Origin of the sequence: Microbacterium sp. (assembly GCF_011620665.1) — a bacterium.
Taxonomy (GTDB): Bacteria; Actinomycetota; Actinomycetes; order Actinomycetales; family Microbacteriaceae; genus Microbacterium.
The window spans coordinates 1-41,100 of sequence record NZ_WOYQ01000041.1; the positions used below are offsets into that span (position 1 = coordinate 1).

34 protein-coding genes and 1 pseudogene are annotated in these 41,100 nt (G+C 68.4%); 27 read left to right on the forward strand and 8 right to left on the reverse strand.

From position 1 onward, the window contains the following. The 8 genes and pseudogenes from QZV81_RS05660 to QZV81_RS05695 form a co-directional block, all read left to right on the forward strand. Nucleotides 1-728: pseudogene (locus QZV81_RS05660) on the forward strand (F0F1 ATP synthase subunit alpha); the annotation flags it as partial. An 18-nt stretch (nt 729-746) separates the two neighbouring features. Then, entirely contained in the window at nt 747-1,661 is a 915-nt protein-coding gene (locus QZV81_RS05665) for a F0F1 ATP synthase subunit gamma (protein ID WP_292834063.1), read from the forward strand. 21 nt (nt 1,662-1,682) lie between these two features. Then, entirely contained in the window at nt 1,683-3,131 is a 1,449-nt protein-coding gene (gene atpD, locus QZV81_RS05670; protein ID WP_292834066.1) for a F0F1 ATP synthase subunit beta, read from the forward strand. Nucleotide 3,132: 1 nt separating this feature from the next. Beyond that, nucleotides 3,133-3,393 carry a F0F1 ATP synthase subunit epsilon gene (locus QZV81_RS05675; RefSeq protein WP_292834069.1) on the forward strand — a complete coding sequence of 87 codons (261 nt, stop codon included), beginning with the start codon at nt 3,133-3,135 and terminating at the stop codon, nt 3,391-3,393. Nucleotides 3,394-3,427: 34 nt separating this feature from the next. Continuing rightward, on the forward strand, nt 3,428-4,177 hold the full coding sequence (gene yaaA / locus QZV81_RS05680; protein ID WP_292834072.1) for a peroxide stress protein YaaA: 750 nt from the start codon (nt 3,428-3,430) through the stop codon (nt 4,175-4,177). Between the two features lie 132 nt (nt 4,178-4,309). Beyond that, entirely contained in the window at nt 4,310-4,987 is a 678-nt protein-coding gene (locus QZV81_RS05685) for a large exoprotein (RefSeq protein WP_292834075.1), read from the forward strand. Between the two features lie 43 nt (nt 4,988-5,030). Further along, nucleotides 5,031-5,819, forward strand: a complete 789-nt coding sequence (locus QZV81_RS05690; protein ID WP_292834078.1) for a protein phosphatase 2C domain-containing protein — start codon at nt 5,031-5,033, stop codon at nt 5,817-5,819. 66 nt (nt 5,820-5,885) lie between these two features. After that, the gene (locus QZV81_RS05695; RefSeq protein WP_292834081.1) at nt 5,886-8,612 is read left to right on the forward strand and encodes an FtsK/SpoIIIE domain-containing protein; all 2,727 of its coding nucleotides are present in this window, start codon (nt 5,886-5,888) and stop codon (nt 8,610-8,612) included. 86 nt (nt 8,613-8,698) lie between these two features. On the opposite strand, the gene ald is transcribed toward QZV81_RS05695, so the two are convergent. Both ald and QZV81_RS05705 read right to left on the reverse strand, forming a co-directional pair. Beyond that, nucleotides 8,699-9,814 (reverse strand): alanine dehydrogenase, encoded by a 1,116-nt coding sequence (gene ald / locus QZV81_RS05700; RefSeq protein WP_292834085.1) that lies wholly within the window; start codon nt 9,812-9,814, stop codon nt 8,699-8,701. A 45-nt stretch (nt 9,815-9,859) separates the two neighbouring features. Beyond that, nucleotides 9,860-10,858, reverse strand: coding sequence for an asparaginase (locus QZV81_RS05705; protein ID WP_292834088.1), 999 nt, complete (start codon nt 10,856-10,858; stop codon nt 9,860-9,862). A gap of 68 nt (nt 10,859-10,926) precedes the next feature. On the opposite strand from QZV81_RS05705, the gene QZV81_RS05710 reads away from it, so the two are divergent. After that, the gene (locus QZV81_RS05710) at nt 10,927-11,415 is read left to right on the forward strand and encodes an OsmC family protein (protein WP_292834091.1); all 489 of its coding nucleotides are present in this window, start codon (nt 10,927-10,929) and stop codon (nt 11,413-11,415) included. Here the strand turns inward: QZV81_RS05710 and QZV81_RS05715 are convergent. Beyond that, nucleotides 11,384-12,100, reverse strand: a complete 717-nt coding sequence (locus QZV81_RS05715) for a lysophospholipid acyltransferase family protein (RefSeq protein WP_292834152.1) — start codon at nt 12,098-12,100, stop codon at nt 11,384-11,386. The genes QZV81_RS05710 and QZV81_RS05715 overlap by 32 nt on opposite strands. Nucleotides 12,101-12,279: 179 nt before the next feature. Between QZV81_RS05715 and QZV81_RS05720 the strand changes: the two genes are divergently transcribed. After that, nucleotides 12,280-13,245: an FKBP-type peptidyl-prolyl cis-trans isomerase gene (locus tag QZV81_RS05720; RefSeq protein ID WP_292834094.1), complete on the forward strand. Its 966-nt coding sequence runs from the start codon at nt 12,280-12,282 to the stop codon at nt 13,243-13,245. Between the two features lie 23 nt (nt 13,246-13,268). After that, nucleotides 13,269-14,360, forward strand: a complete 1,092-nt coding sequence (gene dxr, locus QZV81_RS05725) for a 1-deoxy-D-xylulose-5-phosphate reductoisomerase (RefSeq protein ID WP_292834097.1) — start codon at nt 13,269-13,271, stop codon at nt 14,358-14,360. Between the two features lie 55 nt (nt 14,361-14,415). Here dxr and pflA read toward each other — a convergent pair whose 3' ends face one another. Together pflA and pflB are read right to left on the reverse strand one after the other, a co-directional pair. Continuing rightward, nucleotides 14,416-15,240: a pyruvate formate-lyase-activating protein gene (gene pflA, locus QZV81_RS05730; RefSeq protein ID WP_292834100.1), complete on the reverse strand. Its 825-nt coding sequence runs from the start codon at nt 15,238-15,240 to the stop codon at nt 14,416-14,418. A 33-nt stretch (nt 15,241-15,273) separates the two neighbouring features. Continuing rightward, complete coding sequence (gene pflB, locus QZV81_RS05735) at nt 15,274-17,535, reverse strand: formate C-acetyltransferase (RefSeq protein ID WP_292834155.1); 2,262 nt, start codon at nt 17,533-17,535, stop codon at nt 15,274-15,276. A 226-nt stretch (nt 17,536-17,761) separates the two neighbouring features. On the opposite strand from pflB, the gene QZV81_RS05740 reads away from it, so the two are divergent. Continuing rightward, complete coding sequence (locus tag QZV81_RS05740; RefSeq protein WP_292834103.1) at nt 17,762-19,066, forward strand: site-2 protease family protein; 1,305 nt, start codon at nt 17,762-17,764, stop codon at nt 19,064-19,066. A 9-nt stretch (nt 19,067-19,075) separates the two neighbouring features. On the opposite strand, the gene QZV81_RS05745 is transcribed toward QZV81_RS05740, so the two are convergent. Beyond that, entirely contained in the window at nt 19,076-20,956 is a 1,881-nt protein-coding gene (locus QZV81_RS05745; protein ID WP_292834106.1) for a chorismate-binding protein, read from the reverse strand. Nucleotides 20,957-21,213: 257 nt separating this feature from the next. Between QZV81_RS05745 and ispG the strand changes: the two genes are divergently transcribed. From ispG to rbfA, 7 genes are all read left to right on the forward strand, one after another. Then, entirely contained in the window at nt 21,214-22,344 is a 1,131-nt protein-coding gene (ispG, locus tag QZV81_RS05750) for a flavodoxin-dependent (E)-4-hydroxy-3-methylbut-2-enyl-diphosphate synthase (protein ID WP_292834158.1), read from the forward strand. Nucleotides 22,345-22,388: 44 nt separating this feature from the next. Next, nucleotides 22,389-23,954: a UDP-N-acetylmuramoyl-L-alanyl-D-glutamate--2,6-diaminopimelate ligase gene (locus QZV81_RS05755; protein WP_292834109.1), complete on the forward strand. Its 1,566-nt coding sequence runs from the start codon at nt 22,389-22,391 to the stop codon at nt 23,952-23,954. A gap of 87 nt (nt 23,955-24,041) precedes the next feature. Continuing rightward, nucleotides 24,042-25,796, forward strand: a complete 1,755-nt coding sequence (locus QZV81_RS05760; protein ID WP_292834113.1) for a proline--tRNA ligase — start codon at nt 24,042-24,044, stop codon at nt 25,794-25,796. 108 nt (nt 25,797-25,904) lie between these two features. Then, on the forward strand, nt 25,905-26,894 hold the full coding sequence (nusA, locus tag QZV81_RS05765) for a transcription termination factor NusA (protein WP_292834116.1): 990 nt from the start codon (nt 25,905-25,907) through the stop codon (nt 26,892-26,894). A gap of 75 nt (nt 26,895-26,969) precedes the next feature. Further along, nucleotides 26,970-27,155, forward strand: coding sequence for a YlxR family protein (locus QZV81_RS05770; protein ID WP_292834119.1), 186 nt, complete (start codon nt 26,970-26,972; stop codon nt 27,153-27,155). 112 nt (nt 27,156-27,267) lie between these two features. After that, a complete protein-coding gene (gene infB / locus QZV81_RS05775) occupies nt 27,268-30,006 on the forward strand; it encodes a translation initiation factor IF-2 (RefSeq protein WP_292834161.1) in 2,739 nt (912 codons plus the stop codon). A 141-nt stretch (nt 30,007-30,147) separates the two neighbouring features. Beyond that, complete coding sequence (gene rbfA, locus QZV81_RS05780; protein WP_292834122.1) at nt 30,148-30,621, forward strand: 30S ribosome-binding factor RbfA; 474 nt, start codon at nt 30,148-30,150, stop codon at nt 30,619-30,621. An 8-nt stretch (nt 30,622-30,629) separates the two neighbouring features. On the opposite strand, the gene QZV81_RS05785 is transcribed toward rbfA, so the two are convergent. Further along, nucleotides 30,630-31,496 (reverse strand): A/G-specific adenine glycosylase, encoded by an 867-nt coding sequence (locus QZV81_RS05785; RefSeq protein ID WP_292834125.1) that lies wholly within the window; start codon nt 31,494-31,496, stop codon nt 30,630-30,632. Nucleotides 31,497-31,565: 69 nt separating this feature from the next. Between QZV81_RS05785 and truB the strand changes: the two genes are divergently transcribed. The 4 genes from truB to QZV81_RS05805 are packed head-to-tail and all read left to right on the forward strand — an operon-like array spanning nt 31,566 to nt 34,268. Further along, nucleotides 31,566-32,462 carry a tRNA pseudouridine(55) synthase TruB gene (gene truB / locus QZV81_RS05790; protein WP_292834128.1) on the forward strand — a complete coding sequence of 299 codons (897 nt, stop codon included), beginning with the start codon at nt 31,566-31,568 and terminating at the stop codon, nt 32,460-32,462. After that, nucleotides 32,459-32,827 (forward strand): hypothetical protein, encoded by a 369-nt coding sequence (locus tag QZV81_RS05795; RefSeq protein ID WP_292834131.1) that lies wholly within the window; start codon nt 32,459-32,461, stop codon nt 32,825-32,827. The genes truB and QZV81_RS05795 overlap by 4 nt, the downstream gene beginning before the upstream one ends. Before the next feature lie 35 nt (nt 32,828-32,862). After that, nucleotides 32,863-33,306 (forward strand): hypothetical protein, encoded by a 444-nt coding sequence (locus tag QZV81_RS05800; RefSeq protein ID WP_292834134.1) that lies wholly within the window; start codon nt 32,863-32,865, stop codon nt 33,304-33,306. After that, nucleotides 33,303-34,268 (forward strand): bifunctional riboflavin kinase/FAD synthetase, encoded by a 966-nt coding sequence (locus tag QZV81_RS05805; protein ID WP_292834137.1) that lies wholly within the window; start codon nt 33,303-33,305, stop codon nt 34,266-34,268. The genes QZV81_RS05800 and QZV81_RS05805 overlap by 4 nt, the downstream gene beginning before the upstream one ends. 10 nt (nt 34,269-34,278) lie before the next feature. On the opposite strand, the gene deoC is transcribed toward QZV81_RS05805, so the two are convergent. Further along, a complete protein-coding gene (gene deoC, locus QZV81_RS05810; protein WP_292834140.1) occupies nt 34,279-34,995 on the reverse strand; it encodes a deoxyribose-phosphate aldolase in 717 nt (238 codons plus the stop codon). 128 nt (nt 34,996-35,123) lie between these two features. On the opposite strand from deoC, the gene QZV81_RS05815 reads away from it, so the two are divergent. The 4 genes from QZV81_RS05815 (at nt 35,124) to QZV81_RS05830 (ending at nt 41,076) form a co-directional block, all read left to right on the forward strand. Next, nucleotides 35,124-35,333: a heavy-metal-associated domain-containing protein gene (locus QZV81_RS05815; RefSeq protein WP_292834143.1), complete on the forward strand. Its 210-nt coding sequence runs from the start codon at nt 35,124-35,126 to the stop codon at nt 35,331-35,333. Beyond that, on the forward strand, nt 35,330-37,591 hold the full coding sequence (locus tag QZV81_RS05820) for a heavy metal translocating P-type ATPase (RefSeq protein WP_292834146.1): 2,262 nt from the start codon (nt 35,330-35,332) through the stop codon (nt 37,589-37,591). The genes QZV81_RS05815 and QZV81_RS05820 overlap by 4 nt, the downstream gene beginning before the upstream one ends. Before the next feature lie 173 nt (nt 37,592-37,764). Beyond that, nucleotides 37,765-39,927, forward strand: a complete 2,163-nt coding sequence (locus QZV81_RS05825; protein WP_292834148.1) for a DEAD/DEAH box helicase — start codon at nt 37,765-37,767, stop codon at nt 39,925-39,927. 120 nt (nt 39,928-40,047) lie between these two features. After that, nucleotides 40,048-41,076 (forward strand): 6-phosphofructokinase, encoded by a 1,029-nt coding sequence (locus tag QZV81_RS05830; RefSeq protein WP_292834150.1) that lies wholly within the window; start codon nt 40,048-40,050, stop codon nt 41,074-41,076. Nucleotides 41,077-41,100: the final 24 nt, after the last annotated feature.

A 41,100-nucleotide genomic window follows, 5' to 3' on the forward strand; every position in this document is an offset into this window, starting at 1 on the left:
TGCACTCCCGTCTGCTCGAGCGCTGCGCGAAGCTCTCGGACGAGCTGGGCGCGGGTTCCATGACCGGGCTGCCGATCATCGAGACCAAAGCCAACGACGTGTCGGCCTACATCCCGACGAACGTGATTTCGATCACCGACGGTCAGATCTTCCTGCAGTCCGACCTCTTCAACGCCAACCAGCGCCCCGCCGTCGACGTCGGCATCTCGGTCTCGCGTGTCGGCGGCGACGCTCAGGTCAAGTCGATCAAGAAGGTGTCCGGAACGCTCAAGCTCGAGCTCGCCCAGTACCGCTCCCTCGAGGCGTTCGCGATGTTCGCCTCCGACCTCGACGCCGCCTCACGTCGTCAGCTCGAGCGAGGTGCACGTCTGACTGAGCTTCTCAAGCAGCCGCAGTACGACCCGTACCCGGTCGAGGAGCAGGTCGTCTCGATCTGGGCCGGTACCAACGGCAAGCTCGACACGATCGCCGTGGAGGATGTCCTCCGCTTCGAGCGCGATCTGCTCGACTTCCTGAAGCGCAACACGTCGATCCTCGACACCCTGCGCGAGACGAACGTCCTCGACGATGACACCCTCGCCGAGCTCGAGAAGCGTACGGACGAGTTCGTCCTGGAGTTCCAGGGCGGCAAGGGACAGGCGATCGACGCGCCGGGTCACGAGGAGTTCGCCGCCGCGAACGCGGATGATGTGAACCAGGAGAAGATCGTCAAGGGTCGCCGCGGCTGACGCCGGGGTTCTTCACTCATGGGCGCTCAACTCCGGGTCTACAAGCAGAAGATCGCTTCCGCTCAGACGACCAAGAAGATCACGAAGGCGATGGAACTCATCGCGGCTTCGCGCATTCAGAAGGCCATGGCCCGCGTGCGCGCGTCGTCGCCTTTCGCGCGGGCCGTGACGCGCGCCGTCTCCGCCGTGGCCACCCACTCCAACATCCAGCATCCGCTCACGACCGAGCGCGCGGTGATCAAGCGCTCCGCCGTCGTGATCTTCGCTTCGGACCGAGGCTTGGCCGGTGCGTTCAACTCACAGATCCTCCGCGAGGGTCTGGAGCTGGGCGAGCTCTTGCGCAGCGAGGGTCGCGAGCCGGTGTACTTCCTGGTCGGTCGGCGCGCCGTGGGCTACTTCCAGTTCCGGCGGATGCCGTGGGCGGGCGAGTGGAGCGGCGACACGGACACCCCGCACTTCAACACGGCGGAGCAGATCGCCGGCGCCCTTCTGGACGCTTACGATCGCGGCGGCGATGAAGAGGGTGGCGTGGACGAGATCCACCTCGTGTTCAACCGCTTCATCAGCATGATGACGCAGGAACCCGAGACCGTGCGCCTGTTGCCGCTGGAGGTCGTCGAGGCCGACGAGGTCGCCGGCGAGCAGACGACTCCGCCTCCGGTGTATCCGCTGTACGAGTTCGAACCGAGCCCCGAAGTCGTCCTCGACGCGCTGTTGCCGGTCTACGTGCAGAGCCGCGTGTTCAATGCGCTTCTGCAGTCTTCCGCTGCGAAGCACGCCGCGACGCAGAAAGCCATGAAGTCGGCCAGCGACAACGCGGACAACCTCATCACCGATTACACGCGTCTGCGCAACAATGCGCGCCAGGCGGAGATCACTCAGCAGATCGCGGAGATCGTCGGCGGCGCCGACGCTCTGTCGAGCAGCAAGTAAACCCAACCGAAAGAGACAACAATGACCACCACCGCCACCGCTGAAGCGACCATGGTCCTCGGCCGGGTCGCGCGAGTCACCGGCCCTGTCGTCGACATCGAGTTCCCGCATGACTCGATTCCCGACATCTACAACGCGCTGAAGACGACGATCGCGATCGCGGGCGACGAGACCGAGATCACCCTCGAGGTCGCTCAGCACCTCGGTGACGACCTCGTGCGCGCCATTTCACTCAAGCCCACCGACGGCATGGTTCGCGGCCAGGAGGTGCGTGACACCGGCGGCCCGATCACGGTTCCCGTCGGCGACGTCACCAAGGGCAGGGTCTTCAATGTCACCGGTGACATCCTCAACCTCGAGCCGGGCGAGCAGGTCGAGATCACCGAGCGCTGGGGCATCCACCGCCAGGCGCCGAACTTCGACCAGCTCGAGTCGAAGACCACGATGTTCGAGACGGGCATCAAGGTCATCGACCTGCTGACCCCTTACGTGCAAGGTGGAAAGATCGGCCTGTTCGGCGGTGCCGGCGTCGGCAAGACGGTCCTCATCCAGGAGATGATCCAGCGCGTCGCACAGGATCACGGCGGCGTATCGGTGTTCGCCGGTGTCGGCGAGCGCACGCGTGAGGGCAACGACCTCATCCACGAGATGGAAGAAGCGGGTGTCTTCGACAAGACGGCCCTCGTCTTCGGCCAGATGGATGAGCCGCCCGGAACACGTCTACGCGTGGCACTGTCGGCACTGACGATGGCCGAGTACTTCCGCGACGTGCAGAACCAGGACGTCCTCCTGTTCATCGACAACATCTTCCGCTTCACGCAGGCCGGTTCCGAGGTCTCCACGCTTCTGGGCCGCATGCCCTCGGCCGTGGGATACCAGCCGAACCTCGCGGACGAGATGGGTGTGCTCCAGGAGCGCATCACTTCTACGCGTGGACACTCGATCACGTCGCTGCAGGCGATCTACGTCCCCGCGGATGACTACACCGACCCGGCGCCGGCCACGACGTTCGCGCACCTCGATGCGACGACCGAGCTCAGCCGTGACATCGCGTCGAAGGGTCTGTACCCGGCCGTCGACCCGCTGACCTCGACGAGCCGCATCCTCGACCCGCGTTACATCGGCGCCGACCACTACCGGGTCGCGACCGCTGTCAAGCAGATCCTTCAGAAGAACAAGGAACTGCAGGAGATCATCGCGATCCTCGGTGTCGACGAACTGTCCGAGGAGGACAAGGTCGTCGTCTCGCGCGCCCGCCGCATCCAGCAGTTCCTCTCCCAGAACACGTACATGGCGAAGAAGTTCACGGGTGTCGACGGTTCCACCGTCCCGATCAGCGAGACCATCACGTCGTTCGATGCGATCGTGAAGGGTGACTACGACCACGTCGCTGAGCAGGCATTCTTCAACGTCGGCGGTATCTCCGACGTCGAAGAGAAGTGGGCGAAGATCCAGAAGGAGAATGGCTGACATGGCGCTGACCGTCACCCTCGTCTCCGCCGAGGAGGAGGTCTGGCACGGCGAGGCGACCCTCGTCGTGGCCAAGACCGTCGAGGGCGAGATCGGCTTCATGGGCGGACACGAGCCCGTGTTGGCGATCCTCGCCGAAGGCCAGGTGCGGATCACCCAGGCCGACGGCACGAGGGTCACCGCGTCCGCTGACGATGGCTTCCTGTCGATGGAAGGTGACGTCCTGACGATCGTCGCGGGCCACGCCGCGCTTTCGTCCTGAGTCACCTGCAACGCCGCCGGACGCACCCTCCGCAATGCTGGTGCTGTTGCCGCCGAGCGAGACCAAGCGGTCCGGCGGTGCGGATCAGGTGTTCGATCCCGACACTCTCGCCTTGCCGTCCCTCGCGCCGCAGCGGGCGGCGGTGATCGACGCGCTGGTCGCGCTCAGCGCCGATCCGGATGTAGCCGCACGCGTGCTGAAGCTCACCGACCGTCAGCGCGGTGACATCGCGATGAACGCCGGGCTCCGGAGCGCTCCGACGATGCCGGCGGTCGATCGCTACGCCGGCGTGCTCTACGACGCGCTCGACGCCGGGTCGCTCCGGGCCGCCGGGCGGCGCTGGCTCGGGGCGCACGTGCTGATCCACTCGGCCACGTTCGGCCCGATCGGCGCGCTGGACGCCATCCCGTCGTATCGCCTTGCGGCAGGCACTTCGCTGCCCGGCATCGCGCCTCTGCGCCGCGTATGGGCCGATGCCGTGGCATCGGCGCTGATCCAGCGGGCACCGCGGTTCGTGCTCGATCTTCGTTCGGAGGCATACGCTGCGCTGGGGCCGGTGCCTGTCGGCATCCCCTCGGCATACGTACGAGTTGTGACCGAGCACGACGGCGCTGCTGCGCGCGCGCTCAACCATTTCAACAAGAACGCGAAGGGAGCGTTCGTCCGCACGCTCGCGGAGGCTCGGCCGACGGTGCACACCATCGCAGGCCTGTGCCGGTGGGCGCAGGCTCGGGGGTGGATGCTGCGCCCCGGTCGTCCGGGAGAACTCGATCTCGCGGTGTGAAAGTCGCCGTGCATGCGAGGCGGCAGAATTTATGTGGCACACCAGGCTCCTCGCTCGCTACGCTGTGACCAGCGCCGCCGATGGCGCATTGCACACGGGCGGCGAGAGTCGCCCTCGGGGAGGATGTCTCACATGTACGACAACTATGACTCGGCTGTGCTGGCGGGGCTGGCGGTGCTCGGGTTCGTCTTCTTTCTGATCGCGGTCGCGGCCTATGCCGTCACATCGTTCTTTCTGATGAAGATCTTCGACAAGGCCGGAGTGCAGGGCAAGTGGCGCGCGTGGGTGCCGGTTTACAACTTCATGGTCTTCTCGAAGCTCGGCGACATGAGTCCGTGGGTGATGCTGATCGCCATCGGCGCTTCCGCGCTGCTCAGCCAGGTCCCGGCGCTCGGAGTGATCGTCGGCTTCCTTCCGCTCGTCGTCGGCGCGCTGGTCGCGTGGCGCGTCGGCCTCAAGCTGCAGAAGGAGTCGCCGTGGGTGGTCCTCTTTGTGCTCTTGTCGCTCGTGTGGCTCGGGATCAATGCGTTCGACAAGTCTCGCTGGAACCCCGTCGTCCGCCCCGCTCCCTGGGCGGGCAACGCCTTCTTCGCGGATTCGACGGTCTGGGCCGGTGTCCCCGTGCAGCCGACGTCGGCCGCCGGGCCCGTTCCACCGGCTGGATACGCTCCTGCGCCCGGCAACACCCCGCCGGCGCCTCCGGCGGGATACGCGCCCCCGGCACCCCCGGCGCCGCCGTCCGGGTACGCGCCGCCGCAGCCCCCGACCGCTCCTGAGCCGCCTGCGCCTTCGGGGAACCCGACGATCTGACCGACGCCAAGCCGCGGGGGGAGGCGTCCACTAGAGTGTGACCGTGTCCGAATCCGCCACTGCCTCGTGCCGCGTCCCACTCGCAGACGGGGAACTGTCTCTGCAGTGGGCCGAGGTCACTCACCGAGGTCGGCGTCGCGAGATCAATCAGGATGCCGTGCTGACGCTCTATCCATTGTTCATCGTGGCTGATGGAATGGGCGGCCACATCGGCGGCGAGATCGCGAGCGCGAGTGCGGTGGATCGGCTGCGCTCCGTCGCCGAGAACGGTGATGTGTCGCAGGAGACCATCGAGACCGCGTTGTCCCGCGCCGTCGCCGATATCGCGGCGCACCCCGAAGCGACCGACGAGGGCACGGGAACCACCGTGACGGGCCTCTACCTCGACACCACGACATCGGAGCCCACCTGGGTCACGCTCAACATCGGCGACTCCCGGGTCTACTTGTTCCGTGATGGCGCACTTGCGCAGGTGACGACGGATCACTCGGTGGTCCAGGAGCTCATGGCCGCCGGGCGGCTCAGCCCCGAGGAGGCCGAGAACCATCCGTACGGGAACGTCATCACGCGCGCTGTGGGCCCGAGCGACGGCGTCGTGCCCGACTACATCCGCCTCGATGTGATCGACGGTGATCGGTTCGTCGTGTGCAGCGACGGCCTCACGAAGGAGCTGACCGACTACGGCATTCTTCATTTCCTCCTGCAGCACGAGGATCCGGCGATCGCCGCCGATGCGATGCTCCAGGCTGCGCTGGAGAACGGCGGTCGCGACAACGTCACGATCGTGGTTCTGAACGTGCGTCGCACAGCCTCCTCCCCAACGACCGACTGAGGCGCGCCCTCCACCGATCGGCTCCGGGCGCAGCCACCGCCGACGCGGGCGGGCTTGAGTTGACCCGTGCGCTCAGACGACATCGACACGGACGGTCCGCTGCGACTTCCCGATCCACCGCCGGAGCCGGTGCGTCCGCCGGTCCCGCTGCTCGCCGCGACCGTTCCCGTGCTCGGTGCGGTGGCGCTGTGGATGCTGACCGGCTCGATCTACGCCCTGTGGTTCGCGGTGCTCGGGCCGCTCCTGGCCCTCGCCGCGCTCGGAGACGCATTCCGGGGGCGGAGGCGGATGCGGCGGACGGCGCACCGCGCAGCGGAGCGCCTCGTCGATGACCTCTCCGCAGCCGTGGATCGTCGTCACTCCGAAGAGCGCCGAGCGCGGTGGGAGAGGCACCCGGATGTCGCGGGATTCGTGGAGGATCCCGGCGAGATCTGGCGCCCGGTTCCCGGGCGTGCGGAGGTCCTGGTGGTCGGGCGCGGGCGGGGTGCCAGTGACGTGCGGGTCGAGGGGACGCCGCACACCGAGCGGGAGCGCGCTGTGCGGCAGGCAGCCCGCACGCTCACCGACGCCCCGATCGTCGTGCCGCTGACGGCTGGCATCGCCGTGGCCGGACCCCCCGTTCTCGTCGCGGCGGTCGTGCGAGCCCTCACGCTTCAGGTCTGCCTCGCGCAGGCGCCGGGAGATGTCCGCGTGGCCGGCCCCGGTGTGCCGGCGGGGCTTCCGCACGCTGAGGCGACGCGGGGTGCACTGCTCTTCGTCGGCGAAGGGGGTCGCGCGCTGCCACCCGGTGTCGACATTCCGGTGATCCAGCTGGATGAGGGCGCACCGCCACCCCCGCGCTGCGGCGCCGTCTTGACGGTCTCTTCGCCGCGGAGCGCGCGACTCGACCACGCGGGCCGCTCGGAAACCCTGGACGTCGAGACGCTCTCGGTCACCCAGGCCGCGCGCATCGTCGAGGAACTCGCGGAACGCGCGCGGCGGTCACTCGGTCAGCGGGCCGATGCGGCGACCGCGCTGTCCGATGTGTTCACCGCGGCACCGGTGACGGGGGGCATCCTGTCGGCGCCGATCGGGATCTCGGGGGGTGAGCCGGTCATCGTCGATCTCGTGGAGGACGGCCCACACGCCGTCGTCATCGGGGTCACGGGATCGGGCAAGAGCGAACTTCTGACCACCTGGGTCGCGGGCCTGTGCCGCGGACGATCGGCGGACGAGGTGAGCTTCCTGCTGGTCGATTTCAAAGGCGGTCGCACGTTTGATGCGCTCATCGGGCTGCCCCACGTGACGGGGGTGCTGACCGACCTCGACGACGCGCAGGCGCTGCGCGCGATTGAGAGTCTGCACGCCGAGATCCGCCACCGCGAGCGGACGCTCGCCGAGCACGAGGCGCGCGACATCGGCGAGACGAGCGGCGTGATGTCCCGGCTCGTGATCGTCGTCGACGAGTACGCCGCGCTCGTTGCGGCACACCCCGCCCTGCACGATCTGTTCGCCGACATCGCCGCGCGCGGGCGGGCGCTCGGGATGCACCTGATCTTGGCATCGCAGCGAGCGGCCGGGGCCTTCCGCGATGCCGTCCTGGCCAACGCACCGCTGCGCATCGCCCTGCGCGTGACGGATGCCGCCGACTCGCGCGCCGTCCTCGGCGTCGACGATGCCGCCCACCTGTCCGGGCTTCCGGCAGCGCGCGGCACCGCCCTCGTGCGGCGCGCCGCCGATCTAGCACCCCTGACCGTCCGTGTCGCGCGCTGCGGGCCCGAAACGCTCACGGCCGTCATCGGCGAGGCGCCGCCCCGGCGGGCGCGCGCGCCCTGGCTTCCGGCTCTGCCGGACCGCGTCCGGTTGGCGGATGTCCGGCGGGACGGGGAGATCGTGCTCGGTCGCGTCGACGACCCTGCTGCGCAGCGCCAGCCGCTGCTTCGGCTCGGCGCGGACGCAACCGGATTCGCGGTCGTCGGTGCAGCAGGCTCCGGCAAGACGACGCTGTTGCGCGCCGTGGCCGCGCAGGTGCGCACCGTGACGTGGGTGCCCGAGGATCCGGAACGGGCCTGGGATGCGCTCGCCGGAATCGATGAGGCTGCCCCGGGCGCGACGGTGATCGTCGATGATGCCGACGCGGTGGCCGGGCGCCTTCCGCCGGAGTATGCGGCGGAATGGATGATGGCGCTCGAGAGAACGGCTCGCGAGGCGCGCGGACGCGGCATCCGCCTCATCCTCTCAACGGCACGCGTGACCGGGCCGCTCGCGCGGACGGCTGATCTGCTGCCGCAGCGCGTGCTGCTGCGCCTTCCGTCGCGGGGCGACCATGTGGCGGCCGGCGGCGATGCCGGAGACTTCCTCGCCGACGTGCCTCCCGGGAGAGGGCGGTGGGGGCGCCGGCTCGTCCAGTTCGTGGACGTTTCCGTAGAGCGGGTCGCAGTCGCCCCGGTGCTGGTGTGGGCGCCGGGTCAGCGCCCCGTCGGGCTCGTCGCCCCGCCGGGAGCGCGCACGCGCGCGTTCCTCGAGTGGTGCGCGCGCATCGGCATCCGGATCTGCCCCGTCGACGAGCCGGGCGCGGCCGTGGAGTCCGGTGCCCTGCTGTGGGGGAGCCCCGAGGCCTGGCTCGGTCGGTGGGGTGCGCTCGCGTCGATCCGCGCCGAGGGTGAACTCCTGATAGATGCCGCCTGCTCGCAGGAGTACCGAACACTGACGGCGCGCCGCGAACTCCCCCCGTATGCGCTGCAGGGCGCCGATCGTGCGTGGCAGCTGACGGCCGACGGGCGGGTCGCGCGCGTGCGCCTGAGCCGTGACTAGGAGCGGGAGCAGGAGCGGAGAGGGAAGCGTCCGACTACGCAGGGGCTCACGGCGCTCCCGCTCATGATGAACGCCGGACGGGAGCGTCATGCCAAGACGTCGGCCAAGGGTACGCCGTCGAGAGCGTGAGCCGCAGCGACGCCCGGGTTCACGACCCGCCCGCCCGCGACGTTCAGCCCGTGCGCGAGCGCGGCGTCGACGCGGAGCGCGGCTCGCCAGCCGCCGCCGGCGAGCCGGCGCACGTAGGGCAGCGTCGCGTTCGTCAGCGCCGAAGTCGAGGTGTTCGGCACAGCCCCGGGCATGTTAGCGACGCAGTAGAACACACTCCCGTGCACCGTGAACGTCGGGTCGTCGTGAGTCGTCGGTCGGGTGTCGGCGAAGCATCCGCCCTGGTCGACGGCGATGTCGACGAGCACCGAGCCGGGACGCATCCGTGCGACCATGTCGTTCGTGACGAGTTTGGGCGCCTTCGCGCCGGGGATGAGGACCGATCCGATCACCAGGTCGCTTGCGACCACGGCCCGATCGAGGTCGAGCGGATGGGATGCCGCCGTCTTCACCCGTCCCTGGAACTGATCATCGAGGAACCGCAGCCGCTGGATGCTGGTGTCGAAGACCGTGACATCGGCGCCGAGCCCGGCCGCGATCATGGCGGCATTCGCGCCGGCGACGCCTCCGCCGATCACGGTGACGCAGGCTGGCCGGGTGCCGGGCACGCCGGACATCAGAAGCCCCAGACCTCCGGCTGAGCGCAGGAGCGTTGCGGCCCCGACGGTGGGCGCGAGGCGGCCCGCGACCTCGCTCATCGGGGCCAGCAGGGGTAGGCCACCGCCCGGGAGTTCGACGGTTTCGTATGCGATCGCCGTGGTCCCCGACGCGAGGAGACGGTCTGTCAGCGGTCGATCGGCGGCCAGGTGCAGGTAGGTGAAGAGCACGAGGTCGCTGCGGAAGTACCCGTACTCGCTCGGGATGGGCTCCTTGACCTTCAGGAGGAGCTCGGCGCGCGCCCAGACCTCCGCTGCATCCTCCAGCAGCACGGCGCCGGCGGCCGTGTACTCGGCATCCGTCATAGCGGACCCTGCACCGGCGCCGCTCTGGACGAACACCTGGTGCCCGGCCGTGACCAGATCGTGCACGCCCGACGGCGTCAGGGCGACCCGGTACTCACTGTTCTTGATCTCGGTGGGAACACAGATGCGCATGATCACCTTTCCGCGCCGCGTGCCTGCTTCTGGAAGGCGGGGCGGCTACACCGTCGGCCGAATGGAGCCGACAACTTTTCCGCCGCCCGAGATGGTCAGCGGAAGCTCTGCCATGGCGGCGTTGACCTGGTCGGCCGGTAGCGCACCGACGCGCGCGAGGAGCGTGAGAGCGATCGCGGCCTTCGCACGGTCACCACCGTCGAGCACCTTGAGCGCCACGGTCGCGCCGTTCGGGGCGACCATGACTTGGACGCCCTCGGCGCCGCCCTTCGCGAAGACGCCCAGCCGTTCCATCGCGATGGTGTCCTGCCCGCCCGGGCCGTCGATCGCCCACGGGTTCTCGCGAACGGCGCGCACGAGCATTCCCCCTGTGCGGTGCAGCGCGAACGGTGAGCGCTCTGACGACGTGCCGATGCGGTGGATCGCGCGACCGAGGGCTGAAAGAGTCATCGCATGCACGGGCGCGCCGCATCCGTCGATCGCTGTGGCGGCGATCCGTGCTCCGGTGAGGCGTTCGATCACGTCCCGGATGTGGAGTTGCAGCGGGTGCGCCGGATCGAGGTAGGTCGCGGTGTCCCAGCCGTTGGCGACGCAGGTCAGCAGCATGGCGGCGTGCTTGCCGGAGCAGTTCATCCGGATGCGCGACGGCTGGCCCTGTTCGCGCATCTGCTGCTCCCTGGTCGCGCGGTCGGCGGGCCAGGCCGGCGGACACTGCAGGTCGGATTCGCCGAGGCCGGCGGTGTCGAGAATGCTGCGGATGACGCCGACATGGCGGTCGGTACCGGAGTGGCTCGCGCTCGACAGGGCCAGACGCTGCCCCTCGAGTGCGGCCCCCGCGGAAGAGTATGCCACCGCCTGCAGAGGCTTCAGGCTCGAGCGGGGCAGAATCGCAGTCTCGGTATCGCCGAGGGTGAGGAGGGGAACGCCTTCCGGATCGAGGACGATCGCGGCCCCGGCGTGGCGCGATTCGACGAAGCCGCTTCGCTCAACCACGGCGAGCTCGACCGAGGACGACACACTCACTGTTCCGCTCGCACCTGCCACCGCGCCAGCCTAGCGCCCGGTCGCGAGGGGCCGGCGAGCGCTCGGACTCGGCGTGCGAGACTGGGCGGATGATCGGACAGCACAGTTACCGGATGCGCAGTCGCTGGGACGGCAACCGCGGGACGGGGACGAGCGGGTATCGAGACTATGATCGCTCCGTCACGCTGGAAATCGAAGGGAAGCCGGACCTGCAGGCCTCGGCCGACCATCCCTTCCGCGGGGACGCGTCGAAGTGGAATCCCGAGGATCTCCTGTTGGCGGCCCTCAGCGAATGCCACCTGTTGTCGTACCTTCACGCGTGTGTTGAGTCAGGCGTCGTGGTCCTCGAATACCGCGACGAGGCGACCGGAACGATGAGGCTGGACGGTCGCGGCGGCGGGGCGTTCACCGACGTCTTGCTGCGCCCCGCCGTCGTCGTCGCCGAGGCGAGCATGATCGCGCCCGCTCAGGCAGCGCACGCGCAGGCGCGGGAATGGTGCTTCATCGCGAACAGCGTGAATTTCCCCGTTCGCCACGAGGCCACGGTTATCGCCGCTCGTGCGGAAGCGCGCGCTTGAGACGCTCGACCGGGGTCGCTGCGGGCGCTTCGTTGTAGGTGTTTGCGAGTTCCTGACCGGAGAGAGTATGGATCGCGGCCATGATCTCATCCGTCGCCAGCCGACGGGCGCGGCCGGATGCCGCGGTTCCGTGCGCAGTGAGGTCGATCGGTTCCCCGTAGCGGATCGTCACGCGTGGTGTCAGCCGAGGCCATTTCGCCCCCACGGGCATGGCTTCGTTCGTGCCGACGAGACCGACCGGGACGACCATGGCGCCGGTCTCGAGGGCGAGGAACGCCACACCGGTGCGTCCCTTGTACAAGCGTCCGTCGAGTGACCGAGTGCCTTCCGGGTACAGCGCGATCGCCCGGCCCGATTCGAGGATGCGGCGCTGCTGGTCGAGCGCTTGGAGCGCCGCCTGGCCCGCACCGCGCTCGACGGGCGTGGCGCCGATCGCGGTGAAGAAGGTGCGGCTGAACCAGCCGGCGAGGCCCGTTCCGTCGAAATAGGTCGACTTCGCCAGGAAGTACACCGGGCGCGGTGCGAATGCGGGAATGAGGAACGAATCGATGAATGACAGATGATTGCTCGCGAGGATGACGGGGCCGGTGCGCGGTACGTTGCGCCGGCCCTCGATGCGGGGGCGGTAGATCATCCGGGCCAGCGGGGCCAGCAACCAACGGATGGCGTAATAGGTCAGTCCCACACCCGCGACCCGTTCCGAAGCCGACGCGGCCGCTTCGGGCGGGGTCTGCTGCTCCTGGGTCACCAGAAAAGGCTACTCCCGATTCATGCCGCACCGGGAATGATCTCTTCACAGCGCGGACAGAAGAAACTGAGGGAGGATGAACACTGCACCCCGTTCATCGATCCGTGAGGTTACCCGTGCGCCTGCGTCCGTTCGCCGCCCTGTCCGCCGCCGCCCTTGCGGCCGTATTGCTTGCCGGGTGCGCCGGCGGCGGTGACGCGGCCACTCCGAGTGGGTCCGGTGCTCCCGCCGCAGACCTCTGCTCCGCCGCCGCGCCGACCGGGACGATCTCCGAGGGGATCTCAGCAACCGGAGATTTCGGGGCCGTGCCGACGGTGGACTTCGCGAAGCCGTTGAGCACGGACGGCCTGTCTCTCCAGCGCACGGTCATGATCGAAGGGGACGGCGCACCCCTCGCCGCGGGGAACTTCGTGAACTATGCCGCGACGATTGTCGACGGTACGACCGGAGAAGTCCTCTCGCAGACCGGATACACGCCGGGGGACGTCCTCCCGGAGCAGGTGTCCCCGGAGAGCGGTGGGCAGATCTTCGGGTGCGCGACGGTCGGGTCGCGCTTGGCGCTGGCTGCGGCGACCTCCGGTGCAGCCAACCCGTCCATCGTCTACGTCATCGATGTGCTCGGCGTCACTCCCCTTGCTGCTTGGGGTCAGGAACAGGACCCCGTCGCGGGCATGCCGACCGTCGCTCTCGACGAGTCCGGTGCCCCCACGATCACCATTCCCGACGCGGATCCGCTCGCGGAGACGACGGTCGTCGCCCTCAAGAAGGGGGACGGAGCGTCGGTTGCGCCCGGGGATCAGGTTTTGCTGCAGTACGCGGGCGTCCGGTGGTCGAACGGCGAGGTGTTCGACTCCACGTGGGCCAAGGGCGGTGTCCCGATCACGCTCGCGACCACCGGCGTCGTGTCCGGCTTCCGGCAGGCGCTCGAGGGCCAGACGGTCGGCTCGCAGGTGCTGGTCAGTATGACGCCCGCTGACGGCTACGGTGAGGGCGAGATCAACACGACCGACCTGAAGGGCGACACGCTCGTCTTCGTGGTCGACATCCTGGGCACCGCGACACCCGCGGCGGCGGGCCAGTAGGAGCTCCTGGGTAGGCTGAGCGGATGCGCCGCATCCTGATCCTCGGGTCCACCGGCTCGATCGGCACGCAGGCTCTCGACGTGATCCGCGACCGGCGTGATCGTTTCGAGGTCGTGGGGCTCGCCGTCGGCCGCGATCTGGACGGCATGGCTGCGCAGGCAGCGGAGTTCGGCGTCGTTCACACGGCGGTCGGCGCACGCGAGGCCGAGCAGCTTGTGCGGGATGTGGATGCCGACGTCGTCCTCAACGGCATCACCGGGTCCGTCGGTCTCGGCCCGACCCTCGCGGCGCTCGAGGCTGGGCGGACGCTGGCCCTCGCGAACAAGGAGTCGCTCATCGTCGGCGGCGAACTGGTCACGCGCCTGGCCGCGCGGGGACAGATCGTGCCCGTCGACTCCGAGCACTCGGCCATCGCGCAGGCGCTCCTCGCCGGCACGCCCAGAGAGGTGCGGCGGCTGGTGCTGACGGCGTCCGGAGGTCCGTTTCGCGGACGCACCCGCGACGAGCTTTCGGCGGTCACGCCCGCGGAGGCGCTCGCCCACCCGACGTGGGATATGGGGCGGGTCGTCACCACGAACTCTGCGACGCTCGTGAACAAGGGCCTCGAGGTGATCGAGGCGCATCTGCTCTTCGGAGTGGACTATGACGCGATCGACGTCGTCGTGCACCCGCAATCGATCGTCCACTCGATGGTCGAGTTCGTCGACGGCTCGACGATCGCCCAGGCGTCTCCGCCCGACATGCGCCTGCCGATCTCACTCGGTCTCGACTGGCCGCATCGGGTGTCGGGGGTGGGTGTGCCGCTGGACTGGACCCGCGCGCAATCGTGGACATTCGAGCCGCTCGACGAGCGTGCGTTCCCGGCCGTCGCGCTTGCCAAGCAGGTCGGCCGTGCCGGCAGCACGTATCCCGCCGTCTTCAACGCCGCGAACGAGCAGGCCGTCGACGCATTTCACGAGGGCAGATTGAATTTCTCGGGCATCGTCGACACCGTCTCGGCGACCATCGATGCGCATGAGGCACCCTCCGAGCTCTCACGAGAGACCTTGGCGGATGCGGAGCGGTGGGCACGCGGCGCCGCCGACGCCCGTATCGCCCGCATTGCGCGAGCCTGACCTGATCCGGGCGCCGGCACGGAGGCGATTCGGCCGGGCGGCACCGAACGACTCGTCAGTACGTCGGCAGACCGTGCCCGCGGAACTGCTCGCGCACGCGCTCCGTCAGGGCGAGGGAGGGTGCTTCGGTGGTGTCGAGCGCGTAAGAGCGGCCCAGGGCAGCCCATTTGTCACGGCCCATCTGATGGAACGGCAAGACCTCGACTCGGGTCATCATCGCGGGGCGAGCGCGGGCGAGCGAGGCGGCATACTCTGCGACCCGCTCGACGTTCTCGAGGTTGTCGGTGAGGCCGGGTACAAGCACGAAGCGGATCCAGACCTCGGGCCCGTTCTCACGTTCGGCCAGCCGCCGGCCGAAGGCCAGCGTCGGCTCGAGGTCGTGGCCGGTGACCTTCCGATAGGTCTCGGGGTCGCCGCTCTTGACATCGAGGAGCACCAGATCGACGTCATCGAGCATCGCGTCCGTCGCGGCGGCGCCGAGGAATCCGGACGTGTCCAGCGCTGTGTGTACGCCGAGTTCCTTTGCGCCGCGAAGGATGCGTGCCGCGAACGCGGGCTGCATGAGCACTTCTCCGCCTGACAGGGTGATCCCGCCGCCTGTCGCTCGGAACACGCCGAGGTACCGCCGGATGCGGGTGATCAGCTCATCGCTCGTGACCGGCAGTCCGTCCTTCATCGCCATCGTGTCGGGGTTGTGGCAGTACAGGCACCGCAGCGGGCAACCGCTGAGGAACGTCGTCAGGCGGGTTCCTGGCCCGTCGACCGCGGTCACCAGCTCCCAGGAGTGCACGGAGCCCACACGGCCCTCGCGCATCGCGGTCAGTCGTTCGTGGTGATCGAGGGTCCGGGTGGTGGGGCCATCCAGCATCGTCGCGGCCATGTCATCGACTCCCTCTGCGTTCGGCGCGCGTCGTCACACGGCGCCGTGGAAGGTCCGCGACAGGATGTCGAGCTGCTGCTCGCGGGTCAGTCGCACGAAGTTCACGGCGTAGCCGGACACGCGGATCGTGAGCTGCGGGTAGTTCTCGGGGTGCTCCATGGCGTCCGTGAGCGTTTCGCGGTTCAGGACGTTGACATTCATGTGGTAGCCCTGCGACCCGACGTACGCATCCAGCAGACCTGCCAGATTGGCGATCTGCTCATCTTTGGTGCGGCCGAGGCCGGTCGGCACGACCGTGTTGGTCAGTGAGATGCCGTCCTGTGCCTGGCTGTACGGCAGCTTCGCAGCCGAGAGGGCGGATGCGAGCATCCCGTGCGTGTCGCGTCCGTTCATCGGGTTGGCGCCCGGCGCGAACGGCTCCCCGGCGCGGCGACCGTCGGGTGTGCTTCCGGTGGCCTTGCCATAGACCACGTTCGAGGTGATCGTCAGCACGGACTGGGTCGGCAACGCATTGCGATACATGCAGTGGCGGCGGATCTTGGACATGAAGCGCTCGACCAGGTCGACCGCGATCTCGTCGGCGCGGTCGTCGTCATTGCCGTACGTGGGGAAGTCGCCTTCGGTGACGTAGTCGACCACGACGCCGTGCTCGCCCCGGATCGGGGTGACCGAGGCGAACTTGATCGCAGACAGCGAGTCGGTCGCCACCGAGAGCCCGGCGATGCCGCAGGCCATCGTGCGCAGCACATCCTTGTCGTGGAGGGCCATCTCGAGCCGCTCATACGCGTACTTGTCGTGCGACCAGTGGATGCAGTTGAGTGCCTCGACGTAGGTCTCGGCGAGCCAGTCCATCGTCAGGTCGAATCGGGCCATCACGTCGTCGAAATCGAGCGGACCGTCGCCCACGGGGACGGCTGCGGGCGACACCTGCTTGCCTGAGACCTCGTCGCGCCCGCCGTTGATGGCGTAGAGGAGCGTCTTGGCGAGGTTCACGCGAGCGCCGAAGAACTGCATCTGCTTTCCGAGGCGCATGGGACTCACACAGCAAGCGATGGCGGCGTCGTCCCCCCACGCAGCTCGAATGATCTCGTCGGATTCGTACTGTACGGCCGACGTGTCGATCGACACTCGTGCGCAGTAGTCCTTGAAGCCCTGGGGAAGACTCGGGCTCCAGAACACCGTCATGTTGGGCTCGGGAGCCGGGCCGAGGTTGTAGAGAGTCTGGAGGTACCGGAACGAGTTCTTCGTGACGAGGGCTCGACCATCCTCACCCATGCCGCCGATCGTCTCGGTGACCCACGTGGGATCGCCCGAGAAGAGGGCGTCGTACTCGGGCGTGCGCAGGAACCGGACGATGCGCAGCTTGATCACGAAGTCGTCGATGATCTCCTGCGCCTCGGACTCGGTGATCCGGCCCGCTGCGAGGTCGCGCTCGATGAACACATCGAGGAAGGTGGAAGTGCGGCCGAGCGACATCGCCGCGCCGTTCTGCTCCTTCACCGTCCCGAGATAGGCGAAGTACAGCCATTGCACCGCTTCGCGGGCGTTCGTCGCGGGGCCCGAGATGTCGATGCCGTAGGAGGCCGCCATCCGCTTCAGTTCGCCGAGGGCCCGGATCTGTTCCGCATGTTCTTCACGCATGCGGACGATCTCCTCGGTGAAGGGCGTGGTGTCGAGCTCGAGCTTGTCGAGCTTCTTGGCGTCGATCAGGGCATCGACGCCATACAGCGCGACGCGACGATAGTCGCCGATGATGCGGCCGCGGCCATAGGCGTCGGGGAGTCCGGTGATGATGTGTGAACTGCGCGCAGCGCGGACGCTGGGGGAGTACGCATCGAACACGCCCTCGTTGTGCGTCTTTCGGTACGTCGTGAAGACCTCTTTGAGGCTCTCGTCGACCTCGTACCCGTAGGTGTTGAGTGCACCCTCGACCATGCGCCAGCCGCCGTTCGGCATGATCGCCCGCTTCAGCGGTCCGTCGGTCTGCAGGCCGACGATGACGTTGTCGTCGTCACTGATGTATCCGGGCGCATGGGCGACGATGCCGGCCGGGGTATGCGTGTCGATGTCATAGACGCCCTTCTCGCGCTCGGTCGGGAACATCTCGCTGAGGGTCGCCCACACGCGGTTCGTCCGGTCGGTGGGTCCTGTCAGGAACGCGCCGTCGCCGACGTAGGGCGTGTAGTTGCGCTGGATGAAGTCGCGGACATCGATGTCGTCCTGCCATGGGCCGGGTGCGAATCCGGTCCAGGATCCGGGCTGTGCGTCGTGGGCGGCGGGGGTGACGGTGGTCATCGGGATCGCTTCCTTCTCCTCGTGGGATCGGCTCTTCCTGGGAGCCATGCACTCATGCTAGCACGTGTGGTCTGACCACAAAAGGCGATGCAAGAAATCCACAGACTGCTGCTCTGCGCGGGTTCGGCCGTGGGGGCTTCGGCGGTGGGGGCCGCTCCGGTGCGAAGGGACCGGGCACGCGCCGGGCTGGGCCAATTCCAAGGGTCGGGCGGTAGCGTGATCGCTCGTGACCGTCATCGCCTTCATCATCGGGGTCGTCCTGCTCGTCGTGGGACTCGCCGTCTCGATCGCGCTGCACGAGATGGGCCACCTGCTGCCGGCCAAGCGGTTCGGCGTCCGAGTCGGTCAGTACATGATCGGTTTCGGGCCTACGCTCTGGTCGCGGCGATTCGGCGAGACCGAGTACGGCGTCAAAGCCATCCCGCTGGGTGGCTACATCTCGATGGCAGGCATGTACCCACCCTCGCCCACCGCGACCGGCGAAGGAAAGGCCGGCGGCGGCTTCTTCGCGACGATGGTCCAGGATGCCCGCTCCGCCAACGACGACACACTCGCCGCCGAGGAGAGCCACCGCAACTTCTACGAACTGTCGGTGTGGAAGCGCGTGATCATCATGCTCGGCGGCCCCGTCATGAACCTTCTGCTGGCGTTCGTGCTGTTCGCGATCGTCTTCAGCGGAATCGGTATGCAGACCGCGACCACGACGATCGCTTCCGTGAACCAGTGCGTGCTCACCGCCGATGACGACCCCGGCCGTGCGTGCACTGAAGCCGATCCCGCGTCACCGGCAGCGGAGGCCGGCATCCTGCCCGGCGACGTCCTCGTCTCGGTCGACGGAACCCCGGTCGACACATTCGCCGAGGCATCGGAGATCATCCAGGCGTCGGCGGACACGGCGCTTCAGGTCGTCGTCGAGCGGGATGGCACCAGCCGGAGCCTGCAGGTGACGCCCATGCTCGCCGAACGTCAGGTGCAGGGCGCCGACGGCCAGGTGACGACCGCGCAGGTCGGCTTCGTCGGGATGACGGCGACGCTCGCCTACGCCCGCCAGCCGATCTGGTCTGGGCCGGAGTCCGCGCTCGATCAGACGCAGCAGGTCGCCGGCATCATCTGGCAACTGCCCGCCAGGATCTACCAGACCGCCGCCGACATGGTCACCGGTCAGGAGCGTGACCCGAACGGCCCGTTGTCCGTCGTCGGTGCCGGGCGCCTCGCGGGTGAAGTGGCGTCGGTCGACGCGCCGATCCTGAACCGAGTGTCGGGGCTTCTCGGGATCCTCGGCTCGCTCAACATCGCGCTGTTCGTCTTCAATTTGATCCCCTTGCTGCCGCTCGACGGCGGCCACGTGGTCGTCGCGCTCTGGGACGGCATCAAACGCGCGTGGGCGAAGCTTTTCGGCCGCCCCTCGCCGAAGCCGGTGGATGCGACCAAGCTGGTCCCGGTCACGTTCGTCGTGGTGATAGCACTGGTCGTCATGGGCGGCATCCTGATCCTCGCCGACGTCGTCAACCCGGTCTCGCTGCTCGGCTGACGCGCGCCGTCAGCTCAAAGCGTGAGCGACGAGGCGATCGAGCGTCGTCAGGCCGTCGCGCGACAGGATCGACTCGAGGTGGCCCTGCACTGAGGCATAGCCGGGGCCGCGAAGCGCGTACACGTCGCCGGAAATCGGGTCCGCCGAGACTTCGGTCCGGCCTATCGTGTCCGTTCCGGCCGGTACGCGCGCCGTGAACGTGTTGTAGAAGCCGATGGATGCCGGGGTCCCGAACACGTCGACGGTCTTCTGCAACCCCTGGTGCGGGGCGGCGAGCGGAGCGAGGCCGATTCCAAGTCGCTCGGCCAGGATCTGGTGGCTCAGACACACCGCCAGCAGGGGGCGCCCCGACGCCAGCCGGGTGTGGACCACGCTGCGCATCGCCGCCATTCGCGGGCTCTCATCGCGAGGGTCTCCGGGCCCGGGGCCCGCGACGACGAGATCTACGTCGTCCAGTTGGCGAGGGTCGGCCTCGGTCCACGGCGTGATCGTGACGGCGAAGCCCAGATGGCGCAGCTGGTGGGCGAGCATCGTGGTGAATCGGTCCTCGGCATCGACCACGACCGCGGTTCGCCCCGTCGGTTCGATCCTTCCGCTTTGCGGGTTGAGCCAGAACGCAGCCAGTCGGGCGTTGCGTGAGGCGAGCAGCTCGGCGATCGCCGGATCGTCCGCGAGGGTCGGCGCCGGCACGGTGGGCGCATCGAGGTCCATGGCGGCTTCGGCGACGGCGTCGCGGGGAACCGCCCCGATGGCGCCCAGAACCCCGGCTGCCTTCCCATGGGTCTCGCTCACTTCGCCGTCCGGGTCGGAATGACGCACCAGAGTGGCCCCGACCGGCACGCGAAGAGTGCCGTCCGTAAGATAGGCCGTGCGGATGAGGATCGGCGCGTCCAGATCGTGTGTGCCGTCGGCGCGGGGTGTGAACAGGGCCGCGACGCCCGAGTAATACCCGCGCGGTGCACGTTCGTGTCGCCTGATCACGGTGCAGGCGTTCTGCATGGGCGAGCCGGTCACGGTCGGGGCGAACATCGTCTCGCGGAGGATGTCGCGGGGATCCTTCGCGCTCAGGCCGCGGAGCATGTACTCGGTGTGGGTCAGGCGCGACATCTCCTTCAGATGCGGACCCGTGATGCGCCCGCCGTCACTGCAGACGGCGGACATCATCTTCAACTCCTCATCGACGACCATGAAGAGCTCTTCGGTCTCCTTCGTCGACGAGAGGAACTCGGTGAGCGTCGCGGCGGTCGCCCCTCCCGCCGGATGACGGAAGGTCCCCGAGATGGGGTTCATCGTGACGACACCAGCCTGAGTGCTCACGTGCGCCTCGGGGCTTGCGCCGACTGCGACGTGTCCGTCGGTGACGATGAGGAAGGTCCAGTACGCGCCGCGCTCATGCTCGAGCAGGGCACGGAACCAGGTGAGTCCGGCCGTGACCGGGTCTTCGTCGACGGATGCCCTGAAATCGCGCCGGATCACGAAGTTCGCGCCCTCACCGCGACCGATCTCATCGGCGATCACCCGGCGGACGATGGCGGCATATTCCTCATCGGCGATGTCGAAGCCCGCACCCTGGAGCGGAATGTGGGCCGACGGGAGCTCAGCCAGCGCGTCGGCGAGCGAGAGGCGGGTGTGTGCATCGACGATCAGGCATCGCAGGGGGGCCCGGTCGTCGTGGCACTCGAAGCCGCGCTCGACGACCTGACGGAACGGCACGAGCGCGAGCACCTCGCGTGCGTCGCCTTCGGCATCCGTGAGCGGAATGTCGGCGAGTAGCGCGACGTCCACGACATCGCCCGTGAGGACCTCGACCGTGACGCCGTCGCGCGCAATCAGGGCGAACGGGCGTCCGGAGCGGCGGAGCTCGTCCAGGTGTGCAGGGCTCGGGATCATCGCCGGGCCTTTCGTGTCATCGGGCGGGCCATCGTCGCGGGAACGAAAAGACCGCCTCAGCGGGCGGTCTGCATGTTCGAACGCACACACCGCTTCAGCGGGCGAGCCACCAGGATGCGCGTGCGAACATGCGGTCACCCTAGCACGCGGTTGTGCGCCCGATCTCGGCTGCCTTTCGCGGCATCCCCTCAGGCGAGGAAGCACGGGTGCAGTTGCGAGAGCCGTAGGCTGGGAGCGTGCCAGCAGTCAATCTCGGGATGCCGCGTGTGCCGGAGGTTTTGTCCCCCCGCCGCAAGAGCCGTCAGATCAAGGTGGGGAAAGTCCTCGTCGGCGGTGACGCTCCCATCAGCGTCCAGTCGATGTGCACCACGCCGACGACGAACATCAACGCGACCCTCCAGCAGATCGCGGAATTGACCGCTTCCGGCTGCGAGATCGTGCGTGTCGCCGTACCGAGCCAGGACGACGCGGATGTGCTGCCCATCATCGCCAGGAAGAGCCAGATCCCGGTGATCGCCGACATCCACTTCCAGCCGAAGTACGTCTTCCAGGCGATCGACGCCGGGTGCGCCGCCGTGCGCGTGAACCCGGGCAACATCCGCAAGTTCGACGATCAGGTCGGCGCAATCGCGGCGGCCGCACGGGCCGCGGGCGTGTCGCTGCGCATCGGCGTGAACGCGGGCTCACTCGATTCGCGCCTGCTGCAGAAGTACGGCAAGGCGACGCCCGAGGCGCTCGCCGAGAGCGCCGTGTGGGAGGCATCCCTGTTCGAGGAGCACGATTTCCATGACTTCAAGATCTCGGTCAAGCACAACGACCCGATCGTCATGGTCAAGGCCTACCGCCTGCTCGCGGAGCGGGGCGATTGGCCGCTGCACCTGGGCGTGACTGAAGCCGGTCCCGCTTTCCAGGGCACCATCAAAAGCGCGACGGCGTTCGGCATTCTGCTGTCCGAGGGCATCGGCGACACGATCCGCGTCTCACTGTCGGCGCCGCCGGCGGAAGAGGTCAAGGTCGGTCACCAGATCCTGCAGTCGCTCAACCTTCGCGAGCGCAAGCTCGAGATCGTCTCGTGCCCGTCGTGCGGTCGTGCGCAGGTCGACGTCTACACGCTCGCCGATAACGTCACCGAGGGTCTGAAGGACATGACGGTGCCGCTTCGGGTCGCCGTCATGGGCTGCGTCGTGAACGGTCCCGGCGAGGCGCGCGAAGCCGATCTCGGTGTCGCGAGCGGCAACGGCAAGGGGCAGATCTTCGTCAAGGGTGAGGTGATCAAGACCGTGCCCGAGTCCGAGATCGTCGCAACCCTCATCGAAGAAGCGCGGCGGATCGCGGACGAGATGGGGCCCGGGGCCCCGCTCGGCACCGCACAGGTCGTCACCGCCTGAGCGCCGGACGCCCGCTTTACCACACCCACCGGAGCCGATCAGTCATGAAGCAGAGTGTGCCCCCTGTGCTGCGTCCGCAGCATCCGACCCCGCGACCTGTCGCCGAGCTGGCGCAGCGCTTCGCGCTGGACGCCGGCGACGACCTGTCCGGGCTGGAGGCGACCGGCATCACTCTGTCGACGCTTGACCTCCGGCAGGGCGACATCTTCGTCGGCATTCACGGCCTGCGCCGTCACGGGGCGGAGCTGGCGGGTGAGGCACGTGAGAAGGGCGCCGTCGCAATCGTGACGGATGCCGAGGGCGCTGTCATCGCAGCGGAAAGCGGCCTGCCCATCCTGGTCGCCGACAACCCTCGCGGGCGTCTCGCCGAGATGTCGTCCTGGGTGTACGGAAATGACGACGCCATGCCGATCATGCTCGGGGTGACCGGCACGAACGGCAAAACCTCGACGGTACATCTGCAGGACGGATTGCTGCAGCAGCTCGGCATTCCGTCGGGCATGTCCTCGTCGGCCCATCGCCACATCAACGGCGAGGTCATCACGGCTCGACTCACGACGCCCGAATCGAGTGAGTTGCATGCCCTGATCGCCTACATGAAGGAGCGCGGGGTCGAGATCGTCGCGCTCGAAGTGAGTGTCCAGGCAATCGTCCGGCACCGCGTGGACGGAGTCGTCTACGACGTCGCGGGGTTCACGAACCTGCAGCACGACCACATGGACGACTTCGCCGACATGGACGAGTACTTGCGCGGAAAGCTTCCGATGTTCACCGCGGCTCGATCGCGGCGCGCCGTCGTATCGCTCGACACTCCAGCCGGACGCACCGTCCTCGAGCACGCCGACATTCCCGTGACGACGATCGCGACTCCGCAGATCGCCGAGGACCCCGAACTGGCGGCCACCGCGGACTGGACGGTGCGGATGCTCTCGGGCATGATCAACGCGACCGAGCTCGAGCTGACCGGACCCGGCGGACGCCGGCTCGTGACGACGGTCCCGGCGACGGGGCCGCACATGGCCGCCAACGCGGGCATGGCGATCGTCATGCTCGTCGAGGCGGGGGTGGACTGGAATCGCCTCTCCGACACCCTTGCGCGGGACGGCGGCATTCGCACGACGCTGCCGGGCCGGACAGAACTGGTGACGACGGGACGCGGCCCCAAGGTGTACCTCGATTTCGGCCACACACCCGCCGGGTTCGAGATGACGGCGCGCGCCGTGCGCGCCCAGACGCCCGGACGACTGCTCGTGCTGTTCGGCGCCGATGGATCGCGCGACACGACCAAGCGCCCGGGAATGGGTCTGGCCGCAGCGCGCAACAGCGATATCGCGATCATCACCGACCACCACCCTCGGTGGGAGGATGCCGCCGCGATCCGCGACGGTCTGTACGCGGGCGCCTCGCAGCATCCACCCGCGGGCGGTTTGTACAACATCTCGCCGCCCGAGGATGCGATCGTCACGGCAGTCTCGCTCGTCGGCGAGGGCGATGCGATCCTCTGGTTCGGCCCCGGTCATCAGGACTTCCGCGAGATCCAGGGCGTGCGCACGCCGTACAACCCCCGCGAGCTCATGCTGGCTGCGCTGCGCGACGCCGGCTGGGGCTGAGGCAGGGAACCGGACACTTCCCGTGCCGCGGCGGCGTCCCCCGCACGCGAGAGGTCGCGAGGTGTCACGCGACTAGGCTTGACGCTCGTGGTCACTCGTCTCAGCACCTTCTTCCTCCGCACGCTCCGCGAAGATCCGGCCGATGCCGAAGTCACCAGTCACCGGCTCCTCGTCCGCGCAGGCTACATCCGGCGTGCGGCGCCCGGGATCTTCACGTGGCTGCCCCTGGGGCTGAAGGTCAAGGCGAAGATCGAGGGCATCATCCGTGACGAGATGGCAGCCGCCGGGGCGTTCGAGGTGCACTTCCCGGCGCTCCTTCCGCGCGACCCGTACGAGCAGTCCGGGCGGTGGACGTCATACGGCGACGGGATCTTCCGGCTCCAGGACCGGCGCGGCGCCGACTACCTGCTCGCGCCGACGCACGAGGAGATGTTCACTCTCCTCGTGAAGGATCTCTACTCCTCCTACAAGGACCTTCCCCTGACGATCTATCAGATCCAGGACAAGTACCGCGACGAGGCGCGTCCGCGCGCAGGACTCCTGCGCGGACGCGAGTTCACGATGAAGGACGCCTACTCGTTCGACTACACGGACGAGGGTCAGGATGCCTCCTACCAGGCGCAGCGCGATGCTTACGAGCGCATCTTCCAGCGCCTCGGCCTGGACTACGTCATCGTCGCTGCCGACAACGGCCTGATGGGGGGCGCGCGCAGCGAGGAGTTCCTGCATCCGATCGCCGTAGGCGAGGACACGTTCGTCCGTTCGGCGAACGGCTATGCCGCCAACGTCGAGGCGTTCACGACGGTCGCCCCGGAGCCGATCGGATTCGAGGGGCTTCCTGCGCCGGTGATCTTCGACTCGCCGAACACGCCCACGATCGACTCGCTCGTCGCGCACGCCAACGCCGTGCTGGAGGGTGACTACGCCGCGGCCGACACACTGAAGAATGTCGTCCTCGCCCTCACTCATCTCGACGGCTCCCGCGAGCTCGTCGTCGTGGGTCTTCCGGGCGATCGCGAGGTCGACGACAAGCGTGCCGAGGTGGCTTTCGCTCCCGCTGCGGTCGAGGCCGCGACGCCCGAGGACTTCGAGAAGCACCCGCTGCTGGTCAAGGGCTACATCGGTCCCTGGTCGCCGGAGGGGGCGATCCTCGGCGAGGAGTCGGCCACCGGCATCCGCTACCTTCTGGACCCGCGGGTCGTGGACGGCACGGCGTGGATCACGGGTGCGAACATCGATCAGAAGCACGTGCACTCGCTCGTCGCGGGTCGCGACTTCGACGGCGATGGGTTCGTCGAGGTCGCGAACGTCCGCGCCGGTGACCCGGCGCCGGATGGTTCGGGACCCGTCGAGATCGCACGCGGCATGGAAATCGGCCATGTGTTCGCGCTCGGCCGCTTCTTCGCCGAGACTCTGGGGCTCAGGGTGCTCGACGAGAACGGCAAGCTCGTCACCGTGACGATGGGCTCCTACGGCATCGGGGTGACCCGCATCCTGGCGATTCTCGCCGAGCTCAACAATGATGCCAAGGGTCTCGTCTGGCCGGCGTCGGTCGCACCGTTCGACGTGCACGTCGTCGCGACGGGTCGCGGCGCGGCGGCGTTCGATCTGGCCGAGCAGGTGTCGGCGCAGCTGGATGCCGCGGGGCTCGACGTTCTCTACGACGACCGCCCCAAGGTGTCGCCCGGCGTCAAGTTCGGTGACGCCGAGCTCGTCGGCGTGCCGCAGATCGTCATCGTCGGCCGCGGGGCCCCGGACGGCGAGGTGGAGCTCTGGGATCGGCGCACGGGCGACCGCGAGGTCGTTCCGGCCACGGAGGCCGTGGCGCGGCTGAGCACCTGACCTCGCGGGGGGATTCCCGGCATCCCCGTCCGGCGGAGCGCCATCGGGTAACGTTGACGGGATGGCGCCGGGGTGACCGGGCGTCGAGAGCTGAATAGGGAGGCCAATGTGGATATCGATCTGGGACTGCTGCGCACGGTGGAGCGCGAGAAGGAGATCCCCTTTGAAGAGCTGGTCCACATCATCGAGCAGGCGATTCTCACTGCCTACGCCAAGCACTCCTCTCCAACGGGAGAACTCCCCGATGGTACCCGCGCGGTGCTCGACCGCAAGACCGGTCATGTCGCCGTCTTCATGCCGCTTCTCGACGAGGACGGCGCCGTCATCGGGGAGGAAGAATCCACGCCCGATGATTTCGGTCGCATCGCGGCGTTCGCCGCCAAGCAGGTGATCAGCCAGCGATTGCGCGACATCGCTGACGACGCGATCCTGGGCGAGTTCCGCGGAAAGGAAGGCGACATCGTCGCCGGCGTGATCCAGCAGGGCCCGAATCCGCGCATGGTGCACGTCGATCTCGGAACGATCGAGGCGATCCTCCCGCCCGAAGAACAGGTCGCCGGCGAGGAGTATCCGCACGGCGCGCGCCTGCGTGTGTACGTCACGGGTGTGTCGAAGGGCACGAAAGGCCCGCAGATCACGGTTTCGCGCACGCATCCGGGCTTGGTCCGCAAACTCTTCGCACTCGAGGTGCCCGAGATCGCGTCCGGACTCGTGGAGATCGTCGCGCTCGCCCGCGAGGCCGGTCACCGGACGAAGATCGCCGTGAAGGCGAACGATCCCGCCATCAACGCGAAGGGCGCGTGCATCGGCGAACTCGGACGGCGGGTGCGGGCTGTCACGGAAGAGCTCGGCGGCGAGAAGATCGACATCGTGGACTACGACCCCGAACTCGCGAGGTTTGTCGCGAATGCGCTGTCACCGGCGAAGGTCACGTCCAGCTTCGTGCTGGACGCCACGATCAAGGCCGTCCGCGCGCTCGTTCCGGACTACCAGCTGTCCCTGGCGATCGGCAAGGAGGGGCAGAATGCCCGCCTCGCGGCCAAGCTCACGGGCGCCAAGATCGACATCCAGCCGGACAGCATCTTGGAAGACGCGTAACGGGTTAGGATGGAACCTGTTCGAACGTGCGTGGGGTGCCGCGCGCGCGCTCCCCGTTCCACTCTCCTTCGGGTCGTGGAGCAGGGCGGTGCCCTCGTCGCAGACGAGAGGGCCGTCCTCCCCGGGCGGGGCGCGTGGGTGCACGCCACGGAAGCGTGCGTGGGCGCTGCCATCCGGCGTCGCGGATTCGAGCGTGCATTGCGTGTGTCCGGTCCGCTGGACATGCAGACCTTTCCCACCACCTACCAGCGAAACGGCTGAACGGCTATGGACTCACAGTGAACGGCTCGAAATGAGACCCGTCCGCATTTAACGGTCTGCCCTGTCCGGGGAGGCCTCAGACAGGAGAATTGTGGCAAACGCCAAACCGCGTGTGCACGAGATCGCTTCAGAACTCGGCGTAGACAGCAAGGTCGCACTTGCAAAGCTGAAGGAGCTCGGCGAGTTCGTCAAGAGTCCCTCGTCCACCATCGAGCCACCCGTGGCTCGCAAGCTCCGCGCCGCCCTCGAGGCTGACGGCGCCGCTACGCCCGGTGCATCAGCGGTCGCCAAGCCCGCGGCGGCTGCTGCGCGCCCGTCCGCGGGACCTCGGCCCGGGCCCGCGCGACCGAGCGCGCCCGCTCCGGCACCGGCCGTACCCGCTGCGGCGCCGGCGGCGCCCGCCGCCCCGGCGCCGCGGGCTGCGTCCGCTCCCGCGACGCCGACTCCGGAGGCGGCTCCCTCGGCTCCGGTGCCACCCGCCCCCGGCCAGAGCGAGGCTCCGCGTCCCGGCGGTGTCACACGTCCGGGCAACAACCCGTTCGCATCGGCGCAGGGCATGGGCCAGCGGCCGGCCGGACCACGTCCGGGGAACAACCCGTTCGCATCGGCGCAGGGCATGGGCCAGCGTCCGACCCCCGGCAACATCCCCCGCCCGCAGGCCCCGCGACCGGGCGCACCCCGTCCCGGGGCTCCACGCCCCGGCGGTGCCGGTCGTCCCGGTGGTGCCGGTCGTCCCGGCGCTCCGTTCCAGCAGCGTCCCGGCGGTCCCGGTCGTCCCGGCGGCGCCGGCGGCGCGGGTGGCGGTTTCCAGCGTCCGGGTGCTCCCGGCGCGGGCGCACCGGCGGGCGGGTTCGCCGGTCGTCCCGGCGGCGGAGGCGGTCGGGGCCGCGGCCCCGGCGGTGGTACGGCGGGTGCTTTCGGCAAGGGCGGCGGCAAGTCCAAGCAGCGCAAGTCGCGTCGCGCGAAACGGCAAGAGTTCGAAATGCGGGACGCCCCGGTCGTCGGCGGCGTCAACGTCTCCCGCGGCAATGGCGAGATCATCCGCATGCGTCGCGGCGCATCGATCTCGGACTTCGCCGACAAGATCGAGACGCTGACCGGTTACACCGTCCAGCCCGGCACGCTCGTGACCATCCTCTTCAACCTCGGCGAAATGGCCACGGCCACCGAGTCGCTGGACGAGGCCACGTTCGAGGTGCTCGGCGCCGAACTCGGCTACAAGATTCAGATGGTCTCTCCCGAGGACGAGGACAAGGAGCTGCTCGAGAGCTTCGGCCTCGACCTCGAGGCTGAGCTGGAGGCCGAGAGCGAAGACGACCTCGAGATCCGTCCCCCGGTGGTCACCGTCATGGGTCACGTCGATCACGGCAAGACCCGACTGCTCGACGCCATCCGCCAGACCAACGTCGTGGCCGGTGAGGCCGGTGGAATCACCCAGCACATCGGTGCTTACCAGGTGTGGACCGAGCACGAGGGCATCGAGCGTGCGATCACATTCATCGACACCCCCGGTCACGAAGCCTTCACGGCGATGCGTGCCCGTGGTGCGCAGGTCACCGACCTCGCAATCCTGGTGGTCGCGGCCGACGACGGCATCATGCCGCAGACGGTGGAGGCGCTCAACCATGCGCAGGCGGCGAATGTGCCGATCGTGGTGGCCGTCAACAAGATCGACAAGCCCGACGCGAACCCCGCCAAGGTGCGTCAGCAGCTCACCGAGTACGGTCTGGTCGCCGAGGAGTATGGCGGAGACGTCATGTTCGTGGACGTCTCGGCGCGTGCCGGTACGAACATCCAGGCGCTCTTGGATGCCGTGCTTCTGACCGCCGACGCAGGTCTCGACCTCACGGCCAACCCGAACAAGGCGGCACGCGGTGTCGCGATCGAAGCGAAACTCGACAAGGGTCGCGGGTCGGTCGCCACCGTGCTGATCCAATCCGGAACGCTGCACGTGGGCGATTCGATCGTCGCGGGCACGGCGTACGGTCGAGTGCGTGCCATGGCCGACGAGAACGGAGAGGCGGTGCTCGAGGCCTTCCCGTCGCGACCCGTCCAGGTTCAGGGTCTGAACTCGGTGCCGCGCGCCGGCGACACGTTCATCGTCACGGACGATGACCGTCTCGCCCGCCAGATCGCCGAGAAGCGTGAAGCCGCCGAACGCAACGCCCAGCTGGCCAAGGCGCGCAAGCGCATTTCGCTCGAGGACTTCACCCGCGCTCTCGAAGAGGGCAAGGTCGAGTCCCTGAACCTCATCATCAAGGGTGACGTCTCGGGTGCCGTCGAGGCCCTCGAAGAGTCGCTCCTCAAGATCGAGGTCGATGATTCGGTGCAGTTGCGCATCATCCACCGCGGCGTCGGTGCGGTCACGGAGTCCGACATCAATCTGGCGACGATCGACAACGCGATCGTCATCGGCTTCAACGTCCGCCCCGATGCAAAGGCGCGAGAGCGCGCCTCCCGCGAGGGCGTGGACGTGCGTTTCTACTCCGTCATCTACAACGCGATCGACGATGTCGAGCAGTCGCTCAAGGGCCTCCTCAAGCCGGAGTACGAAGAGATCCAGTCGGGTGTCGCCGAGATCCGCGAGGTGTTCCGCTCGTCGAAGTTCGGCAACATCGCCGGCGTCATCGTGCGATCGGGGACGATCACCCGCAATGCCAAGGCGCGCGTCATCCGCGATGGAGTGGTGCTCGCCGATGGCTTGGCGATCGAGTCGCTGCGCCGGTTCAAGGACGACGTCACGGAGGTCCGGACGGACTTCGAGGCGGGTATCGGACTGGGCAAGTTCAACGACATCCAGATCGGCGATGAGATCGAGACGATCGAGATGGTGGAGAAGCCGCGAGGCTGATCCACTCATTCGACGGCTCCGGTGGGGAGTGCCGCTCTGCCAGAGGGATCCTCAGGATCTCTCCGGCCGAGCGGCGCCCCTCGCCTCGGCCCGCCGGATCGCCCCGTCACGGTGTGACAGAAGGAAGAAGGAGTAGTCCAGATGGCCAGTGAACGTCAGGCCCGCCTCGGCGACCGCATCCGGGTCATTCTCGCCGAGCGCCTGGACAGGGGTCTCCGCGACCCACGTCTCGGTTTCGTCACAATCACGGATGTTCGCGTCACGGGAGACCTGCAGCACGCGTCGGTGTTCTACACCGTCTACGGTTCCGACGAGGAGCGTGCCTCTTCGGCTGAGGCCCTGAAATCAGCCACCGGCATGCTCCGCAGCGAGGTCGGCAGGCACCTCAACATCCGACTGACGCCTTCCCTGGAGTTCATCCCGGATGCTCTGCCCGACAACGCCGGCCACATCGCCGACCTGTTGCGTGAAGCGCAGGAGCGCGACGCCGCCGTGGCGGGACTCGCCTCGGGCGCCGCCTATGCCGGCGATGCCGACCCGTACGTCAAGCCGCGCGACGAGGAAGCGATCGTCACACTCCCCGCCGACGCCTCGTCCGGCGACGACGAGGACTGAAACCCGCGCTACCGGGGGAGGCGCAGTGCGCCGCCGTCGGCTTCGATGAGGCCGTCGGCGATGAGCGAATCGATGGCGCGATCGCGCTGGCGCGCGTCCGGCCAGTCCGAGGCGACCGCATCCTGGGCCACCGCGTGCTCCGACGCTTCGCGCAGCACCTTCAGGATCGCTCCGCGCGCCTGGCGATCGCTGCCCTCGTATCGGGCCTGTCGACGACGGGCGTCTCCGGTATCGGGGTAGTCCGCCGCGCGCCACGCGCACAGATGCTCGATGGGGCAGGTATCGCATGTCGGCGCGCGGGCCGTGCAGACGAGTGCGCCCAGCTCCATCGCCGCGGCGTCGAAGATCGCGGCATCCGCGTCATCCACCGGGAGCAGAGCGTCCATCGCCGCGAGGTCGGCCTTCGCGGGCGGACCGGGCCTAGCGCGGCCCCCGACGGCGCGTGCGAGGACGCGGCGGGTGTTGGTGTCGACGACGGGATGCCGGTCGCCGTACGCGAAGACGGCCACCGCGCGCGCGGTGTAGTCCCCGATGCCGGTGAGCGCCAGCAAGGCATCCACCTCGCGAGGCACGACGCCGGCGTGCCGGTCGCGTATCTCCACCGCAGCCCGGTGCAGCCACAGTGCGCGCCGCGGGTAGCCGAGGTTCGCCCATTGCCGCACGGCCTCCGACGGTGAGTCGGCTGCCAGTGATCCGGCAGTGGGCCAGCGCTCCAGCCAGGCCTCGAGGTGCGGGATCACGCGCGCGACGGGGGTCTGCTGAAGCATGATCTCGCTCACGAGGGTTCCCCACGCACCGAACCCGGGCGCCCGCCACGGCAGTTCGCGAGCTGCGCGCCGGTACCACGCGAGCAGCGGGGTGGCGAGGTCGGGCATCCGCACAGCCTACGGCCCGATCGCCCCCACATCCCCAAGCGGTCGGATGGGACACCTAGGCTGGGAGGCATGCCCGAGACGCGACCGCAGCCCCGCGGGGTTCTCCTCGTCGACAAGCCGCGGGGCATGACGAGCCACGACGTCGTGGCCCGCGCCCGGCGCGCGCTCGATACCCGCAAGATCGGTCACGCCGGCACGCTGGACCCCATGGCCACCGGTCTGCTCATGCTCGGTGTCGGCCCGGCCACACGCCTGCTGACATACGTGGTGGGTCTCGGCAAGACGTACGAGGCGACCATTCGCCTCGGCGTCTCGACGGACACTGATGACGCCGACGGCGCAGAGGTGAACCGGGTGGATGCCACGGTCATCACGGATGACCGGATTCGCTCCGGCACAGCTGCGCTGAAAGGCGAGATTTCGCAGGTGCCCAGCACCGTTTCCGCGATACGGATCGGCGGCAAGCGCGCGTACGACCTGGCGCGGGCGGGAGAGCACGTGCAGCTCGCCCCGCGCGCGGTGACGGTGGATCGCTTCGACATCGTCGCGATGCGTCGCGGAGCGGGCGTGGTCGATGTGGATGTCGTCGTGGACTGTTCGAGCGGCACCTACATCCGCGCGCTGGCTCGTGATCTCGGCGCGGACCTCGGTGTCGGCGGGCATCTCACTGCGCTCCGCCGCACCCGCATCGGGCCTTTCGCTGTCGAGGATGCCGTGGCCGATATCGAGCCCGGCGTCGCGCTGCGTGCAGCGGCGGGTGTCGCCTCCGAGGTGCTGGGGGCTTTCGCGGTATCGGTCGGGGAAGCCCGGGATCTCCGGCACGGCAAGCGACTGATCGGCGCCGCGTCTCGGCTGACCGCGACCACTGCGGCGGCGATCGCGCCGGACGGGTCGCTCGTCGGGATCGTCGAGCGGCGCGGCGACGACGTGAAGAGCGCGATGAACATCCCCGCGGACGAGTCATGATCGAGTGGTTCGCGCTCGTGCAGGTCGCTGTCGCCGTGCTCGTGGGTCTCGGCTGCGTCGTGATAGGACTCGCCGGGCGTCGCCCGAGTGATCTCACCGTCGGCGGGCTCGGCCTCGTGCTGGTGCTGCTGGTGGCACAGGCGATCACCGCGATCGTGGCTCCGCTGGTGGGAAACCCGCCGATCGGCAGCGCCCTCGAGTTCTGGGTGTACCTGGTCTCTGCTGTCCTCCTGCCACCCGCCGCGGTCTTCTGGGCACTCATCGAACGCAGCCGCTGGAGCACGGTGATCATGGGCATCGCCGCGCTGGCGGTCGCGGTCATGGTTTGGCGGATGCAGGTCATCTGGACGCTGCCGCCGGTGTGACGGCGCCGTCGCTACGCGCCTATCATGGACAGGTCATGTCATCGCCCCGCCCCCGAATGACCGGCATCGGCCGCGTCCTCGTGATCGTCTACGCGATCATGGCCCTTGCCGCGACCGGTCGCTCGTTCGTTCAGATCGTCGAGGACTTCGCGGCTGCCCCCGTCGCATACACGCTGTCGGCCGTCGCCGCGCTCGTCTACATCCTGGCGACCATTGCGCTGGTGAAGTCGAACTCCGCTGCATGGTATGTCGTCGCATGGGTCGCGATCTCCTTCGAGCTGGCGGGTGTCCTCATCGTCGGAACGCTGAGCCTCACGCATCCGGAACTCTTCGCGCACGACGCGACAGTGTGGTCGGGGTTCGGCTACGGCTACTTCTGGATACCCCTGGTGCTGCCGTTCGTCGGCATCGGGTGGCTGGTGACATCGGCTCGCGCGCAGCCGGCGGATGCGCCGGCGCAGGAGGGATCAAGCTGGTGATCATCTTTCGCGATCCCTCCGAGGTGCCCACCGGGTTCGGCCCTACCGTCGTCGCCATCGGCAAGTTCGACGGCGTGCACTCGGGGCATCGTGCGGTGATCGATCGCGCTCGGGTCGCGGCCGCCGACGCCGGTGCCCGTGCGGTCGCGGTTACTTTCGACCGCAATCCGCTGAGTGTTCTGCGGCCCGAGCTCTGCCCGGAACCGTTGGTGAGTCTCGATCAGAAGCTGGGTCTGCTGGCAGAAGAGGGTGTCGACGCCGTGCTCGTCCTCCGCTTCGATGCGGCGCTGGCCGGCCTCGAGCCGCGCGCGTTCGTCGAGCACGTGCTCATCGACGCGCTCGATGTCGTGACCGTCATGGTGGGGGATGACTTCCGATTCGGCCGTGGCGGCGCGGGCGACACCGACGTGCTGGTCGCGTTGGGGGCGGAGTTCGGGTTCACGGTCGATGTCGTCGGTGACGTGCAGGGTGGTGGTCGTCGCGTCTCCTCGACGTGGGTCCGTGAGCTGTTGGATGTCGGCGACGTCGAGGGCGCCGCGCGCTTGCTCGGCCGCCCGCACACGGTCAGGGGCGAGGTGGTCCACGGCCTTGAGCGGGGAAGGGAACTGGGCTTCCCGACAGCCAATCTGTCTTCCGATGCGGAAGGCTTCATCCCCGCGGATGGCGTCTACGCCGGCTGGCTGGTCGATGAGGGCTCGATGGAGCGCGGCGGCGAACCGGTTGAGGTCGCGGCTCGGTATTCGGCCGCGATCTCGGTGGGCACCAACCCGACCTTCGACGATGTGCACGCTCGCCAGGTCGAGGCGTACATCTTGGACGAGACCGATCTCGACCTCTACGGTCACCCGGTGCAGATCCAGTTCACGCATCGCATCCGCGGCATGCTCGCCTTCGACGGCACCGACTCTCTGATCGCTCAGATGGCTCAGGACGTCGCCGAGGTCCGCCGCGTGCAGATCTGACGCGCGGGTTTCAGTAGGACGCGGCGTCGACGGCGCCGGTCGCGTGGTCGCCGGCATCCACTCGTCGAGCTTCGCCGAGGATCACAGCGCTTCCGCTGGTGCCGAGTCGTGTCGCGCCCGCGGTGAGCATGGCGAGCGCATCGGCGTAGCTGCGCACCCCGCCGGATGCCTTCACCTCCACGCCCGGTCCGACGCTTCTGCGCATGAGTTCGACGTGGGGGATCGTCGCGCCGCCGCCCGCGAAACCGGTCGAGGTCTTCACGAAGTTCGCTCCGGCGGCCTCGGTCAACCGGCTCCCGCGTGCGATCTGCTCGTCGTCGAGCAGAGCGGTCTCCAGGATCACCTTTGTGACATGTCCGGATGCCGCCGCCACGACAGCGCGGATATCGTCGGTGACGACATCGTCGAAGCCGGAGCGCAAGGCGCCGATGTTGACGACCATGTCGAATTCGGTCGCTCCGTCGGCGAGGGCCTGACGGACTTCGGCGACCTTCGCGGCGGTCGAGGTGGTGCCGTGGGGGAATCCGATGACGGTGCCGACGGCGACACCCGTGCCCGCCAGGCGCTCCACTGCGTGCGGGATGTCGCTCGGTCGGACGCAGACGCTGAAGACGCCCCATTCGGCAGCGATGTCCAACTCGGCGTCGACGTCGGCGCGTGTCAGTTCAGGCTTCAGGATTGCGTGGTCGATCGTCGCGGCGAGCGCACGCTCGGTGAAAGTGGCCATTCCTCCAGCGTACGCGGGTACGCCCGGGGACGCGGGCGACGGTTCGCAGCTGACCGCGGAATACCCCCAGGGGGTATCATGGTTGACGTGAACGTGAGCGGCGTACGCTCCCGAGCAAAGGAGACGACATGAACATCCAGAGCTACGCGGTCGACGGGATGACCTGTGATCATTGCAGTGCAGCGGTCACGCGCGAGGTGCGCGGAGTCGCCGGCGTCGACGATGTCATCGTGGATGTGTCGTCGGGCACCCTCACCGTCACGACAGATGGAACCGCCGACGCGCAGATCGCCGCGGCCGTGAGCGAAGCAGGCTACACGCTCGTCGGCCGGAAGTGACCACGCCCGTCGCCGAGGAACGCTCCCAGGCGGTTCTCGACATCCAAGGGATGACCTGCGCCAGCTGTGTCGCGCGGGTCGAGAAGCGCCTGACCCGCGTCGACGGCGTCGAGGCGACGGTCAATCTCGCAACGGAATCCGCGCGTGTCAGCTATCCGGTCGCGCTCGATCCAGACGAGCTGGTGCAGGCGGTCCGCGCCGCCGGTTATGACGCGATCGTGCGTCCGCGTGCCGTTCCCGCTGCCGAGCACCCCTCCGCGCGCGCCGCGCGCGCGCCGCATGACCATCGTGACGTCCCCGGCGGCACGACTCTGCAGACGCGGCTGATCGTCAGCGCAGCGCTCGCGCTGCCGGTCGTCGCGCTCAGCATGGTGCCCGCGTGGCAGTTTCCCGGGTGGCAGTGGCTCTGCCTCCTGCTCGCGACGCCGATCGTGCTGTGGGGCGGATGGCCCTTCCACCGCGCCACGGTTGCGGCCGGACGTCACGGCGCAATGACGATGGATACGCTGATCACGCTCGGCACGGGAGCGGCGTATCTGTGGAGCCTCTGGGCGATGCTGTTCGGCACGGCCGGCCGAATCGGCGCGACGCATGACACGAACCTTTTCGGCCCGGTGCACGACCCGAGCGGGCTCGTGTATTTCGAGGTGACCGCGGCCGTCACGGTCTTTCTGCTGCTGGGGCGTGTCGTCGAGCAGCGTTCCAAGCGGCGCGCGGGGGCGGCCGTGCAGGCGCTCCTGGCGCTGTCGGCTTCCGACGTCGAGCTGGCCGACGGCTCCCGGATTCCCATTGAGGACCTCCGAGTCGGCGATGTCTTCGTGACTCGGCCCGGCGAGAAGATCGCTTCGGACGGGCGGATCACGACCGGGCGGGCATCCGTCGATCAGAGCATGCTGACCGGCGAATCGATCCCGATCGAGGTGGGCCCGGGCGATGACGTGACCGGGGGGACGCTCGCGGTGGACGGTCGACTGATCATCGCTGCCACCTCGGTGGGCGCCGACACGCGGCTCGCGCACATGGCCCGTCTCGTCGAAGACGCGCAGGCGGGCAAGAGCCGGGTGCAGCGGCTCGCCGATCGCATTTCGGCGGTCTTCGTGCCGATCGTGATCGCGCTGTCGCTTCTCACCCTGGTGGGCTGGCTCCTGCTGGGCGGGGGCGTCGCGGCCGGATTCACGGCCGCCGTGGCCGTCCTCATCATCGCGTGCCCCTGCGCACTCGGGCTCGCGACACCGATTGCCATTCTTGTCGGCACGGGCCGCGGCGCGCAGCTGGGCATTCTGATCACGGGCCCCGAAGCACTCGAGAGCGCCGATCGCATCGACACCGTCATCCTCGACAAGACGGGCACGGTCACGACGGGTCAGATGAGCGTGCGCGGAATCGACGTGCTCGACCCCAAGACGGATGCCGGAACCGTTGCCCGCCTGGTCGCCTCCCTTGAGCAGGCATCCGAGCATCCGATCGCGCGCGCTCTCGCCGCGCTCAGCCAGAGCCCGGCCTCCGTCGCGGACTTCACCGGACACGCCGGTCGGGGTGTCACCGGCGCCGTCGATGGACACACTGTCTTCGCCGGTCGGCCGGCCTTCGCGGAGGCGCACGCCGGTGAGCTGCCGGCGGCCGTGACGACCGCCGTCCGCCGCGCCGAGGCCGACGGCGCCACCGCCGTCGTGGCGGGATGGGACGGTCGCGTGCGCGCCGTCATCGCGGTGGCCGACACGGTCCGTCCGGACAGTGCCGCCGCCGTCAGACGGCTGCGCGACCTCGGGCTTTCGATCATCCTGCTCACGGGCGACAGCTCCGGTGCCGCCGCCGCGGCGGCGCGCGTCGCCGGGATCGACGACGTGATCTCCGGCGTCCTTCCCAAGGGGAAGGTCGACGAGGTCCGTCGGGCGCAGGCCGCGGGCCACCGCGTTGCGATGGTCGGCGACGGCATCAACGACGCGGCCGCGCTCGCCGCCGCCGATCTGGGCATCGCGATGGGTGGGGGCACGGATGCGGCGGTGCACGCGAGCGACATCGCCGTGACCGGTGTCGGCCTCGAACCGGTCGTCACCGCGATCCGCCTCAGCCGCCGCACGATGGCCATCATCCGCGGCAACCTGTTCTGGGCCTTCGCATACAACGTCGCCGCCCTTCCGCTGGCGGCGTTCGGCCTGCTGAACCCGATGATCGCGGGAGCGGCGATGGCATTCTCGAGCGTGTTCGTCGTGCTCAACAGCCTGCGTCTGCGGACTGCACCCGGCCGGACGCGCTAGACTCCCGTCGAGGACCTGTCCCCTCCGTCGCCGCAGCTCGCAGAAGCGAGTACCCGCAGCCGGGCGAATCGGCTCTCGTGCATTTCCCCGCGACGACAGTCGCGGACTCCGACCGACCGGTCGACTCTGACCGGTTCCGCCGGTTCTCACCGGCATCCACGCTCAGGAGGAGCATGCCGCCTACGGCATCCACCGCAACCGCTCAGCGCGCGTCCACGCGACGACGCAAGAGTTCCCCCGCGCGCCGCGACGAAGACGCGCCGCTGATCCCGATCCTCGCGCGCAAGGTGCGCGAGGTCGAAGCCAAGGCGCAGCGCGGCAAGCTCGGTCCCACGAACCGCGTCAAGTTCCAGGTGATCGCCTTCCTCGTCCGCGAGGAACGCGCCCGGGTCAAGGTCGACGACACAGTGCCGGCGGCAGCACGCGCCGAACTGCTCAAACGCCTCGACGGGGTCGCCACGATCCTGGCCAAGACCGCGGCACGCGACACGTCACTCATCCAACTGCTCGAGGTCGATCAGGCCACGACGCCGGTCGCCAAGCGCATGCGGCGGGACTGGCTGCTGGAGTCGGGCGCCGAACTCGCCGAGGACGAGTTGATCATCACCGACGTGGCGCCAGTGCAGACTCAGGTGGTCCCCGCGGCTCTTGCCGAACGACAGGTCATGCCCATCCAGATCGAGGCGAGGCGCGAGTCGAATCCCTTTCTCGCGCCGGACGTGGCGATGCGCGCACCCACCACGACCGCTCGCCGGCGCCTGGACGGCTGGGAGCTCATGGGCCCGCTCTACAAGGCGTTCGAAACCGGCGCCGGAGGAGCGGCGGCATCGATGGACCTGCCGGCCGTCCCGGAGTTCGATCGCCTGTCGCCGAAGGGCCTCGAGATCATGCCGCACCAGTCGCGGTTCCTCGAAGCCGTCCGCCTCGGGCACCGCTCGTTCCTCCTGGCTGATGAGCCCGGTCTCGGCAAGACCGCACAGTCGGTCGTGGCAGCATCCATCGCCGACGCGTACCCGCTACTGGCCGTCGTCCCCAATGTCGTGAAAATGAACTGGGCGCGTGAGGTCGAGCGCTGGACGCCGCAGCGGCGCGCCACGGTGATCTCGGGCGACGGCGGAGACATCGACGCCTTCGCCGACGTGTTCATCGTCAACTATGAAGTCCTCGACCGGCACCTCTCCTGGCTCGGCTCGATCGGACTGAAGGGAATGGTCGTCGACGAGGCGCACTTCATCAAGAACCTCACCTCCCAGCGATCGCAGAACGTCCTGGGGCTCGCGGCCCGCATCCGTGAGCAGGTGCGCAACCCGCTCATGCTCGCCCTCACCGGCACGCCGCTGATCAACGACGTCGAGGACTTCGACGCGATCTGGCGCTTCCTCGGCTGGACCAACGGCGAGAAGCCCGGGCCCGCGCTCATGGAGAAGCTGGACGCGACCGGACTCACCACTGCAGACAAAGCCTTCTACCCCGAGGCGCGCGACGCCGTCATCTCGCTGGGCATCGTCCGCCGCAAGAAGAAGGACGTCGCCGCAGACCTTCCCGACAAGCTCGTGGCCGACCTCCCGGTCGAACTCGACGACGATTTCGGCCGTTCGATCCGGGCAGCCGAACGCGAGCTCGGTGACCGGATGGCGGCGAAGTACCGTCGCATCCTCGAGGCGCGCGGCGAGAAGTTCTTCCGCGGCGAGTTCGACGAGGACATCGTGCGACTTGTCGCGCATGGCGAGCTCGAGGACTCCAAAGCGGCCGGCACCGGCGGTGACAACGTCTTCACGATGGTGCGCAAGATCGGCCAGGCCAAGGCGCTGCTGGCTGCGGATTATGCGGTGCAGCTTCAGCGGTCGGTCGGCAAGGTCGTCTTCTTCGCGAAGCACATCGACGTCATGGATGCTGCCGAGGCCCACTTCGCGGCCGCTGGCCTCCGGACGATCTCCATCCGCGGAGATCAGACGACTCCGGCCCGGCAAGCCGCGATCGACGCATTCAACAACGACCCGGGCGTCGCGATCGCGGTGTGCTCGCTGACGGCCGCCGGCGTGGGTCTCAACATGCAGGCCGCGTCCAACGTCGTCTTGGCTGAGCTCAGCTGGACGGCCGCCGAGCAGACGCAGGCGATCGACCGCGTGCACCGTATCGGCCAGGATGAGCCGGTCACGGCTTGGCGGATCATCGCTGCGCACACGATCGACACGAAGATCGCCGAGCTCATCGACTCCAAGCAGGGTCTGGCAGCCCGGGCCCTGGACGGCGAGCAGCTCGATCCGACCTCGAGTGACTCGGTGCAGATGTCGGCGCTCATGCACCTGCTGAGACAGGCGTTGGGCGCACACTGAGCAGGCGTCTGCCCGGCGCAGATTTCCCCCGTCCTGCGGATGGTCGCAGCGTGCACTGAGCGATAGTGTCAGGGGAGGCAGCGACGCCGCACGCAGATCACTGAACCAAAGGATCCCCATATGAAGATCGGCATCCTCACCAGCGGCGGCGATTGCCCCGGGCTGAACGCCGTCATCCGTGGCCTCGTGCTCAAAGGCACGACGACCTACAACGTCGAGTTCGTCGGTATCCGCGACGGCTGGCGCGGTGTGCTCGACGGCGACTTCTTCCCGCTCACCCGGCACGAGGTCAAGGGCCTTTCCAAGGTCGGCGGCACGATTCTCGGCACAAGCCGCACCAACCCCTACGAGGGCCCGCGCGGTGGGGCCGAGAACATCAAGGCGACCATGTACGGCCATCGCCTCGACGGTATCGTCGCGATCGGCGGCGAGGGGACACTTGCCGGGGCGAACCGCCTGTACAACGACGGCATCCCCGTCATGGGCGTGCCCAAGACGATCGACAACGACCTGCGCGCGACTGACTATTCCTTTGGTTTCGACACCGCAGTCAACATCGCCACCGAGGCGATGGACCGCCTGCGCACGACGGGCGACTCGCACCAGCGCTGCATGGTCGCGGAGGTCATGGGCCGCCACGTCGGCTGGATCGCCCTGCACTCCGGCATCGCCGCCGGCGCTCACGTCATCTGCATCCCCGAGGTGCCGATGTCACTCGACGAGATCACCGCGCAGGTGCAGAAGGCGCATGACCGCGGCCGCGCGCCGCTCGTCGTCGTTTCCGAGGGCTTCACCCTGCAGGGCATGGACGAGGCCTACAGCGACAAAGGCCTCGACGCCTTCAACCGTCCGCGTCTGGGGGGAATCAGCGAGGTCCTCGCGCCGGAGATCGAGCGCATCACGGGTATCGAGACGCGTGCGACGGTCCTCGGCCACATCCAGCGCGGCGGTTCGCCGTCGGCCTTCGACCGGGTGCTGGCCACGCGTCTCGGCCTGCATGCGGCCGATGCCGTCGTTGAGGGCGCGTGGGGTCAGATGGTTTCGATGAAGGGCACCGATATCGTCCGCGTCCCCTTCGAGGAGGCGCTGGGCGAGCTCAACACCGTCCCGATCCACCGCTACGAAGAAGCCGCCGCGCTGTTCGGCTGAGTTTGCCGCGCTGCCCGAGTTTGC

Coding starts and splice junctions, on each gene's coding strand:
- QZV81_RS05665 (WP_292834063.1), top strand. CDS start 747: ATGGGCGCTCAACTCCGGGTCTACAAGCAGAAGATCGCTTCCGCTCAG.
- atpD (WP_292834066.1), top strand. CDS start 1,683: ATGACCACCACCGCCACCGCTGAAGCGACCATGGTCCTCGGCCGGGTC.
- QZV81_RS05675 (WP_292834069.1), top strand. CDS start 3,133: ATGGCGCTGACCGTCACCCTCGTCTCCGCCGAGGAGGAGGTCTGGCAC.
- yaaA (WP_292834072.1), top strand. CDS start 3,428: ATGCTGGTGCTGTTGCCGCCGAGCGAGACCAAGCGGTCCGGCGGTGCG.
- QZV81_RS05685 (WP_292834075.1), top strand. CDS start 4,310: ATGTACGACAACTATGACTCGGCTGTGCTGGCGGGGCTGGCGGTGCTC.
- ald (WP_292834085.1), bottom strand. CDS start 9,814: ATGCGCATCTGTGTTCCCACCGAGATCAAGAACAGTGAGTACCGGGTC.
- QZV81_RS05710 (WP_292834091.1), top strand. CDS start 10,927: ATGATCGGACAGCACAGTTACCGGATGCGCAGTCGCTGGGACGGCAAC.
- dxr (WP_292834097.1), top strand. CDS start 13,269: ATGCGCCGCATCCTGATCCTCGGGTCCACCGGCTCGATCGGCACGCAG.
- pflA (WP_292834100.1), bottom strand. CDS start 15,240: ATGGCCGCGACGATGCTGGATGGCCCCACCACCCGGACCCTCGATCAC.
- pflB (WP_292834155.1), bottom strand. CDS start 17,535: ATGACCACCGTCACCCCCGCCGCCCACGACGCACAGCCCGGATCCTGG.
- QZV81_RS05745 (WP_292834106.1), bottom strand. CDS start 20,956: ATGATCCCGAGCCCTGCACACCTGGACGAGCTCCGCCGCTCCGGACGC.
- ispG (WP_292834158.1), top strand. CDS start 21,214: ATGCCGCGTGTGCCGGAGGTTTTGTCCCCCCGCCGCAAGAGCCGTCAG.
- QZV81_RS05755 (WP_292834109.1), top strand. CDS start 22,389: ATGAAGCAGAGTGTGCCCCCTGTGCTGCGTCCGCAGCATCCGACCCCG.
- rbfA (WP_292834122.1), top strand. CDS start 30,148: ATGGCCAGTGAACGTCAGGCCCGCCTCGGCGACCGCATCCGGGTCATT.
- QZV81_RS05785 (WP_292834125.1), bottom strand. CDS start 31,496: ATGCCCGACCTCGCCACCCCGCTGCTCGCGTGGTACCGGCGCGCAGCT.
- truB (WP_292834128.1), top strand. CDS start 31,566: ATGCCCGAGACGCGACCGCAGCCCCGCGGGGTTCTCCTCGTCGACAAG.
- QZV81_RS05795 (WP_292834131.1), top strand. CDS start 32,459: ATGATCGAGTGGTTCGCGCTCGTGCAGGTCGCTGTCGCCGTGCTCGTG.
- QZV81_RS05800 (WP_292834134.1), top strand. CDS start 32,863: ATGTCATCGCCCCGCCCCCGAATGACCGGCATCGGCCGCGTCCTCGTG.
- deoC (WP_292834140.1), bottom strand. CDS start 34,995: ATGGCCACTTTCACCGAGCGTGCGCTCGCCGCGACGATCGACCACGCA.
- QZV81_RS05815 (WP_292834143.1), top strand. CDS start 35,124: ATGAACATCCAGAGCTACGCGGTCGACGGGATGACCTGTGATCATTGC.
- QZV81_RS05825 (WP_292834148.1), top strand. CDS start 37,765: ATGCCGCCTACGGCATCCACCGCAACCGCTCAGCGCGCGTCCACGCGA.
- QZV81_RS05830 (WP_292834150.1), top strand. CDS start 40,048: ATGAAGATCGGCATCCTCACCAGCGGCGGCGATTGCCCCGGGCTGAAC.